The 54,696-nt window shown below is 65.9% G+C and carries 57 protein-coding genes and 1 tRNA gene (2 of these 58 running past the window's edge); 23 read left to right on the top strand and 35 right to left on the bottom strand.

From position 1 onward, the window contains the following. The 3 genes from B0I08_RS07000 to B0I08_RS06990 all read left to right on the top strand — a co-directional run. Positions 1–919 carry the 3' portion of an aldo/keto reductase gene (locus B0I08_RS07000; protein ID WP_106211212.1) on the top strand. The gene continues 41 nt to the left of window position 1, outside the view, so the window shows 919 of its 960 coding nt (coding positions 42–960); the start codon falls outside the window, past its left edge; its stop codon occupies positions 917–919. Then, positions 916–2,241, top strand: coding sequence for an MFS transporter (locus B0I08_RS06995; RefSeq protein ID WP_106211210.1), 1,326 nt, complete (start codon positions 916–918; stop codon positions 2,239–2,241). The genes B0I08_RS07000 and B0I08_RS06995 overlap by 4 nt, the downstream gene beginning before the upstream one ends. A gap of 112 nt (positions 2,242–2,353) precedes the next feature. Continuing rightward, positions 2,354–2,707: a hypothetical protein gene (locus B0I08_RS06990; RefSeq protein ID WP_106211208.1), complete on the top strand. Its 354-nt coding sequence runs from the start codon at positions 2,354–2,356 to the stop codon at positions 2,705–2,707. Positions 2,708–2,733: 26 nt separating this feature from the next. On the opposite strand, the gene B0I08_RS06985 is transcribed toward B0I08_RS06990, so the two are convergent. Continuing rightward, positions 2,734–3,144: a four-helix bundle copper-binding protein gene (locus B0I08_RS06985; protein ID WP_106211609.1), complete on the bottom strand. Its 411-nt coding sequence runs from the start codon at positions 3,142–3,144 to the stop codon at positions 2,734–2,736. A 140-nt stretch (positions 3,145–3,284) separates the two neighbouring features. On the opposite strand from B0I08_RS06985, the gene B0I08_RS06980 reads away from it, so the two are divergent. The 3 genes from B0I08_RS06980 to B0I08_RS06970 are packed head-to-tail and all read left to right on the top strand — an operon-like array spanning position 3,285 to position 6,744. Further along, positions 3,285–4,364, top strand: coding sequence for an acyl-CoA dehydrogenase family protein (locus B0I08_RS06980; RefSeq protein ID WP_106211206.1), 1,080 nt, complete (start codon positions 3,285–3,287; stop codon positions 4,362–4,364). Continuing rightward, on the top strand, positions 4,358–5,998 hold the full coding sequence (locus tag B0I08_RS06975; protein WP_106211204.1) for a PIG-L family deacetylase: 1,641 nt from the start codon (positions 4,358–4,360) through the stop codon (positions 5,996–5,998). The genes B0I08_RS06980 and B0I08_RS06975 overlap by 7 nt, the downstream gene beginning before the upstream one ends. Then, a complete protein-coding gene (locus B0I08_RS06970) occupies positions 5,995–6,744 on the top strand; it encodes a glycosyltransferase family 2 protein (RefSeq protein ID WP_245884654.1) in 750 nt (249 codons plus the stop codon). The genes B0I08_RS06975 and B0I08_RS06970 overlap by 4 nt, the downstream gene beginning before the upstream one ends. A gap of 37 nt (positions 6,745–6,781) precedes the next feature. Here the strand turns inward: B0I08_RS06970 and B0I08_RS06965 are convergent, their stop codons facing one another. Further along, positions 6,782–7,324: a flavodoxin domain-containing protein gene (locus B0I08_RS06965; RefSeq protein ID WP_181243300.1), complete on the bottom strand. Its 543-nt coding sequence runs from the start codon at positions 7,322–7,324 to the stop codon at positions 6,782–6,784. Between the two features lie 88 nt (positions 7,325–7,412). On the opposite strand from B0I08_RS06965, the gene B0I08_RS06960 reads away from it, so the two are divergent. After that, positions 7,413–8,834: a DUF2252 domain-containing protein gene (locus tag B0I08_RS06960; RefSeq protein WP_106211200.1), complete on the top strand. Its 1,422-nt coding sequence runs from the start codon at positions 7,413–7,415 to the stop codon at positions 8,832–8,834. 6 nt (positions 8,835–8,840) lie between these two features. On the opposite strand, the gene B0I08_RS06955 is transcribed toward B0I08_RS06960, so the two are convergent. The 4 genes from B0I08_RS06955 to B0I08_RS06940 all read right to left on the bottom strand — a co-directional run bounded on the left by B0I08_RS06955 (position 8,841) and on the right by B0I08_RS06940 (position 11,125). Further along, positions 8,841–9,047 (bottom strand): helix-turn-helix domain-containing protein, encoded by a 207-nt coding sequence (locus B0I08_RS06955; protein WP_106211198.1) that lies wholly within the window; start codon positions 9,045–9,047, stop codon positions 8,841–8,843. Further along, positions 9,047–9,544, bottom strand: a complete 498-nt coding sequence (locus B0I08_RS06950) for a DUF2975 domain-containing protein (protein ID WP_106211196.1) — start codon at positions 9,542–9,544, stop codon at positions 9,047–9,049. The genes B0I08_RS06955 and B0I08_RS06950 overlap by 1 nt, the downstream gene beginning before the upstream one ends. A gap of 322 nt (positions 9,545–9,866) precedes the next feature. After that, a complete protein-coding gene (locus B0I08_RS06945) occupies positions 9,867–10,223 on the bottom strand; it encodes a VOC family protein (protein ID WP_106211194.1) in 357 nt (118 codons plus the stop codon). 251 nt (positions 10,224–10,474) lie between these two features. Next, positions 10,475–11,125 (bottom strand): NAD(P)-dependent oxidoreductase, encoded by a 651-nt coding sequence (locus B0I08_RS06940; RefSeq protein WP_106211192.1) that lies wholly within the window; start codon positions 11,123–11,125, stop codon positions 10,475–10,477. 192 nt (positions 11,126–11,317) lie between these two features. Between B0I08_RS06940 and B0I08_RS06935 the strand changes: the two genes are divergently transcribed. Next, entirely contained in the window at positions 11,318–11,650 is a 333-nt protein-coding gene (locus B0I08_RS06935) for a winged helix-turn-helix transcriptional regulator (RefSeq protein WP_245884701.1), read from the top strand. A gap of 97 nt (positions 11,651–11,747) precedes the next feature. On the opposite strand, the gene B0I08_RS06930 is transcribed toward B0I08_RS06935, so the two are convergent. Then, positions 11,748–12,539, bottom strand: a complete 792-nt coding sequence (locus tag B0I08_RS06930; RefSeq protein ID WP_106211190.1) for a hypothetical protein — start codon at positions 12,537–12,539, stop codon at positions 11,748–11,750. Beyond that, a complete protein-coding gene (locus B0I08_RS06925) occupies positions 12,536–13,177 on the bottom strand; it encodes a SatD family protein (protein WP_106211188.1) in 642 nt (213 codons plus the stop codon). Before B0I08_RS06925 ends, B0I08_RS06930 begins: the two co-directional genes overlap by 4 nt. 238 nt (positions 13,178–13,415) lie before the next feature. Here B0I08_RS06925 and B0I08_RS06920 point away from each other — a divergent pair, with 238 nt between their 5' ends. Further along, positions 13,416–14,861 (top strand): nitronate monooxygenase, encoded by a 1,446-nt coding sequence (locus tag B0I08_RS06920; protein WP_245884651.1) that lies wholly within the window; start codon positions 13,416–13,418, stop codon positions 14,859–14,861. On the opposite strand, the gene B0I08_RS06915 is transcribed toward B0I08_RS06920, so the two are convergent. From B0I08_RS06915 to B0I08_RS06905, 3 genes are all read right to left on the bottom strand, one after another. Continuing rightward, positions 14,827–15,474 carry a DUF998 domain-containing protein gene (locus B0I08_RS06915; protein WP_106211186.1) on the bottom strand — a complete coding sequence of 216 codons (648 nt, stop codon included), beginning with the start codon at positions 15,472–15,474 and terminating at the stop codon, positions 14,827–14,829. The two genes, B0I08_RS06920 and B0I08_RS06915, sit on opposite strands and share 35 nt — an antisense overlap. Before the next feature lie 104 nt (positions 15,475–15,578). Next, positions 15,579–16,259 (bottom strand): class F sortase, encoded by a 681-nt coding sequence (locus tag B0I08_RS06910; RefSeq protein ID WP_245884648.1) that lies wholly within the window; start codon positions 16,257–16,259, stop codon positions 15,579–15,581. A 128-nt stretch (positions 16,260–16,387) separates the two neighbouring features. Then, the gene (locus B0I08_RS06905) at positions 16,388–17,164 is read right to left on the bottom strand and encodes a CHRD domain-containing protein (RefSeq protein ID WP_106211184.1); all 777 of its coding nucleotides are present in this window, start codon (positions 17,162–17,164) and stop codon (positions 16,388–16,390) included. Between the two features lie 282 nt (positions 17,165–17,446). Between B0I08_RS06905 and B0I08_RS06900 the strand changes: the two genes are divergently transcribed. Both B0I08_RS06900 and B0I08_RS06895 read left to right on the top strand, forming a co-directional pair. Further along, the gene (locus B0I08_RS06900) at positions 17,447–18,052 is read left to right on the top strand and encodes a sigma-70 family RNA polymerase sigma factor (RefSeq protein ID WP_106211182.1); all 606 of its coding nucleotides are present in this window, start codon (positions 17,447–17,449) and stop codon (positions 18,050–18,052) included. Beyond that, positions 18,045–18,845 carry a hypothetical protein gene (locus tag B0I08_RS06895; RefSeq protein WP_106211180.1) on the top strand — a complete coding sequence of 267 codons (801 nt, stop codon included), beginning with the start codon at positions 18,045–18,047 and terminating at the stop codon, positions 18,843–18,845. Before B0I08_RS06900 ends, B0I08_RS06895 begins: the two co-directional genes overlap by 8 nt. Positions 18,846–18,875: 30 nt before the next feature. Here B0I08_RS06895 and B0I08_RS06890 read toward each other — a convergent pair whose 3' ends face one another. The 11 genes from B0I08_RS06890 to B0I08_RS06840 all read right to left on the bottom strand — a co-directional run bounded on the left by B0I08_RS06890 (position 18,876) and on the right by B0I08_RS06840 (position 28,833). Continuing rightward, positions 18,876–19,652, bottom strand: a complete 777-nt coding sequence (locus tag B0I08_RS06890; RefSeq protein WP_106211178.1) for a PspA/IM30 family protein — start codon at positions 19,650–19,652, stop codon at positions 18,876–18,878. Beyond that, entirely contained in the window at positions 19,649–20,218 is a 570-nt protein-coding gene (locus B0I08_RS06885; protein ID WP_106211176.1) for a hypothetical protein, read from the bottom strand. The genes B0I08_RS06890 and B0I08_RS06885 overlap by 4 nt, the downstream gene beginning before the upstream one ends. Positions 20,219–20,352: 134 nt before the next feature. Next, positions 20,353–21,552: a winged helix DNA-binding domain-containing protein gene (locus B0I08_RS06880; protein ID WP_106211174.1), complete on the bottom strand. Its 1,200-nt coding sequence runs from the start codon at positions 21,550–21,552 to the stop codon at positions 20,353–20,355. Between the two features lie 52 nt (positions 21,553–21,604). Beyond that, positions 21,605–22,354 (bottom strand): ABC transporter ATP-binding protein, encoded by a 750-nt coding sequence (locus tag B0I08_RS06875; protein WP_106211172.1) that lies wholly within the window; start codon positions 22,352–22,354, stop codon positions 21,605–21,607. Then, positions 22,351–23,139: an ABC transporter ATP-binding protein gene (locus B0I08_RS06870; RefSeq protein ID WP_106211170.1), complete on the bottom strand. Its 789-nt coding sequence runs from the start codon at positions 23,137–23,139 to the stop codon at positions 22,351–22,353. Before B0I08_RS06870 ends, B0I08_RS06875 begins: the two co-directional genes overlap by 4 nt. Beyond that, the gene (locus tag B0I08_RS06865; RefSeq protein ID WP_106211169.1) at positions 23,136–23,993 is read right to left on the bottom strand and encodes an ABC transporter permease; all 858 of its coding nucleotides are present in this window, start codon (positions 23,991–23,993) and stop codon (positions 23,136–23,138) included. The genes B0I08_RS06870 and B0I08_RS06865 overlap by 4 nt, the downstream gene beginning before the upstream one ends. Beyond that, the gene (locus B0I08_RS06860) at positions 23,990–24,952 is read right to left on the bottom strand and encodes an ABC transporter permease (protein ID WP_106211167.1); all 963 of its coding nucleotides are present in this window, start codon (positions 24,950–24,952) and stop codon (positions 23,990–23,992) included. The genes B0I08_RS06865 and B0I08_RS06860 overlap by 4 nt, the downstream gene beginning before the upstream one ends. Positions 24,953–24,996: 44 nt before the next feature. After that, positions 24,997–26,490 carry an ABC transporter substrate-binding protein gene (locus tag B0I08_RS06855; protein ID WP_106211165.1) on the bottom strand — a complete coding sequence of 498 codons (1,494 nt, stop codon included), beginning with the start codon at positions 26,488–26,490 and terminating at the stop codon, positions 24,997–24,999. Positions 26,491–26,564: 74 nt separating this feature from the next. Beyond that, on the bottom strand, positions 26,565–27,347 hold the full coding sequence (locus tag B0I08_RS06850) for a DUF1684 domain-containing protein (RefSeq protein WP_106211163.1): 783 nt from the start codon (positions 27,345–27,347) through the stop codon (positions 26,565–26,567). A gap of 214 nt (positions 27,348–27,561) precedes the next feature. Further along, a complete protein-coding gene (locus tag B0I08_RS06845) occupies positions 27,562–28,443 on the bottom strand; it encodes an aldo/keto reductase (RefSeq protein WP_106211161.1) in 882 nt (293 codons plus the stop codon). An 87-nt stretch (positions 28,444–28,530) separates the two neighbouring features. Next, positions 28,531–28,833, bottom strand: coding sequence for a biopolymer transporter Tol (locus tag B0I08_RS06840; RefSeq protein ID WP_106211159.1), 303 nt, complete (start codon positions 28,831–28,833; stop codon positions 28,531–28,533). Between the two features lie 196 nt (positions 28,834–29,029). Between B0I08_RS06840 and B0I08_RS06835 the strand changes: the two genes are divergently transcribed. The 4 genes from B0I08_RS06835 to B0I08_RS06820 all read left to right on the top strand — a co-directional run bounded on the left by B0I08_RS06835 (position 29,030) and on the right by B0I08_RS06820 (position 35,045). Continuing rightward, positions 29,030–31,504 carry a metallophosphoesterase family protein gene (locus tag B0I08_RS06835; protein ID WP_106211157.1) on the top strand — a complete coding sequence of 825 codons (2,475 nt, stop codon included), beginning with the start codon at positions 29,030–29,032 and terminating at the stop codon, positions 31,502–31,504. A gap of 78 nt (positions 31,505–31,582) precedes the next feature. Further along, positions 31,583–32,524, top strand: coding sequence for a 5'-3' exonuclease (locus B0I08_RS06830; protein WP_245884645.1), 942 nt, complete (start codon positions 31,583–31,585; stop codon positions 32,522–32,524). A gap of 127 nt (positions 32,525–32,651) precedes the next feature. Then, positions 32,652–34,340 (top strand): alkaline phosphatase, encoded by a 1,689-nt coding sequence (phoA, locus tag B0I08_RS06825; RefSeq protein ID WP_106211153.1) that lies wholly within the window; start codon positions 32,652–32,654, stop codon positions 34,338–34,340. Between the two features lie 165 nt (positions 34,341–34,505). Next, positions 34,506–35,045, top strand: a complete 540-nt coding sequence (locus B0I08_RS06820; protein ID WP_106211151.1) for an SOS response-associated peptidase family protein — start codon at positions 34,506–34,508, stop codon at positions 35,043–35,045. Here the strand turns inward: B0I08_RS06820 and B0I08_RS06815 are convergent. Continuing rightward, positions 35,023–35,757 carry an NADPH-dependent F420 reductase gene (locus B0I08_RS06815; protein WP_106211149.1) on the bottom strand — a complete coding sequence of 245 codons (735 nt, stop codon included), beginning with the start codon at positions 35,755–35,757 and terminating at the stop codon, positions 35,023–35,025. The two genes, B0I08_RS06820 and B0I08_RS06815, sit on opposite strands and share 23 nt — an antisense overlap. A 134-nt stretch (positions 35,758–35,891) precedes the next feature. Here B0I08_RS06815 and B0I08_RS06810 point away from each other — a divergent pair, with 134 nt between their 5' ends. Next, positions 35,892–36,257: an ArsR/SmtB family transcription factor gene (locus B0I08_RS06810; RefSeq protein WP_106211147.1), complete on the top strand. Its 366-nt coding sequence runs from the start codon at positions 35,892–35,894 to the stop codon at positions 36,255–36,257. 109 nt (positions 36,258–36,366) lie between these two features. On the opposite strand, the gene B0I08_RS06805 is transcribed toward B0I08_RS06810, so the two are convergent. Continuing rightward, a tRNA-Lys gene (locus B0I08_RS06805) sits at positions 36,367–36,442 on the bottom strand. A 75-nt stretch (positions 36,443–36,517) separates the two neighbouring features. Between B0I08_RS06805 and bcp the strand changes: the two genes are divergently transcribed. After that, positions 36,518–36,991 (top strand): thioredoxin-dependent thiol peroxidase, encoded by a 474-nt coding sequence (bcp, locus tag B0I08_RS06800; protein ID WP_106211145.1) that lies wholly within the window; start codon positions 36,518–36,520, stop codon positions 36,989–36,991. 66 nt (positions 36,992–37,057) lie between these two features. Here bcp and B0I08_RS06795 read toward each other — a convergent pair whose 3' ends face one another. Further along, positions 37,058–37,456, bottom strand: a complete 399-nt coding sequence (locus B0I08_RS06795) for a hypothetical protein (protein ID WP_245884644.1) — start codon at positions 37,454–37,456, stop codon at positions 37,058–37,060. A gap of 165 nt (positions 37,457–37,621) precedes the next feature. On the opposite strand from B0I08_RS06795, the gene B0I08_RS06790 reads away from it, so the two are divergent. Next, the gene (locus B0I08_RS06790; protein WP_106211143.1) at positions 37,622–37,870 is read left to right on the top strand and encodes a WhiB family transcriptional regulator; all 249 of its coding nucleotides are present in this window, start codon (positions 37,622–37,624) and stop codon (positions 37,868–37,870) included. Positions 37,871–37,968: 98 nt separating this feature from the next. Here B0I08_RS06790 and B0I08_RS06785 read toward each other — a convergent pair whose 3' ends face one another. From B0I08_RS06785 to B0I08_RS06775, 3 genes are read right to left on the bottom strand one after another with little or no spacing between them, the layout of a single operon-like run. Further along, a complete protein-coding gene (locus B0I08_RS06785) occupies positions 37,969–39,477 on the bottom strand; it encodes a sensor histidine kinase (RefSeq protein WP_106211141.1) in 1,509 nt (502 codons plus the stop codon). Positions 39,478–39,512: 35 nt separating this feature from the next. Then, positions 39,513–40,781: a CpaE/TadZ family protein gene (locus tag B0I08_RS06780; protein ID WP_245884642.1), complete on the bottom strand. Its 1,269-nt coding sequence runs from the start codon at positions 40,779–40,781 to the stop codon at positions 39,513–39,515. Positions 40,782–40,784: 3 nt separating this feature from the next. Beyond that, positions 40,785–41,435, bottom strand: coding sequence for an SAF domain-containing protein (locus tag B0I08_RS06775; protein ID WP_106211137.1), 651 nt, complete (start codon positions 41,433–41,435; stop codon positions 40,785–40,787). A 206-nt stretch (positions 41,436–41,641) separates the two neighbouring features. On the opposite strand from B0I08_RS06775, the gene B0I08_RS06770 reads away from it, so the two are divergent. Further along, complete coding sequence (locus tag B0I08_RS06770; protein WP_106211135.1) at positions 41,642–41,953, top strand: helix-turn-helix domain-containing protein; 312 nt, start codon at positions 41,642–41,644, stop codon at positions 41,951–41,953. An 18-nt stretch (positions 41,954–41,971) separates the two neighbouring features. Here the strand turns inward: B0I08_RS06770 and B0I08_RS06765 are convergent, their stop codons facing one another. Next, entirely contained in the window at positions 41,972–42,643 is a 672-nt protein-coding gene (locus tag B0I08_RS06765; RefSeq protein ID WP_106211134.1) for a hypothetical protein, read from the bottom strand. 149 nt (positions 42,644–42,792) lie between these two features. Between B0I08_RS06765 and B0I08_RS06760 the strand changes: the two genes are divergently transcribed. After that, a complete protein-coding gene (locus tag B0I08_RS06760; protein ID WP_106211132.1) occupies positions 42,793–43,278 on the top strand; it encodes an Rv3235 family protein in 486 nt (161 codons plus the stop codon). Positions 43,279–43,439: 161 nt separating this feature from the next. On the opposite strand, the gene secA is transcribed toward B0I08_RS06760, so the two are convergent. From secA to mtrA, 6 genes are all read right to left on the bottom strand, one after another. Continuing rightward, entirely contained in the window at positions 43,440–46,310 is a 2,871-nt protein-coding gene (secA, locus tag B0I08_RS06755) for a preprotein translocase subunit SecA (protein ID WP_106211130.1), read from the bottom strand. 212 nt (positions 46,311–46,522) lie between these two features. Then, a complete protein-coding gene (gene hpf, locus B0I08_RS06750) occupies positions 46,523–47,221 on the bottom strand; it encodes a ribosome hibernation-promoting factor, HPF/YfiA family (protein ID WP_106211128.1) in 699 nt (232 codons plus the stop codon). After that, entirely contained in the window at positions 47,185–48,039 is an 855-nt protein-coding gene (locus B0I08_RS06745) for a ComF family protein (RefSeq protein WP_106211126.1), read from the bottom strand. The genes hpf and B0I08_RS06745 overlap by 37 nt, the downstream gene beginning before the upstream one ends. 153 nt (positions 48,040–48,192) lie before the next feature. After that, on the bottom strand, positions 48,193–49,872 hold the full coding sequence (locus B0I08_RS06740) for an LpqB family beta-propeller domain-containing protein (RefSeq protein ID WP_181243298.1): 1,680 nt from the start codon (positions 49,870–49,872) through the stop codon (positions 48,193–48,195). Further along, positions 49,865–51,559, bottom strand: coding sequence for an MtrAB system histidine kinase MtrB (gene mtrB / locus B0I08_RS06735; RefSeq protein WP_106211122.1), 1,695 nt, complete (start codon positions 51,557–51,559; stop codon positions 49,865–49,867). Before mtrB ends, B0I08_RS06740 begins: the two co-directional genes overlap by 8 nt. Before the next feature lie 7 nt (positions 51,560–51,566). Then, positions 51,567–52,247 carry an MtrAB system response regulator MtrA gene (mtrA, locus tag B0I08_RS06730; RefSeq protein ID WP_106211120.1) on the bottom strand — a complete coding sequence of 227 codons (681 nt, stop codon included), beginning with the start codon at positions 52,245–52,247 and terminating at the stop codon, positions 51,567–51,569. Between the two features lie 134 nt (positions 52,248–52,381). On the opposite strand from mtrA, the gene B0I08_RS06725 reads away from it, so the two are divergent. The 3 genes in view from B0I08_RS06725 to B0I08_RS06715 are tightly spaced (each overlapping or abutting the next) and all read left to right on the top strand, a layout consistent with a single transcriptional unit that may run on beyond the window. Then, complete coding sequence (locus B0I08_RS06725) at positions 52,382–53,752, top strand: hypothetical protein (RefSeq protein WP_146134341.1); 1,371 nt, start codon at positions 52,382–52,384, stop codon at positions 53,750–53,752. Further along, positions 53,749–54,420 carry a DUF4129 domain-containing protein gene (locus B0I08_RS06720; RefSeq protein WP_106211116.1) on the top strand — a complete coding sequence of 224 codons (672 nt, stop codon included), beginning with the start codon at positions 53,749–53,751 and terminating at the stop codon, positions 54,418–54,420. The genes B0I08_RS06725 and B0I08_RS06720 overlap by 4 nt, the downstream gene beginning before the upstream one ends. Then, a protein-coding gene (locus B0I08_RS06715; RefSeq protein WP_106211114.1) for a DUF4350 domain-containing protein crosses the window boundary here: on the top strand, positions 54,417–54,696 show its beginning. 917 nt of this gene lie beyond the right edge of the window; only the first 280 of its 1,197 coding nucleotides appear in the window; its start codon is at positions 54,417–54,419; its stop codon lies beyond the right edge, outside the window. The genes B0I08_RS06720 and B0I08_RS06715 overlap by 4 nt, the downstream gene beginning before the upstream one ends.

Raw genomic sequence — 54,696 nt, 5'->3', positions numbered from 1 at the left:
CGCCCTTGGCGGCAACACCTTCGGGTGGACCTCCGATGAGGCCACCTCCGTGGAGGTTCTCGACGCGTACATCGCGGCGGGCGGCAACTTTGTCGACACCGCCGACGGGTACTCCGCCTGGGCTCCGGGTAACTCCGGTGGTGAGTCTGAGACCATCATTGGCAGGTGGATGTCGCGGCGCGGCAACCGCGACAGCGTAGTAATTGGCACAAAGGTGAGTCAGCACCCTGACTTCCGCGGACTGTCCGCCAGCACCGTCGCTGCGGCAGCCAACGCATCGCTGCAGCGCCTCGGCACCGACCACATCGACCTCTACTACGCTCACTTCGACGATGCAGCCACCCCGCTCGAGGAGACCGTCGCCGCCTTCAACGACTTGGTGGTCGCGGGCAAGGTGCGCCACGTCGCGGTGTCGAACTACAGCGCGGAGCGAATCGACGAGTGGGTGAGCATCGCTCGCACCAACGGCTTCGTGCTTCCGGTGGCCCTGCAGCCGCACTACAACCTTGTTCACCGCGAGCAGTTCGAGCGTGACCTGGCTCCCGCCGCGGAGCGTTTCAACCTCGGCGTGATGCCCTATTACGCGCTTGCCAGCGGATTTCTTACCGGCAAGTACCGCACCCGCGAAGACCTCGCGGGCGCCGCTCGCGGGCAAGCCGCCGGCGGCTATCTCACCGATGGAGGTCTCGCGGTCGTGCTCACACTTGCCGAAATAGGCTCCGTGCACAACGCCGAGATCGCCACGGTCGCCCTGGCCTGGCTGCAGTCGAAGCCGACCGTGGTGGCGCCCGTCGCGAGTGCCAGTGTTGTCGCCCAACTGGGTGCGCTCATGGCCGCCGCAGAGCTGTCGCTCAGCGCCGACGAGATCGCCGCCCTCGACGCCGTATCCGCCGCTGTGGGCGAGACCACCCCAGCGTGAGCGCGGCTCCACCGGCCACCCCCCGGCGTCTCACCCGCTTTCTCGTCCTCGCGGGCATCGTGTTGCTCGCCATGAACCTGCGCACACCGATCGTCGCTGTCGCTCCCGTGCTCGATCGCATCGTGAACGACATCGGCCTCACCGCCGTCACCGCCGGGCTGCTGACCTCACTGCCGGTGCTCGCGTTCGCCCTGACCACTCCGGTCGCGGCGGGGTTGCTCGGCCGCATCGGACCCGACTTCGCGGTCGTCACGACTCTCGTCGGCGTCGCCGTGGGGGTCGCGATTCGCTCAGCGGGCACAGAAGCATTGCTCTTCACCGGCACCGTAGTGATGGGCTTCGCCATCACGCTCGGCAACGTGATCGCCCCGGTGCTGATTCGCCGCAACTATCCGCCGGCGGGCCGCGCTGGCGTAACCGGGCTGTACACGTCGGCCCTCAACGTCGGATCCATGCTCACCCTCGTGGCCACGGTGCCCATCTCCGACGCGCTCGGCTGGCGGCTCGGACTCAATGCCTGGTCGGCGCTGGCCGTCATCGCCCTCGTGGTCTGGTGCGCTGCCGTCGGCTGGCGCCGCTGTGTAAGGCCCGAGCGGATGCCGTCTGCCGCACGTCCCGCCGCGAAAGAGACCGCGCAGGAGACGACCGAGCACGACGCCGAACACGACGCGCGGGTCGCCCCCGACGCCGTCCCCGACGCCGAAACCGCCCGCCGCCTTAAGGCGCGGTCGCGATCACGCGTGCTCCGCCTCATCTTCCTCGCCGTCGGGTTCGGCGGGCAGGCGTTCTCGTACTACGGACTGACCGCCTGGCTGCCGCAGATTCTGGCCGCGCTGAGCAACATTCCCACAGCGGTGTCCTCCGCCGGATCATCCCTCTTTCAGGTATTCGCCATCGTGGGAGCGCTCGGGGTTCCCCTGCTGACCCGGCGGGCGCCGTACTGGGTCATCGTTCTGGGCGTGTGCCTGCTGTGGGCGATGGTGCCGCTTGGCCTGCTCGTCTCCCCCGGCCTGTGGGCGCTGTGGCTGAGCCTCGGCGGAATAGCCCAGGGTGGCACCTTCACCCTCGTGTTCATCGTCGTGGTGGAGCTGGCGACAACGGATTCGGAGGCGGGGCGCGGCTCCGCTCTCGTGCAGGGAATCGGTTACGCCATTGGAGCGACCGGGCCGAGTGTGTTCGGTGCCCTGCAGGACCTCACCGGCGGGTGGACCGCCTCGCTTGGCGCCATCTTCGCGGCCGTTGTGCTGTTGGGCACGGGGAGCATCATCGCCTCCCGCGGGATGGGATCCGGTCGCGGCCGGCTCGCCCGAAGCCGGGTCTGACACCTTCTGTTGCGTTGTGTGACGACCACAGATGACGCCGGTGCGATCGAAATCTACACTCGCTAGCAGCGGTATTGAACTGGTCGATCCGCGACACCGGGAGGAGGCCCAGATGACGAATCTGACACCAGGAGTGCGCAACGTCATGCACTGCGACGCGTTTCCCGGCGAGACCTGCCTCGGCCACGGTGCCGGCCACGAGCTGCTCCCCCTGCAGGAACGGGTAATCGCGGCGACACCGAGCAAATGGCGCGACGGGCTCGTGCAGAGCGTCTCCGCCGAGGGCTGGATCGCGGTCGACCTGCTCGATGCACCACTCGACGGCTCGACAGCAACGGTCTGGGCCTGGAACCACACCGATCGTGTGGCCACGCTGCCCATCGGTTCGCCCGTCGCCGTGCACGCGGTGTATCACGCGCTGGCGATCGGACCCGAACGCGTCAACGTGCTGATCGCTCTGCCATAGCGGATTGCTCTGCCATAGCTGATCGGCTATGCCATAGACATCGAGTCCATCATCTTCTTGCACGCCATCATCGTCTGACGGCACACCTCGGCGCACATCTTGCACTCATCGCTCATGTCCGAGTGCTTCATGCACTCGTCGGCGCAGGCCGATGCCATCATCATGGTGGCCGACAGCATTGCGGTCATGGTCTGACTGGTCATTCCGGCGGGACGCATCATCGCGCGCATCATGGTGTTGGCCATGTCGGCCATGTTCATACACATGCTGCGGCACATCATCATGGACTCGCCCATCATCGAGTCCGAGCACATCGTGCAGGCCTGCTCGCACGCGGAACACGCTTCGATACATTCCTGCATCATCGCCATGTCCATCCCCATCATGGGCATGTCCTTGGTGTGCATTTCCATCATCTGCATAGTCATGTTGTCCATCGTCGTCATCCCAAACCGTAGCTGCCACGCACCGGCCGGTACCGACGCTTCTGACCGCAGACTACCTCTAGCACCACGGTAGTCCGCAGCGCCGTGGTTGTCAGGCGGTTTCGATCCGCACCTAGCTAGGCTGATCTTCGATGGACACTGTAGAAGCGGTCTCGTTTTCCGCGGAATTCTCCCCACCGCGCACACCGCTCGTGCTTCTCGCGGCCCGCCGTGCCGCCGTCGCGACACCGGGTGATGTCGCCGCGGCGCTCCACACCGCCGTGCTGCTCGGCCAGGAGGGTGCGCTGGTCGGCCAGGGTTCTACGGCGGCGTTGTGGGAGGCCCTGGCCACCACCGCAAGCGCCGATCTAGGCGCCGCCCGCGCGATTGAGCCGCACCTGGATGCCCTTGCGATCCTCGACCAGGCAGGGCAAGGCGAGGTGTGGGATGCCGCGGCCGCCGCCACCCGCACCTGGGGAGTTTTCGCCGCAGAAGGTACAGAACCATTGCGGGCAACCGTCACCGCTGCCGGCTGGCAGCTCGACGGGCTCAAGCCGTGGTGCTCCCTCGCCGACCGCCTCGACGCCGCGCTCATCACGGCAACGGATGCCCGCGGCGAGCGGCACCTCTTCGCCGTCGAACTCGGCCACGCCGGGGTGGAGGTCGTGCCGGGCAGCTGGCACGCCCGCGGGTTGAGTGAGATCCCCAGTGGCCCCGTGCGTTTCACCGCGGTGCCGGCCGTCGAAGTGGGCGAGCCCGGGTGGTACCTCCGCCGCGCCGGCTTCTCCTGGGGCGGCATTGGCGTGGCGGCCTGCTGGTTTGGTGGGGCCGTGGGCGTCGCGCGCACGGTCTTCGCGGCGGCGGTCAAACGGGAGGACCCCGACCGGCTGCTCCTCATGCACCTCGGGGCAATCGACGAACGCCTCCAGAGTGTTCGTCGCGCCCTCGCCGAGGCCGCGCGTCTGGTCGATGCCGGCCGCGCCGAGGGCGTCCCCGGCAAGCTGCTCGCGAAACGGGTACGCGCCACGGTTGCGGACGCATGCGAAAACATCCTGCAGCGCGCCGGACACGCCCTCGGCCCCGCCCTGCTCGCGCAGAACCCTAACGACAGCAAACGCGTCGCCGACCTGCAGTTGTACATACGCCAGCACCACGCCGAGCGCGACGAAGCCTCCCTGGGCGAGGCCCTGATCCGCGACGCACTCACCCGCGAGGAGACCGCACCATGGTGAACTTCGATTCCGGACTCCCCGGCACCGCCGCCGAGGCGTGGGCTGCCGATGGGCGCCTCGCCACCATCGCCCCGCTGGAGCTGGGCGTGGGCGACCGGGTGATTGTGGTCGCCGCCCACCCGGACGACGAAACGCTCGGGGCGGGTGGACTCATCTCTGAGTGCTCCCTCCAGGGAATTCCCGTGCAGATCGTGATCGTGACCGACGGCGCGGCCTCGCACCCGACATCCACCGAAGATCAGCGGCGCAGCCTTGCGGCCACTCGCGCCCGCGAGGCCCGCGCGGCCCTGCAGATTTTGGCGCCGGAAAGCGCGGTGACATTTCTGGACTTTCCCGACGGCGGCGTGCGCGAACGGAGAGAACAGCTGTACGACACGCTCGCGAGCCTGGTGGAGAACGCCCCGGGAACGACACTGCTGGTGGCGCCGTGGCGTGGCGACGGGCACCGCGACCACCGAGTGGTGGGTGAGGCCTGTGCCAGTCTCGCTGCGGCACGCGACATCCGCCTGATCGAATATCCGATCTGGATGTGGCACTGGTCCACCCCGGACAACGCCGTGACGCCCTGGAGCGCCTTCGACTCGCTTGCCCTTCGGCCGCAATCCGTTGCCGCCAAGCGTCGGGCGATCGCGGAGTACTCGTCGCAAACCCAGCCGGGCACGGCCGATTCCGAGGGCGGCGGCGACCCCGTGCTGCATCCGCGCTTTCTGCGCAACTTCGGTCGCACCACTGAAGTCTTTGTCACCCGTCCGATTCCGCCCCTCGCGGTGGACCAGTCGGGCTTCGAGGACAATGCCCACGCGGGAGCCACCTCCGAGCCGCCCGCAGCCACCATGGGCAGTGCGGTAACGGACGCGCAACCCTCCTCGGAGCCCCCGGTGGCGGTGTCCGGATCGGGTTCCGGTTCGGGTTCGGGTTCGGGTTCGGGTTACGGCTCCGGTTCGGGTTCGGGTTCGGCGCTCGCGGCGACGACCGCCGCCGGCCACGGCTCACCAGGCCACAGCTCACCCGGCAATGCCTCACCCCGCGACGCACCCGCCATGAGCGAGGCCTACTTCGACGAGCGCTACAACCGCCGGGAAGACCCGTGGGGATTCCAGACGCGCTGGTACGAGAGCCGCAAACGTGCTCTCACGCTCGCGGCGCTCCCCGCCGAGAAATACGAGTCCGCGCTGGAGATCGGGTGCTCGATCGGGGTGCTCACCGAGCAGCTCGCCACTCGTTCCGCCTCGGTGCTGGCCGTCGACATCTCCCAGCCCGCCGTGGACCGAGCGCGGGCCCGACTGCGGCACCAGGCCCACGTCACCGTCGAACGCGCAGACGTCGGCCGCCGGTTTCCGGAGCGGCATTTCGACCTCATCGTGCTGTCGGAGGTGGGCTACTACTTTGACCTCGACGCACTCGACACCCTGCTGGAGCGGATCGAAAACGGTCTCGGCCCCACGGGAACGCTCGTGATGTGCCACTGGCGGCACCCCGTCGACGACTATCCCCTCACCGGCGACGAGGTGCACCATGCCGCGCGCAACCGGCCCGGGCTGAACCGCATTGCCGCGCACGTCGAGGAGGACTTCCTGCTTGAGGTGTTCTCGCACGACTCGCGGTCGGTCGCGACGAGGACGGGACTGCGGTGACCGTCCCTGCCGCGCAAGATCACGTCGACGCCGTGGCAGTCGTCATTCCCGCCCGCAACGAGGAGGCACTGGTCTCCCGCGCCCTTCACGCGGTGCGGCGCGCGGCCCGGGAGGCGCAGGCGCAGCTGGGTGTGCGCGCCCCACAGATTGAGCTGGTGTTGGTGGCGGATGACTGCGTCGACGCGACCGTCGCGCTGGCGCGGGAAGTGCTCGGGGTGCGGGTGCATGAGATCCAGTCCGCAACAGTGGGCGCGGCCCGCGCGGCGGGCGTCGAGCTGGCGCTCGAATCGTTACTGGTGACGCGCAGCATCCCCGTCGAACGAGTCTGGATAGCGAACACCGATGCGGACTCTGTGGTGCCTCCGCACTGGATCCTCGACCAGATCGAGATCGCCTCGCGCGGGGTCGACGTGATGGTCGGCACCGTGCGGCCCGACTTCGATGACCTCACCGCCGACCAGGTCGCCCACTGGCTCGCAACGCATACCCCCGGTCAGCCGAACGGCCACGTGCACGGGGCGAATCTCGGGGTGCGCGCGAACGTCTATCTCGCGGCGGGAGGATTTCATGGCCAGCCCGAGCACGAGGACGTCGATCTCGTCGCCCGGGTTCGGCAACACGGCGCACGGCTGCTCGCCGCAGACAGTTGTGAGGTGTTCACCTCGGGCCGTCAGATCGGTCGCACCCCGGGTGGCTACGCGCAGTTTTTGCGGACCGCGGTTTCCGACGGCGCCGGCGCCGCGTAGGTGCCGCGTTGGCCCCGCGTTGACCCCGCGTTGCGCGCTACTTCGTCTCCGCGAAGGTGTGCACCAGCTCGCCCGATATGCCGGTCGCCCACGCTTCGATCGCGCCCCATTCCCGGAAGTCGCCGGCGGGAAGAATCTCAAACCCCGCCGGCATCTTGCGCACCAGCCGGTCTCGCCGGTCAAGCCGCTCGGGATATAGGGCCCCGTAAAAAACCTGGGTGCCTCGCGGACGAATGGTCTCCACGAACTCGTCAAATTGCTTCGGCCGTGCCTCTGTCACCTCGCGGAGATGCTGCGCTCCGGTTTGCGCTATCCCGAGCGGGCCGCTGCTGAACAACCAGACCGGCCGCGTCGCCAGTTCCGAGCGGTAGCGACGAACAAACCGGCTGGCCTCCGGCCGCCAAGACCCGAGGTAGGAGCTGCTCCCGACGATGCACACGGAGTAATCGGAGACGTTCCGCACCGAGGCCACGCGCCGAGCGTCCGTGGGTATTCCGAAGTCCCTCAGCACCGATGCGATGCGCTCCGCTATGCCCTCGGTCGCTCCGTACTTGCTGGAATACCCCACCAAAACCGTCATGGTCCCCAGCATGGTCACGCTGGCACTGAGCACCTCAACTGCTTTGGGTGATGTTCAAGTCCTTCGCCATTGCGAGCATGGGCAAACCATGGACAGTTCCGGCTCCGCAAGTCTCACGTTCGATGACCGTCGCGCACTCGGCCGGGAGGCGCGCGCGCTCACGCCGAGGTCCAGCCATGGCGGGTGGCAGCCGCCCGCTGGCCGCGCCGACCCCGTACTTCTTCTTGAGGAACAGGCGGACACCCGAATCGCTGAACTTATTCCGATCCGTTACGGACGCATGATGGTGTCACCCTTCACTTTCTATCGGGGTGCGGCGTTGTTGATGGCGGCCGATCTCGCGACGACACCGAACTCGGGCATCACCGTGCAATTGTGCGGGGATGCCCACCTCTCGAACTTCGGCTTTTTTGGCACCCCGGAACGCAAAATGTTGTTCGACATCAATGACTTCGACGAGACCCTGCCGGGTCCGTGGGAGTGGGATCTGAAGCGGCTCGCCGCAAGCTTCGAGGTCGCTGCACGCTACCGCGGGTTCCGGGAGAAGGATCGCAACGCGATTACCCATACGGTCGGGCGCGCGTATCGCGAGCAGATGCGAACGGCTGCATCCAGCCGGGTGCTCGATGCCTGGTACGACCACCTCGACGCCGACGAAGTGCTCGCCTGGATCAGCGAGCAGGTCGATGCGAATCGAGCGACGGACTCACAGCTGAACCGGGCTGCTGCAGGGGTTGCGAAGGCTCGTAGCCGCGACAACGGGTCAACCATCGCGAAACTCGTCGGCCGCGTGGATGGTCGCCTGCGCATTCTCGCCAACCGACCTCTCATCGTGCCGGTCGAAGACCTCGCTGACGCTTCGGCGGCGCTGGGCGGTGAGCAGGAGACCATTCGCCGTTTGCTCGCGGAATACGAGGGCACCCTCCTGCAAGAACATCACCCGGTGCACGAATACAGCTACGTTCACATGGCACGGAAGGTGGTTGGTGTCGGCAGCGTGGGGACGCGCGCCTGGATCGTGTTGCTGCGCGGACGGGATGACGAGGACCTGTTGCTTGTGCAGGCAAAGGAAGCGCAGGCATCCGTGCTGGAGAGATTTCTGGCACCGAGCCCGTACGACAATCACGGGGAACGCATCGTCCGAGGTCAACGCATGATGCAGGCCGCGAGCGACATCTTCCTGGGGTGGCAGCGGGTGCCCGATTTGTCGGGAATCACGCACGATTTCTATCTGCGGCAACTCCGCGACTGGAAGGGAGCGGTCGACATCGAAAGGATGCGCGGCACCGGCGCGATGCTCTACGCGGATCTCTGCGGACGCACGCTCGCTCGAGCCCACGCGCGATCAGGGGACCGGGTGGCGATCGCCGCTTACCTGGGGTCCGGAGTAGTGATGGATGACGCGATTGCGCGGTTCGCATCGGACTACGCCGATCAGAACGAGCGCGACTACGCGGCATTTCTTCAGGCCATTGACACGGGCAGGCTCAGCGCAATCCCCGGCCTGTAGCAGCAGTCAGTCCTCGACCCACTCCAGTAGGTCGCCCGGCTGGCAGCCCAGCGTCTGGCACATGGCTTCGAGCGTGCTGAAGCGCACGGCTTTCGCCCGACCGTTCTTGAGCACGGCCACATTCGCCGGTGTCAGTCCGACCCGCTCCGCGAACTCCCCCACACTCATCTTGCGTTTGGCCAGTTCCACATCGATGCGCACGACGATGGGCATCAGATCACCACGTCCATGTCCGCGCGCAGCACCGTCGCCTGGCGCAGCAGCGCGCGCAGGATCACAATCAACAGAACGACAACGGTCGCCACGAGTGTGAATCCAAACAGCAGAATCGGCAGCCCGGGGTCTCGCAGTGACGGCGTGAAGAACAGGAACGCGGAGATGTAGGTGGACACTCCCACCAACAAGACCCATCCGACGCTGAACGTCCAGACGATTCCATTTACCCAGGACAGGGACGATTCGCTGAAGATTCGGTCTTTCTGCACCATCGTGAGCAGCTTCCAGGTGCAGACAATCACGATCTGCAGGCCGAGCATTGCGAGTTCGGTTACCACGAGCAGCGTCCAGCTCAGCTGAGCCAATTTCGGTGTCTGCCCCGCGTCGTGCGCGAACTGGCCCGGAAGGCTCATGATCTGCATCAGTAACGCAAACCCGAACAAGAACACGAGGAACACCCTGAGCGCAGTGACAGGAAGACGAAGACGATGCATGTATCGATCTTCATCTACTTACTATCGATTGTCAATCGATCGCATCAGCAGCGCTCTGTCCCTCCCTGTGACGTGGAGCAATTCCCGGTTGTAATGCCCGTACGGGACGATGTGCCCCCTCGCTCCACTCGCCTGGCGATTGCGCCACCATCACGGCGCAGGCCATCGCTTCGGGAAACTCCAGGCTCAAATCACGACGACGATCCGACAGACTTGCTGTCGGTTTCGGCATCGTGCGCAACACGGCCGGGCCGGGCCAAGGCGCGAACGACACAACGAACGCAAGCAGGCTGCCGACTAACCCGTTGCCCGTCATCTAGTTTCAGCGCTGGGGCGGGCTGTAGAACTGCAGGTCGTTGCCCTCGGTGTCTTTGAACGGGAGGATGCGACCCCACTCGTGATCGCTGATGTTTCCCTCGATCGGTACCCCGCGCGCAGACAATCGCTCCAGCTCGTCTTCGATGGTTCCATCGGGCTGGAACGTGATCACCGCACCACCACTGGACGCAGCAGACGCGGATTCGCGCGCGTTGAGGCCGATCGTCAGCCCGTTCGCGTCCAGTTCGGACCATTCGCTCGAGGTGCTCTTTACATCCAGACCGAGGGTGTCTCGATAAAACGCAAGCGCGCGATCCATGTCTTCCACGGGCACCCAGATGGTTGCGATTCCTGCTGCCATTGTGTTCTCCTTCGCTCGACAATCAGTGATGGCTTCAACGTACGTCAGCGAAGGGCTCTGACCACCTTCTCGCCAAGATGATCAGCGTTCGACGCGGGAACACACAGCTGGCGACTGGCGTATTCAGAGTATTTCCGCAGTTGTCTGGGTTGCTTCTCGAGCAGTCTTGCGAGGCTCGGGCGAGGCGGCGGCCGCCGACAGGCGATTCCCGGTCGGCGGCACCTGCAGCTCGGCTGGTGATACTGAACTTCTCAGTAGGCGATGCTGACCTGCGCCCGGCGGTGAGCGGGGGTTTCGATCTCGTCGACGATGGCGAGCGCGAAGTCCGGACCGCTGATCGCTGAGGTGCCGTCAGCGTCGAAGAACGCAACGTCCCCGCCCACGCGGTAGCGACCGAGCGCCTCGCCGGGAGCGTACGAACCGAACTCAGACGCCGGAGAGAAGAAGATCCAGTCGAGGGAGTCCGGCGCTCCGAGCAGGTCGGAAAGGACAGAATTCATCTGCTTCGCCTCGCTCGCGAACTGCGGGGGAACATCGTCTCCGTCCGCCATCCGCTGCCCGCCCTCCTCGAGACGGAGCGAACTGAAGCCGCCGACAACGGCGAGGCGGATGCCGCGCTCGGTGGCCAGCGCGGCCAGGTCGCGGTCGACCTCGACAATTTGCCCGTCGAGCTCGCCTCGGGGCGACAGGGCAGACACGACTACATCGGCGTTGGCGAGGGCGGTCGCCCGCGCTGCAGCATCGAGCATAGAAGCGGTCTCATAGCGCACCCCGTCGATGCGGGCGTCGCCCTCCGGCGCCGTCCGGCTGTACGAGACGACGTCGTGGCCGCGGGCGGCCGCTTCCCTGACAATGTTGCTTCCGGCGTAGCCGGTTCCGCCGATGACTGTGATGCGGGCCATGATGTTCTCCTTGGAGCTCTTGTTATTTCGGATGTTCGATGGCTAGGCTAGGCGCGATAGTCACTTTTAGGAAGTAGGCACTTTTTGGTAACCATCACCGCAGCGGGCGCCAGCGAACTCGGAACGCGCGCGAAGCCCGCGTTCTCCCTCGACGACCTCAACCCGTACGCCGATGGATGCCCGAGCCGGAGACTGCTCGACCGGATCGGTGACAAGTGGACGGTCCTCGTCGTCGGCACACTGGACGACGGACCCCGCCGCTTCTCCGATATCCGTCGCTCGGTCGCGGGAATCTCCCAGAAGATGCTGACCCAGACGCTCCGCGGGCTCGAGCGCGATGGCCTCGTGAACCGAACCGTGTACGCGGAGGTCCCGCCGCGGGTGGAGTACGAACTCACCGTGGCGGGCACCACACTGCTGGCGCCGCTCAAGGCCCTCGAACGCTGGTCGATCGAGCACTTCGGCGATGTCTCCGCATCATGGGAACTCTACGACGACACCCACGCGGATTCCGCCGAATCGTAACCACCGGACGACCATCCCGGGACGGCAGTGCGGAGCCGCCAGCGGTACCGGTGCTCCGCCAGTGCAGTATTAGACGAGCGCTAATAGTGGCCGAGTATTAGCTCTGAGCTGATACCCAGACAAGTGCGGTGCCCGCGAAGGCGACCGACCAGCTGACCAGACTGCCGACGAGAAAGTACTCCGCCTTCGACCCGCTTGCGCCGTCTGTGGAGATCTCGGGAAACCGCACTATGCCTTTGGCCGCGAGCAGGCCGGCGACAATCGGAGCAAATCCTGCGAGAGTGAGCGCGATGATGAGGAGCCGCTCGAGCGGCCCGATCATGCGGCCACCCTTCAGGTCGGCGACGACTGCGATCGGCTGTTCGGGCCGCATCCACCACCGTCTCGCGGGCGAATCCGCAACAGATGCAACCTGAGCCTCAACCTGCGACGGCCGCAACGATGCGCGCACGATGATGTTCGCACTTTCAATGATGAAGAGGACCACACCGATACCCACGAGCACTGTCGGTAGCGGCACTCCCTGGACTACTCCGATCGGGGCGTCTGAGTGCCACTCGACGATAAAACCGTGAAGTGACAGCGCGGTGCGGTCCCAGGCGAGAAACGCCAGGAGAGCCAGCAAAAGCCCAACCGCCGGCCCATTGCCGGCCGCAGTGCGCACGTCAAGCATCGGCGAAGTGGTGATGAGCCACAGCACGGCGAGCGCCACGGCAATCGCCACCCACCAGAGGGCGATCCCGAGGCCGAACACGGCGAGGGTAACCACCGCAGCCCAGACCACGATGATCAGCCAGCGGGATCGCGCACCGCCTCCGCGGGCCGGATGTGTCGACCTGAGCAGGTCCGCTGAACCGATAAGGGTCAGCAGCAGCGCCCCGAGGATCACAGCGCCAGCCGCCGAAGCTCGTCGATCGCGGCAGATAGGCTACCGCCGCCGGAACGTCGCAGGGCCTGGGAAACTGCCGACTGCGTAATGCCCTCTTCCTTCGCCAATTCGCCCTGCAGCCGACCCAGCATGGTGCCCACCGTCAGGCGTCGCGCGCGCGCGGTCATGGCGCCCACAATGTGGTCGCGCGACAGAAGGTAGGCATTCACGAGCGCCTCCAGCCCGGCATCGTCTCCGTCTGCGCGAAACCACCCGCGCAGAGACGGCGTTCGCGCGTCTTCTCGTCGGTGCGCCTCATTGATTGCCTCCCGTGCGAGCCACCAGCCAGAACCATCCTGAATCACCCCACCGACACTGTCCCCGACATCGACGACATCGCCGCGGCCCAGACCGAACCGGCAATCGATCCCCTCGGGCAGAACCAGGCGCGCGAGAAGCGTCGCCTCAAGTGCGACGGCAACCGTCGGATAAACGGCCTGGAATTCGTCACCCACCGTGGCACGAAGCGGATCGTCCGTGTTCACATGACCATCAACGACGGAGAAGGCCGCGAGGATCTCGCGCTGCACCTCTCGTCGGTTTGTGACCCGTTTCGAATCGACCAGATCAACGATCACGGCAACCCTGGCTTCGCTCATGGGTATAAGCATAGGGCTTATACGCAAGGAATATAAGCTATTGGCTTATGGTGTACCGCGCGAACCCGGCGTCTGAATTGCTCGGCTCTATTTGACACTGGCCTCTCATAAATGTCATCGCGCGCCCGGATACGCTTGCGCCACGATGCGTGCCTCGGGCTGAGCTTCGCTGGCAGCCCGCTGGCCGGCACCCCGCGTTCGCGGTGGTCGACGACGCGCACCCCTGACGGAGGTTCGTGTGTTGGATGTCTCGCTGCCCGTAGTGATTCAGGGCGGAATGGGAATGGCCGTGTCCTCCTGGAGGCTCGCGAGCGCGGTCGCGCAGGCAGGACAGCTCGGTGTCGTCTCGGGAGTGGCACTGGACTCCGTGCTCGCGCGTCGTTTGCAGGACGGAGACCCCGATGGCGATATCCGTCGCGCGCTCGGCCACTTTCCTGCGCCGGGAATGGTGGCACCCGTGCTGGAGCGATACTTCCTGCCCGCCGGGCGTGCCGCGGGTGTTCCCTATCTCCCTGTTCCGAAGCTGTCCCTGACCCCCACGGTTGCACAGCAGCACCTCACCATCCTCGGCAACTTTGTCGAGGTGTGGCTGGCGAAGGAAGGCCACGAAGGACTCGTCGGCATCAACTACATGGAGAAGGTGCAACTGGCTACGCCCGCAGCCATGCTGGGTGCTCTGCTCGCCCGTTGCGACTACGTGCTGATGGGTGCCGGCATCCCGCGGGAGATTCCACAATTGCTCCGCGACCTGGCGACGGGACAGGTCGGCACCATCACCATCGAGGTCCAAGGGTCCGACGCCGTGCACACCCTCAGCGTTGACCCGGTCGCGCTGCTCGGCGATGCGCTTCCACCCCTGACCCGCCCGCAGTTTCTGGCAATCGTCTCATCGCAGATGCTGGCGTACTACCTCGCGCGCGACGAAGACATTCGCCCGGACGGGTTTGTTATCGAGGGTCCGACCGCCGGCGGCCACAGCGCTCCCCCTCGCGGGCGAATGACACTCGACGACTCCGACCAGCCCATCTATGGCGAGCGAGACAACCCGGATCTCACCAAAATCGCAAGCCTCGGGCTGCCGTTCTGGCTGGCGGGTGGATATGGCTCCCCGGAGCGTGTCCGCGCTGCCGTCGCGGCGGGCGCCGCGGGGGTTCAGGTGGGAACACTGTTCGCGCTGAGCCGGGAGTCGGGCGTCACTGAGCCGCTGCGGGAGCAACTCGTGCGGCGCCTCGATGACTCGGAGCTGACCGTGCACAACAGCGCAGCGACATCCCCCACTGGATTCCCTTTCAAAGTCGCGCAACTCCCCGGGTCGCTGTCGGATCCGGCGGCGACCGCGGCGCGCACGCGATTGTGCGACCTGAGTTACCTGCGGGAGGCGTACGAGCGTCCCGACGGGAGTATCGGCTTTCGCTGCCCGGCAGAACCGGTGCACATGTACGTGAGGAAGGGCGGAGCGGAGGCGGACACCCTCGGGCGAGCGTGCCTCTGCAATGCTCTGACCGCGACCGTCGGGCTGGGCCAGACTCGCTCGTCGGGGTACGTGGAGCTGCCGTTGGTGACACTCGGTTCCGATATCACGGGTGCGAGCGAGCTGCGGCGCGAGAATCCCCAGGGGTGGGGCGCCGCCGAGGCAGTGGACTGGCTGACTACCGAAGTCTCCGAAGGCTCGCCAGCACAGTAGTGCCGAACAGAATCTGCCACGCGGTGATGGAGTAGACCCCGCCGCGCTCCCAGAGTCCGTCGAGGCTTTCGCCGGTCAGGCTGAGGAGCAGCATCCCCTCGCTCAGCAGCCCGAGTACGGGCAGCGCCACACTGACAACACCGAACCAGCGCGGCAGCTTCAGGCACTTCCACGACAACCCCGCGACGAGGGCAACCAGATTGCCGAAGACGATGGAGAGGTACGCGCCGCCGACGTGGGCCAGTGAGACGGTCGAGGTTTCGTCGAAGAAGCCGACCAGCACGATGCCCACGGCGTGAAGGATGGCAAAAGAAACGAACAGTGCACGCCGTCGCCCGACAAACAGGTCAGCGAGCAGAAGTGCGCCCGCCAAAAACAGGAGTCCTTCGAGCACAAACCCGGTGTTCATCACCCAGGCGAGGGGCGAGTTGACGTCTCGCCCGTCGTAGATCTGGGCCTGCGACACCCCGAGATCGCTGATGTAGTTCGCAAGATAGTCGTACGGCGGGTTTTTCCACGCCGAAGCGGCGATCGCTTCGAGGCCGACGTATTGGATGCCACTGAGAATGAAGGCAAGGGCGCCCAGAACTCTCCGGGTGCTGAAGCGAGTCACTCAGGTGCCTTTCACGGTGCTGGTCTGCCGAAGTCCGTGCCGGCCTTGCCGAATCTACCGCGTCGCGCTGGGAGGGCCCCTTCCGCCACCAGCCGCGGTGGGCGTCATACGCGACTGGCAAACACCACGAGATTGTCGACGTACCGCCCGATCGCCCGGTTGTACTCGCCACCGCAGGTGATCAACCGCACCTCGTCGGTCGTCGTGGCACCGAACACGTCAACCGTGGGAAAGTCCGCCTTCGCGTGATCCTCGACCTTGTACACCTCGTACTCGAAGGTCGTGCCGTCCACACCGGTGAGAGAGAACCGGTCGCCGACCTCAAGCTCGCTGAGGCGGTAAAAGATCGCGGGACCTGATCGTGAATCAACATGGCCCGCAATTACCGTGGGTCCAAACCCGCCTGGGGTGCCCCCACCGGTGAACCAGCCCACCGCGTCGTAGTCCTCGGGAACCTCCATCGTTCCGTCGGTTTGGATGCCGAGGGGGATGAGGGGTTCCGCCAGGTCCATCGCGGGAACCGTCAGCGACGCGGGCGCCACGCCGACCGGACGCGTAGCGGTGGCGGCGGCAGCCTGCGGGGCCGTGACCTGCGGGGCGGTGACCTGCGGCGCAGCCTCTACGGGCTGCGTCGATGGTGCCACGGTCGGCGGCGACGAATCGGGCGTCGACGCCGACCGGGACTCTGATCCCGAGCTGCCCGTGCTGGCGGTCTCGGGAAGATCATTGCTGGGGGCAGCGCTGCATCCCCCTAATATCAACGCTCCAACGATCGTGCCCGCCACAACCGCTCCCCCACGCGCGCGGGCGATACCCCGGCGCGCTGGGGAGGTTGTCCTCCGCATCATGGCGAGCACGTCACCTCTCAGTGATTCAGGAACTCAGTGATTCAGGAGCTCAGTAATTCAGGAGCTCAGGAACGAGCACTGCGACGACGGGAGACACCGAAACCGGCCAGGGCGAGCAAGCCGACCGCACCGACTCCGACCGCGAGGTTGGTCGCGGCGCCCGTGTCGGCGCCGGTGACGCCGCCAGCGTCAGTGACTCCGGCAGCGTCGGTGACGTCAGCCGGGGCTGCCGCCGTTGCCCCGCCACCGGTCTGGAGTCCGCCGACGGGAACCTGGGCCAGCTGGCCCCGGACCACCCCGGCGGGGAAGGCAACGGTGTGCGCGTCGCTCGCGAACGCGGCGGCATCGGCTTCGAGAGTCTTGAGGCTGAAACCGTCTCCGGTGTCGACTCCGTTCGAAAGAATTCCCGTGGTGAACGGGCCCTGCAGGCAGCCGGAGCTGGTGCGCGGTCCGTCACCGACCGGGGCGGGGTTCGGGAACGCGATCCGCGGCGGACCCGCGAGTCCGGCAGCGGCCTGGTGAATGTGGGTGGCAGTTTTCGCCGGGCTCATGTATTCCCCGGTGACACCTTCGAGGGTGATGTCGTAGCAGATGATCTCGAGGTCCGAGTTGACCCGGAAGGTGAACTGTCCGGTGGCTCCCGCCTCGCCGGGCGTAGCGACGGCATCGGTGTTGACCACATTGTCGGGCGTCGCCATCACCGTGAACGCGCTGGTGAATGAGCTCGGCTCCTCGACGGGCGTTTCTGCACTTGCCGGAGCGGCGAAGCCGAGCACGGTGACTGCAGCGACAGCTGCGGCGCCGCCGAAGTACAGGGGGCGAAGGGGCTTCTTTGTCGACATCGAGGTGCCTTTCGAGTTCCCGGGCGCCGGATGAGCCCGTTTGAGGGATATACGTCGGCACGCGCGCTGCCGTTCAAACACAGCGCAAACTTTTTTTGGACAAACCGATTCGCAACCGATTTGCGACCGATTTGCCCGCGCCATGAACAAAGCGGGTTACCGCTTCGTATACCCCTGTGACCCGGATTTTCCGGTGTGCAGGCGTGGCACTGGTTAGAGTGGATGGGTTCAGTGATGGTGGTGGAACTTGTGCTTCCCCCGGCCCCGAGAGGGAGGGCGAGCATGGCCGAGGTGCCTGGCGACGCGGAGCCTGAGCCGTCGCCCGGGGCTGCGCACGCGGCATCCCCCTCGAGATTCCCCTCGACGCCCCCCTCTGCATCGCCCTCGACGCCCCCCTCTTTCGACCTCGCCGCCGCATTCGACGAGCACTCGGGTGCCCTGTTCGGATTCGCGGTGAACGCGTTACGCGACCGCACCCTCGCAGAAGACTGCGTCCAGGAAACGTTCCTCAGGGCCTGGCGGGCGCGTGACCAGTTCTCGGCCGATCGGGCGAGCCTGCGAACGTGGCTGTTTGTGATCGCCCGTCACGTCATCATCGACGTGCAGCGATCAATCCAGCGGATGCCACGGCTCGTGCCCGCGGACGTCCTCGACGACACCGCGGCGGCAGCAGACGACCCGCTCGACCGACTGGCGGTGATCGAGGGCCTCGCGAAACTCAGTCCCGAACATCGGGCGGTGCTGGTCGACGTCCATCTCGAGGGTCGCAGCTACGCCGAGGTCGAGGCGACATCCGGCGTTCCCGTGGCGACCCTCCGCTCCCGTTCCTTCTATGCTCTCCGCGCCATGCGCGACCACCTCACCGAACGGAAGGGCCGCAATGCCTGACGCAAGCGGCGCCCGCCGCGCTTTTCTGATCTCCGGCGCGATCACCGGCGAGCTCACCACGGCCGAACTCGCCGAGCTCGACACCCTGCGTGCCGCCGACCCGACCGTCGAGAAAGAACTGCGCGAGCTAACCGACGTAGCACGCGTCACCAGCGCAACGCTCTCCGACTGGGACGCCACCGCGCCGTCGAAGTCTTTGCGTGGCAGAGTCCTCGCGATCGAGCGGGACTCGTACTCGGACTTGCGAACTGACTCGACCTCGGACGCGCGCGCAGACTCGGACTCGCACTCGGACTCGTACTCGGACTCGGACACTACCGCGGGCTCGACCGCGGGATCGACCAATGCCGCCGTCGTGCCGCTGCGCCGGCGCCCCTGGCTCCTCGCGCTCGGCGCGGCGGCATGCATCGTCGTCGGGGCGGGCGGAACGCTCCTCCTCCAGCCATCGACCCCGTCCGCGCCCACCGGCCCGCCCGGAACGCTCGGCGCGATCGAACAGATCGCGTTCACCGGCGAGCCCAGCGGCGTCAGTATCGACGGCTCCCTGGTCGCCCACACCTGGGGCACGGAGACGCTCCTCACCATCACCGGACTGACCGAGGCCGACCCCTACGACGTGGTGCTGGTCACCCTGGACGGCGCCAGCCTCGACTCCGGTTCGTTCCTCGGCAGTGCCAAGGAGATCGACTGCGCGATGAACGCCGCCGTGATGCGCGAAGCCGTTACGAGCGTTCAGATTCAGGATGCCTCGGGCGCAGTGGTCGCGAGCGCCGAGCTTCCCGCAGCCAGCTGATTCCGCCATCGGCACCTTCGACGTTGCTCGTCACGCGCCGCTCTGAGCTCCCCCGATGCTCAGCCATGCGTCGGGGCCCTCCCTGGGTGGGTTCGGTTGGGACCGGTCGGGAGCACCGGTCGCTTTCATCGCCTGCAGCTGGCGCTCGACGTCGGCCTTGGTGGTGACCTCAGACAGCTGGCGCTCCAGGTCGGCGTCGGGCGCGGCAGTGAGATCCTGCAGCGCGCCGCTGGTGAGCAGGTCGTCGGTGGCGGCGGCGCGCGCCTGCATCTGGGCGACCCGGTCACGGGCGCGGGCGAGGCTGCTGCCGACATCGTTCATCTGCGAGCCGATGCCTGCCACCGCCTCGTTCGCTTTCACCTGGGCCTCAGACGCGGTGTAGGTGGCCTTGATCGTCTCTTTTTCTATCCGGAACGCGGCGACCCGCTCAGCGAGACGGCGTTCGTTGTCCTGCAACCGGGCGGTCTGCTGCTGCAGCGCGGAGAACTGGTCCCGCAGCGCGACGACCTGGCCCTCCAGCAGCGCGCGGCGCTCAAGCGCGGCACGGGCGAGGTCTTCACGACCCTGCTCCATGGCGTCCCTGGCCTGGTTGGCCAACCGCTGGTAGCGCAGGCCCATCTCTTGCCCCTGAAGCTCGATGCGTTTCTTCGCCGTCGCCACCTCGGCCAGCCCCTGCCGCACCTGCTGCAACATTCGCACCTGCTGGTCGTAGCTCTCGTCGAGGGCCTCGCGCGGGTCGTCAAGCTTGTCGAGCGCGCGGGAGGTTTTGCGCCGAAAGATGGATCGCATTCGCGAGGAGTTGCTCATGATCGGTTGCCTTCCTCATGGAGGGAGTGCAACGCTTGCACTCCCGCGTGCAAAGCCCGGACTTCGCGATCAACGTCGGAGCGCAACGCCTTGAGAGTGTCGTCGCTGAGTTCCCCGATGCCCGACGCGACGGCGGAGCGCAGTCGGCGGACAAGCCCGGACACCTCGTCCACTCGCTCGCGCTGCACAGTCAACTCGCTCGCCAGCACTGCGGGATCGTTCTCACTCTCCAGCAACCGCAACTGGGCCTCCAGCGTCGTCCCTTCGATCTCGATCCTGCGAAACAATCGAGCGACTTCTCCGCGGGGACTTCCGCTCTGCAACGCGAGGTCGACGGCCGCCCGTCCACTGACGAGCGAGTCGTGGAGGCGCACCCGCAACTTCAGCACGTCGTGTTGCCCGCCCCAGCTGAGTCGGGCACGGGTGCGCAACGCGGCGCCGGAGATCGCGCGGCTGCGACGTATCCGCCGCGAAACACCCCGCACCACCAAACCGACGGCTAGGACATTGATGAGGACAACACTGCCGAGGCCGGCAAGTATCCAGGCAACCTCGTTCATGAACATCTAACCGCCTTCTTCAGCAGCCGTGCTGTGCAACTCCGCACAACGTTGACCGCCCACGCTACGCCGATCGGCCTTTCTCTTCTACGGGTCGCGGAGCTATCGATCAACGAGGACGGCGTAAGAGATCCCGTGCATCATGATGTGATGTCGTGGACCCGCCTTGACACGTTGAGGAGCGCGTCCTTCATCGCGGGCGACGTGTACCCGGTGCCCACGCGCTCCCCCGCGAGCCAGCCGGTGAGCCGCTCGGCTTCGGCATCGAGGGCCTGTCGTTCGGACTCCGACACCGGCTCGAGCAGAAACACCCGCACCGCGGCATCCGCATCTTGCACCCAACACCCGACGATACGACCGTTAGCCCACGCGGTTGTTCCCGCGTTGCCCCAGGCATCGAACAGCGGTGCCTTGTGCGGGCCGAGGTAGAAATCGCGCTGTTGCCAGCCCATCACGGTCGGGTCGAGCACCGGGAGCAGGGCCACCCACGGGTCGGGGTCGGCGACCTCGTCGAGGTCATCCGGCAAAAGCCACCCGGTATCGCCCGAGTCGAGGGACACCGAAACCGCCCCCACCTCGGCGAGCGCGGTCCGCACGATCGTTTTCGTCGCACCGAGCCACCAGACGAGGTCTGCCTCGGTACCGGGTCCGAAGGAGTAGAGCCAGCGACGCACGATCTCGCGATAGCCCTCTCGGGCGTCAAGCGGGGGGATGTCGGTGCCCAGCCAATCCCGGGTGCGGGTCCACCGCGGACGAGACGTGCGCCAGTGGCTCGTGTTCGCGCCCCGCACGACGTCGCCGGTCAGCCCGAGGTGAAGGAGCACCCGCGACGTGCCCCAGATCTGGCCGCCGGGCCCTGGCACTGTCACGTCGAGTGCCGGCTCTTCCGTGCGCAGTTCACGCGCCGTGCGCCCCTGTGGCTCGACTTCCAGCCGGGCGAGCACTTCGGACCTGGCACCGTCGAGCCACCGGTCGCCGTCCTTGGCGATGCCCGCCGCGACGATGTCCTTCGCCATCCGCGCTCGCTCGGCGGCCGCCACCCGGGCGGAGGCGCTCGACACCACGGCGGGCAACAGGTCGCGGGGAAAGACGAAGAGCGTGCGGCGCATCGCCAGCTGTTTCACGAGGCTGCGGTCGTCGTACAGCGCACGATCGACCTCGGCGATCGTGACAGCCGGCACCCGAGCCCAGCACGACAGGTAGACCGTGGCGGGTTCGGTCGAGTGCAGTGCGGTCATCGCCCGAGTGGCGGCCTCGGGCGAATCTACCCGGGCTGCCGGTGCGAGAGCGTGGCGCAGTGCCAACCGCGCGCGACGCTGTTGGTCTGTCACATGTCGCATTGCACCAGTGTGGCAGCGGCTCCCGACATCCACCGCACCACAGTTTGACGACTCAGGGCGCGGGAAGGCGAGGAACGGCCGCGACGAGCTGGCGTGTGTATTCTTCGCGGGGCGCGGCGAGGATGGTCGAGGTGGTTCCCGATTCGACCACCCGCCCGGAGTTAAGCACAACGGTTTCGTCGCAGAGCGCTGCGACCGCACTCAGGTCGTGCGACACCATGAGAATCGCGAGGCCGGCAGACTCGCGCAACTCGGCAAGCAGGTCGATCACCTGAATGCGCGTGGTGACGTCGAGTGCGCTCACCGGCTCGTCGGCCAGCAGCAGCCGCGGGTGGCAGACGGTCGCGCGGGCGATCGCGATGCGCTGGCGCTGGCCGCCGGAGAACGCGTGCGGGTACCGCGCGAGCGAGTCCGCAGCAATTCCTACCGACGCGAGCGAGGCCGCGACCATGGCTCGCGCTTCGCTCCCCTTCGCGATGCCCAGGGAGCGCAGCGGCTCGGCGACGATGCTCTCGATGTTCTGTCGGGGGTCGAGCGATGAGTACGGGTCCTGGAACACCGTCTGCACCGAAGCCCGGAACCGCCGCATCGTCGCGGGGGTGATCGGTTCTCCATCGAACAGAACCTCTCCCGCTGTGGGCTTCGCGAGCGCGAGCATCAGCCGCACGATCGTGGACTTGCCGCTCCCCGATTCGCCGACGAGACCGACGCTCTGGCCCTCGCCCACCCCGATGGACACGTCTTCGAGCGCGAGCGCGCCCTTGCGATAGCGGTACGACACGTTGCGTAATTCGAGAATCATCGCTCCCCCAGCATCGCGTCGAGGTCGCGCGCGCTCCGTACGAGCTGCGCGGTGTACGGGTCTTTCGGCGCGCTGAGCACCTCTGCGACCGTTCCCCGTTCGACGGCAACACCCGCCGACATCACGATCAGATCGTTCGTCATCGCGGATACGACCGCAAGATCGTGGCTGATGAACAGCAGCGCCATCCCGCGGGCCTCCACGAGGTTGTCGAGCAGCGACACGATCTGCGCCTGCACGGTCACGTCGAGCGCGGTCGTGGGCTCGTCCGCGATCAGCAGCTGCGGCCGGCTGCTCAACGCGATGGCGATCGCGGCGCGTTGTCGCTGCCCGCCGGAGATCTCATGCGGGTACGCCCGGGCGATACGCGCGTCGTCGAGGCTCACCTCGGCGAGCGCTTCGCTCACGGCCACGCGCAGGGCGGCCCCACGCAGTGCGCGGTGGCGGGCGAGAGGTTCGGCCAGTTGCTTGCCGATGCGCATAAGCGGGTCGAGCGCCGTCAGGGGTTCCTGGAAGACAACGGATGCCACCCGCCCGCGTAACGGCACAAGCCGGCGTTCCGCGCCACCGACCACCTGCACGCCGTCGAGCAGCACACTGCCGGTGGCGACGAGTCCCGCCCCAAGCAGGCCGGTCACCGCAAGCGACGTGACGGACTTACCGGAGCCGGACTCGCCGATCAGACCGAGACGCTTTCCCGCGGCGAGATCAAAACTGAGGTCGCTCACGAGCGCGCGGCCGCCGGGAGCGGTCACACCGAGCGACGAGACGGAGAGCAGGGTCATCGACTTCTCCTTCGCGAGGGGTCGGCAACGTCACGCAGGCCGTCTGCGACGAAGTTGACGCCGAGCACCAACGCGATGAGCGCGAGGCCGGGTGCGATCGCCCCAATGGGAGCGGTGACCACGGTGCCCTGGGCTTCCTGCAGCAGGCGACCCCACGACGCGTTGGGCGGAGGGGCACCGAGGCCGAGGTACGACAGGCTGGCCTCGGCGAGCACAGCAACGCCGAACTGCAGCGCGAGGTTGACGCTGAGCGTCGGCCAGATGTTCGGCAGAATGTGGCGCACCACGATCCCGGGCCAGCGGGTTCCCGACGTGCGTGCCGCGGTCACAAACTGTTCGGCGAGCACCCGCTTCGTAAGCACCCGGGTGAGCCGAGCGACGATTGCCGACATGGCGAGCCCGATCGCGAGGATCACCGACGCGAGTGATGACCCCTGCGCGGCCACGATCAGCATCGCGAGCAGCAGCACCGGAAAAGCGATGACCACGTCGAGCGCGGCAGAAATGGTGTCGTCCAGCCAGGAAGCGGCGAACGCGGCGGTGAGGCCAATGGTGATCCCGATGATCGCCCCGACGGCAACCGAGCCGAGCCCCACCAGCAGCGCGATCCGCGCGCCGATCATGAGCTGGGTGGCCAGATCGCGGCCGAGCCTGTCCGTGCCGAGCCAGTGCGCCCCACCCGGGCCCTCGAGCCGCGAGCCCGTGGTGTCTTCCGGGGAGAAGGGCAGCCACAGCAGGGAGACCAGAGCGGTGGCGACGACCGCTCCGACGAGCACGAGACCCACCACGAGGGTCCAGGAGCGCGGGCGCAGGGCACGAGGTTCGATCGTCTGGGCGATCACGGTGGCGCTCATCGGTTGCCCGAAATGCTCAAACGCAGGCGCGGGTCTACCAGGCGTTGCGCGATGTCAGCCACGAATCCGATGATCAACACCACGAGCGTGCTGACAAACAGCACGCCCTGAATGTTCGGGTAGTCGTGCTGCTCGATCGCCCTGAGCAACATGCTCCCCAGTCCGGGAAGGCCGAACACGCTCTCCACCACCACCGCACCGAGGAAGGTCGTTGCCAGTTCGATACCGAGAATAGAGATGACGGGAACCGCGCCGTTGCGCACCCCGTGCCGCCAGAGCGCCTCCGAGTACCCCGAGCCCTGGGCCCGGGCCGAACGCAGGTAATCGCTGCCCATGACGTCCAGCGTGGCAGAACGGATGTAGCGGGTGAGCGACGCGCTCATCACCAGCGCAACGGTGACGATGGGAAGCGTCAGCGAGCGCAGCGCATCGGCGGGGTCGGCCCAGTCATCGCGCGGGAAACCGCTGGAGGGCAACCAGCGGAGCCCGACCGCGAAGACACTGACGAGCAGGATGCCGACCCAGAACACGGGCACGGCGACGCCGAGCTGGGAGAACCCCGAAATCAGGATCCCGTACCAGCGGTCAGATCTGGTGGCAGCGACGACCCCGGCGACCAACGACACCACGAGCGCCACTGCGAACGAGATCAGGGTGAGCGGGATGGTGACGGAGAGCCTCGCCGCGATCTCCGGTCCCACCGGAAGCGAGCTGATGAACGATTCACCCAGATCGAATTGCGCGAGCTGCCCAAACCAGGTCAGGAACTGCTCAAGAACGGGCCGGTCCGCGCCCACCTGCGCCTGCGCCGCCGCGATCTGCTCCGGCGTCGCCGTCACCGAGAGCAGAGCGTTCGAGGGGTCGCCCGGCAGAAGTCGGAGCAGCACAAAGATGGCCACCATGGCGATGAGGAACGACACCAGGAGGAACGCGCTCCGGCGCAGAAGATAAACAATCATGCGAGTGCAAGGCTAGCCCCCGCGGGGAGGGCTAGCCCGAATACCTACTCTGTGACGATGTCGTAGACGAAGAACTGAGAGTTCAGCCCGTTGACCGGGTACCCGGAGACGTCGCTCGATGCCACGACGATTTGCGGGTACAGGTACAGCCAGACGCTCGCGGCATCCGCGGCGATCTGCTGGTTGACGAGCTTCAGCTTCTCGGTCTGCTCGTCGGTCGTCGCGGACGCCTCGGCCTCGTCCACCCACGTAGCGACCTGCGGGTTGTTGTACCCCCAGTAAAAGTCGGGGTTGCCATACCAGACGACGTCACGGTCGTTCACGTGCTCCTGCAGGGTCGCGGTAAAGTCCTGCGCCTTGTAGACCTTCGTGTACCACTCGTCGGAGCTGATCGTGTTGATGTTCACGGTGACCCCGATCTTCGCGAGCTCGCTCTTGACGAACTCGGCGACCACCGGGTGCGGGTCGTAGCTTGGGGTGTCGAGGGTGAACTCAAACCCGTCGGGCTGTCCCCCCGAAGCAAGAAGTTGCTTCGCGAGCTCGACGTCGTACGGGTTCTCCTGCGTGAGGTCTTCGTACCACGGGTCAGTCGGCGGAACCATGGAGCCAATGAGGGTTCCGTAGTCGCCCCAGATCGAGTTCAGCAGCTTCTCGGTGTCGATGGCCGAGTAGATCGCCTTGCGCACGTCGACGTTGTCGAAGGGCGCGACGCGGTCATTGAAAACCAGGATCTCCTTGGTGGTGGACTCTCCGTCGCTGACGACGTAGTCCGCGTTGTCGGTGAATTGCGTGAGCGCGTCAGGGCTCTGCACGCTCGTGACAATGTCGATTTCGTCGGTGAGCAGCGCGTTGCTGAGCGCGGTGGCGTCGGTGAAGTAGTTGAAAACGACCTCGTCGGTGGATGCCGCTTCCCCCCAGTAATCGTCGAATCGCTCAAGACTCAGCGAGCTCCCCCGCGTCCACTCGCCGAGCGTGTACGGACCGGTACCGTCTTCGGTGGTCTCCAGGTCGGTGGCGTCGGCGTTGATGATCCAGATATAGCTGAGGTTGTAAATGAAGGAGATGGAACGCTCCGCGAGCGTCACGACGACGGTCGCGTCATCCGGGGTCTCGATGGTGCTGATCGCGCTGAAGCTGCTCTTGCGAGCGGACTGTGAGTCCTCCGACAGCACGGCCTCGATGCTCGCCTTCACGTCGGCTGAGGTGAGGGCCTTGCCGGAGTGGAAGCTCACGCCATCGTGCAGGGTGAACGTGTAGGTAAGGCCGTCTTCGCTCACGGTCTCGCTCTCGGCGAGCAGCGGCTCCACGCTTCCGTCGTCAGTGAGCTTGTAGAGGCCCTCGTAGACGTTGCCGTTGAACGCCTCGGTGACGCCCTGGCCGCCTCCGCCGAAGTTGCTGAGGTTCTGCGGTTCGTACAAGGAACCGATCTCGATGGCCGAGGCGCCTTCCGAAGACGACGAGTCGGCTCCGCTGGCGCACCCGGCAAGCAACAGGGTTGTTGCGAGGCCGAGCGCGACGAACGCGGTGTGCTTTTTCATGATGCTCCTGTGTGCTGGTGCTGGGAATGCGTGGTCGAAAGAATGCGGGGTCGAAAGAATGCGGGTGGAAAAAGTTACAGCGAGTAGATGTCGAAGTCCCCGGTGAATACGACGTGGCGCTCCCCCGCGTCGACGGGCACTGCGAACCGGTTCTGCGCAGGAGGCAGCGGACAGTTGTACTGCACCGAGAAGCCGCACGGCGGAACAAACGCGCGGTTGAAGTCAAGAATCACGGGGCCAGCCTCGCCGAACCCTGCGCCCGCACCCTCGCCGTGCTCGTCGGCCCGCCGCACGAACAGGAAGCGACCCGACGAGTACGTGGAGCTATCTCCGCTGAGCCGGTTGGTGGTGTCACCGAACACGAGCAGGAGCGTTCCGTCGTCGTCGAACGCGCTGAGCGAGTAGTCCACGCCGTCGCGGGTGAAGGTGATGTCGCCGGGTACAACCAGCTCGCGGCTGCCGCCGTTGTCGCGGATGTGCTCGAACGGGATGGTGCGATCGCCCGAAATGGGCGTGAACTGCGCCTCGATCACCCAGTCGGCGTTGTACTCGAACGCGGAGATCTCGTCGAACGCCGCGATGGCGGGCGATGCGGCATCCCAGAACCGCAGCCCGTACTCGGGCTCACCGGTATCGAGGTTGCTCCGGCTCAGGCTGGTAACGGTCACTGTGGCGGCCGCTTCTGCTGTGGCACGAGCCAACTCCTCTGCCGGGTCGACTCCGGCGGGCAGCCACCGGGTTTCGACGAGGGAGAGATTGCCCGTGGCGGATGTCACGGCGCGACGCCGCGCAGTGCGCCAGTTCGCGAATGCCGACAGGGCATCCGCACGGGGAGAAACAAGGGAGGGCGAGGTCATGATTAGCTCATTTTCGTGGGACACGGATGGGTAAGCACAATCGTGTGTCGCCCTGTGTCAGAGCAAACCCGCAACCGCCGCCGGATTATTCCTGACTACCGATAAATGGCGGTGCCGGGCTGAGGCCGCCAGTCCACGTCGGGCTGCAGGCGGCGCCCGGTCAATGTTGTGCCGGGCACCGCCACGAGCGGCCGTGAGTTAGCCCATTACTCGGTCACTCAGTGATGGCAGACAATGCCTCGAATTCGGCGTCAGTGAGGTCGATCGTTGCGCCGGCGAGGTTGTCTTCCAGATGCGAGACGCTCGAGGTTCCGGGAATCGGAACCATCGCCGGCGACCGGCGGAGCAGCCAGGCGAGGGCCAACTGTGACGGAGTCGCGTTGTGCTCCGCTGCGAGCGTGGTGAGCGGGCTTCCCTCTCCGCTGAGGGCTCCGGTCGCGAGCGGGAACCACGGGATGAACGCGATACCGCGTTCGGCTGACCAGTCGAGGAGGTCCTCTGAGGATCGGTCGGTGAGGTTGAACAGGTTCTGCACGGATGCGATCGGGGCGACCTTCTGGGCTGCCTCGGCTTCGGCGATGGTGACCTGGCTGATACCGATGTGACGAATCTTGCCCTCGGTCTGCATCATCCCGAGTTCACCGATCTGGTCCTCCAACGCAACGGTGGGGTCGATGCGGTGAAGCTGAAGAAGGTCGATGCGCTCGACGTCCAGGTGGCGCAACGCCATCTCGACCTGCTGGCGAAGGTACGCGGGCTGACCGACCGGGATCCACGATCCTGGTCCCTGTCGGGTCTGGCCTACCTTCGTCGCGATGACGATGTCATCGGCATAGGGCTGCAGGGCCTCGCGGAGGAGACCGTCGGTGACGGCCGGTCCGTAGGCGTCAGCGCTGTCGAAAAAATTGACGCCGAGTTCCGCGGCTCGGCGAATCACCCGAATTGCATTGGCGCGGTCATCCGGTTCGCCCCAGACGCCGGGTCCGGTGAGCTGCATCGTGCCGTACCCGAGGCGGGTGATAGGCAGATCGCCGCCGAGGCTAAAGCTGCCGGAAGCATCGGCCGGACGGGCGCTGGTGTCGGTGTGTGTTGTCATGCGGTGGTGTACTCCTTTGAGAGCATTCTGCTCGTGTGGGTGGACAGAGGGGCCAACCCGCTGACCCTCCCGGTCATTCCGCCGCGCTCACAATTTGTCGAGCTCTTGCACTGCAGAACTCGCCCGAGCGATGCGCGCGTCCGGCTCCTCGTCCCACCAGTACGGCCCGCGTTCGCCGAGTCCGGTTTTGGCCAGCCCCACCCGTCGACGCGCGGCAGCAAGCTGATCGGCGTCGCCACTGCTTTTGGCGGCTTTGACCGCTGACCGTCCGCGCCCCAGATGAGACTTCAGCGCCTCCTCGAGTTCGGCGGGAAGGCAGGGGTCGGTTCGCCGCCACCGCCGTCCGTTGATGACCATCCAGCGATCGTCATCGGATGCTGTGGAGTCCATCGTGTCCTTCCCACGTGACTACTGGTCCGCCCGCGTTTCATTCCTACCTCACCTACCCGAAAAAGCGAGGTCACCAGATCGCAGCGTTTACCGCCGCGTCAGATTGTGTACACCGGGGCTCTGCACTCCATCACGCTCGCCACGTCATTCTGGCAGGGCGCAACTGCGCGACACTCGTCGATCACGAAAGTCAACGATGCCAAGCCAGCCTGTTTCCCCCCGTTCCGCGCCGCAGAAAACTGGAAAGCAAGGCGGCCGTCGACTCCTGGCCGTCACATCGACGATCGCCGCAGGGGTACTCCTGCTGACGTCACCGCTAAACACCGCCGAGCAGGCAGAGGCAGCGGACGAGGTCGCGACACCCAGCTCCGAACCTGTCGGCACCCTCGACCTCCTGAGTGATCCTTTCCTTCAGCTGCCAACCGAAAGCAGCGTGAACGTGGTCTGGGCGACTGAGTTTGTTGGGACCGACAGCGTTGTCCTCGTTGGAGAGACCGTGGGTACGCTCTCCGCCGATCAGCTTGACGACGCCGCTGCCGGGAGAATGGCCGGGGTTGAAGTATTTGAGGCGGACACCACGAAGTTCTCGCGGCTCGTGGAAGACGCCGGCTCGAATCTCCCCGCTTCAGAAAAGCCGGCGACCGGTGTCGCTGACAGGGACGTATGGCGACACGAAGCCACCGTCGACGGTCTCACCCATGGCAAGCGGGTGCCCTACCGCATCGTCTCGTTCGGAGACGCCGCATCGGGAGGTTCCGGAACCCAATTCGCGGGCTCCGGAACATTCTCGCTCTCGCCCGCTCCGCAGGCCGGGGATAACCAGCGCATCCTCATCACCAGTGATCATCAGGCGATGAGCAACACCGCCGCGAACCTGCAGATGGCATCGAAGACTTTCGGCGATATCGATGCCGTCTTCCTGGCCGGCGATCTCGTGAACCAGCCCGACCGGGCATCCGAGTGGTTCGACGACAGTCGAGGCGGGGCCTTTTTCCCCGTACTGCAGGGCAATGCGTCACGTGCGTCCACCCACGGCGAGGCCTACACTGGCGCCGAGATCCTGCAGAACGCGCCCATTTACACCGCGATTGGCAACCATGAGGTGCAGGGACGAGTGGCTGGCGCCACGAGTATCTCGGAGTCCTTCAACTATCCGATTCCGCAGGAGGTTGCCGCAGCCGAATATGACAAGGTCGCGGCCACGGTTAATCCCTCCGCCGATCCCGCAGTGAAGGCTGCGTGGTTGGAGGACAATTCGTTCAGCACAACCACGTACGAAGAGATGTTTACCCTCCCGCAGTCCGCGAGCGGCGGAGAGGGCTATTACGCCGTCACCGTCGGGGACGTGCGCCTTATCTCGCTCTTTTCCACGAGGATTTGGCGAGCCGATACAAACACCGCGGACCCGGCTTCGCGCAAGGCGATCTCTCGGTATCAGGAGACGCCGGCGGTTCTGGGCGATCCCCTGAAGCAGGGTCACGGTGAGTTCATATTTGAACCCCTCGACGACGGCAGCGCCCAGCTTGCGTGGCTCGAAGACGAGCTGGAAAGCGAGGAGTTCACGGATGCGCGCTTCCGTGTGGTGATGATGCACGAGGGAGCGCAGACCATGGGCGGCAACGTGATGCCGCACTTCACGGACCCGGTGCGCACCGAAGAGAAAAACGAAAACGGTACACTCTCCGGCATCCGCTACGAGTATCCAGCCGACGACAACTACCTCATCAACGATGTCGGGCCGCTACTCGAAAAGGCGGGTGTTGATCTGGTTCAGCAGGCGCACAACCACATCTGGAACCGTTTCAAATCGGGCGCAGGCGTCAACTACCTCGAAACGTCGAACACAGGAAACACCTACCGTGTGTTCCACCCGCTCAGCGGAAACTCACGACCGATTCCGTCTGCACCCTGGAATGCGTCGAACTACCTCGCTCAGGGCAATCCGGGCGGGCTCGAGCCAATCATGCCCACCGGCGCAGCTCCAACCAACGCCGACGGGGTTAAGACCCCGTTCGTGCAGAGTAACGACCACGCGGTGTTCACGTTGCTCGACACCGGATCAAACGAGGTCATTAGTTACATCTACGACGTGCGCACTCCCGACATGGCGCCGGTCGAGCTCGACCGATTCTCACTGGGCCGTCTCGCGCCCGAACCGACACCCGAGCCGACTCCAGAACCAACCGTCCCCGCACCGATTCCGAGCTCCGTGCCTTCGGCTGAACCCTCCGCGCCCGCCGCTCTTCCCGCAACCGTCTCAATCTCCTCGGACACCGTCGTTGCTGGCGGGTCCGTCGCCGTCACCGGCGTCGGATTCGGCCGTGACGAGACTGTGGCCGCAACTCTGAAGCGCGGCTCCCGCGACCTGGGGTCGAAGTCCGCAATCAATGGCACCGTGCGCATGACCGTGACGATACCCGCCGACACCACCGCCGGAGTGCACCGAATCGAGCTCCGCGGCGTGGAGACCGGAATCAGCGGGTCGGTCGCCGTGACGGTCACCAAGGCGTCGGCTGCTGCTGGAGGAGCCTCCGGTACCGGTACCGACTCGCTCGCGTCCACCGGTATCAGCAGCACAGCAACTGTAACGGCAATCCTTCTCGCCGTCAGCGCGCTAGTGAGCGGAGTGGGTGTACTGCTCTGGCGCAGGAGCCGACGGGCCCGCGCGTAGGTCCCAGCCCGCAGCAATCCGCGCGAAGGTCGTGGCTAACGGGTGCGGCGGTCCGGCGCACTGTGTAAAGATGCTGCCGTGACCGATCACCGCAGAATGTTGCTCGACACCGCCTCGCTCTACTTCCGTGCCTTCCACGGCGTGCCGGACACGGTGCGGGCGCCCGACGGCACGCCCGTCAATGCCGTCCGGGGTCTGCTCGACATGATTGCGAAGCTCGTCAACGAATTCGGGCCGACCGACCTCGTCGCGTGCTGGGACGACGCGTGGCGACCGCAGTGGCGAGTCGATCTGATTCCCTCGTACAAGGCTCACCGTGTCGCGGAGGAAACCGACGCCGGCTTCGTCGAGACCGTTCCCGACCCGCTCACGGCACAGATTCCGATAATCCGGGAGGTGCTCGCCCAACTCGGGATTCCTGTAGTGGGGGCCGCCGACCACGAGGCCGACGACGTCATCGGCACCCTCGCCAGCCGCTCGAAGATTCCGATCGACATCGTCACGGGCGATCGCGACCTCTTCCAGCTCGTCGATGATTCCCGGGACGTCCGGGTGATCTACACCGGTCGCGGCATGTCCAAGCTGGAGGTTCTCACCGACTCTGAGGTCGAGAAGAAGTACGGTGTCGCCCCCGATCAGTACGTCGACTTCGCGGTGCTCCGGGGGGACCCGTCCGACGGCCTTCCCGGAGTCTCGGGCGTCGGCGACAAGACCGCGGTCTCCCTGCTGTCGAGCTTCGGCAGCCTCGACAAAATCATCGAGGCAACCGCGGACCCGGACACGGCGATCAGCGCGGCAATCCGAGCGAAGGTGCGCGCCGCGGATGAGTATCTCGCTGTTGCACCACAAGTCGTCAGAGTCGTGCGCAACCTCACGTTGCCCGATCACGACAGTCGAATCAGCACTATCTCGTCGGATCGCTCGGCCGCTCTCAACGAGCTCTCACGCGTCTGGGATCTCGGAACCTCCCTCACACGCGCGCGAAGCGCCCTTGCGGCTGCCGCAACCGCTCGAAGCTGACAAACACCCCCTTTTGGGGGGCATGGTTCTCCTCGAAGTTGCGTCCCGTTCACCTGCTTTTCACCACCCGAAGCGAGCGTGGGAGGACCCCGTATCCGGGGCAACCACCAACCTTCGGAGTTACGCAATGAAAATTTCGACCCGAGCGAGCGCGACGAGCATTGTTGCTCTTACGCTCTGTACCGCGCTGGTCTTGCCTGGTGTCTCCATCGCCGCGAGCCCCGCGCCGACGAATCTCAGCACCAACGCGGGAGCAACTCGTCACGACCCGGCGGGTGACGCCAGCAGCAGTGTCGCTGAGGCCATCAAGGCCGCCGACGCGAAAAACGTCATCCTTCTCATCGGAGACGGGATGGGGGACTCTGAGATCACCGTCGCCCGCAACTACGAATACGGCGCCGCCGGCGAGCTTCCGGGTATTGACGCCCTGCCGCTCACAGGGCAGTACACGACGTACTCGCTCTATCGGGAGGGAGACACCAAGGGCAAGCCCGACTACGTTCCCGATTCGGCCGCCACGGGATCGGCGTGGGCCACCGGCACCAAGACCTACGACAACGCGGTATCGGTCGACATCGACCAGGTGCCGCAACCGACGATCCTCGAGATCGCGAAGGCAAACGGACTCAAGACCGGCAACGTGACGACCTCAGAAATCCAGGACGCGACGCCCGCCGTTCTCGTCGCTCACGTGGATGCCCGCAGCTGCTACGGACCGGACTCACCCACCTGCGGCAACGATGCCCTCACCGAAGGCGGCCTTGGCTCGATCAGCGAGCAGTTGATCGGCACCCGTCCCGACGTGACCCTCGGAGGCGGCTCCACCTCGTTCGAGCAGACAGCCAAAGCCGGCCCCTGGGAGGGCCAGACGCTCTTCGATCAGGCGGCCGAGCGCGGCTACCAGGTGATCGGCGACTCCGCCGGGCTCGCGTCAGTGACAACCGCGTCGCAGCAGGAGCCCGTTCTCGGACTGTTCACCCCGGGCAACTTTCCCACTCGCTATACGGCAACCGCGGCGACGGTGGGGGGCGCAGATCTGCCTCCGGTTACCTGCCAGCCCAACCCCGAACGGCTGGCCAGCGAGCTGTCGCTGGGGTCTCTGACCACAAACGCGATTTCGCTGCTGGACAACGATGAGGGATTCTTCCTGCAGGTGGAGGGCGCAAGCATCGACAAGCGTGACCATGCGGCCGACGCCTGCGGCCAGATCGGCGAAACGGTCGATTTCGATGAGGCCGTCCAGGCCGCGCTGGCGTTTGCAGAGAAGGACGAGAACACCCTCGTGCTCGTCACCGCGGATCACGCACACTCCAGCCAGATCGTCGACTCCACGCCGCCCACGTCGCTCAGCACAGCCCTCGCAACAGCGGACGGCACCATCATGAAGGTGTCGTACGGAACGGCCGAGGCCGGCGAGTCACAACAGCACACCGGCTCGCAGCTGCGCATCGCGGGTTACGGTCCCGGCGCGGCCAACATTGTCGGCCTCACCGATCAAACGGACACCTTCTTTACCATGGCAAACGCACTAAAGCTGGACCGCAATACGGCGGCGTTCAGCGATAACGCGCGACTGGGCGTTGACCGCCGGATTGAACCCGGCGCGACTGTTTCGATCACGGCCGAACAGTTTAACGGCGACCGCCAGGTCACGGGAGCGGTAACACCGGGAGAGACCACGATCGATGCCGCCGACGTTGTCGACGGTGCCGCCACCCTGTCCTTCACAGCACCCACCGAACCCGGCAAGTACACGGTGACGGTTACCGGAGCCCAGTCGGGCACGCAGGTCACGGCAAAATTCATGGTCAAGTAGACCGAATTTGCTGTTCAGTGTGGCCGCGCGGACTGACCGCGCGGCCACACCCATGCCGAGCACGATTGAGGAGCCAGCTGTAGGTTCCAGTCGTGTGCGGCAGATTTGCGATGAGTAAAGAAACCGATGAACCGATCACGGCGTTTGTAGCCGAAGGAGGCGAAGCTGACGTACCCGACCTTCAACGCCCGGTCGGAGGGCATCGCCACAAGAGCAACATGGAAGGGCCCGCTCAAGTTTCATCGTGCCCTCGTCCCCGCGACCGGATACTACGAGTGGCAGACCTTCAGCGACGACGCGAAGGTACCCCACTTCGTGCACGACCCGGCGGGAGAGCCGCTCGTCTTCGCGGGTCTCTACTCCTGGTGGAAGAACCACGCTCTGCCCGCAGACCACCCCGACCGCTGGACGCTCACCACGACGATCCTGACCTCGGACGCCGTCGACGAACTGCTACACATCCACGACCGCAACGCCGTGCCGCTCCCCCGCGACTGGTGGGACATCTGGCTCGACCCGAAAATCGAAGGCGATCAAGCCTTGGTGGATGCTGCGGTGCAAGCAGCGCTTCCCGTAGCAGCTGGCCTCGAAGTATATGAGGTCGCTCCCATCCCGTTTTCGGGCGGATGGGCCGAAGCTGGTCGAAAGACTTCCACCCTCGCCCGCGGGGGTGTGACTGCTGTTATTGGAAGGCCGCACGGTTGATGGCGACGGTCTCATCGAGCGAAGGTGCCTCCGGGAGTGAGCCGAAGTGCGCTATCAAGCGATCGCGGGTCTCGGGGGCCCTTTCCTTCTCGGCGGCGTCGAGGGCGGCGGCGAGGTCGTCAAGGCCGAGCTCGGTGCAGTACGCCGGCGTCCCCGGCTGCTGACGCCATGACTCCGCGATGACGCCAGCGTCGAAGGGATCAAAGCCGGTGTCATCGACGAGCTGCATAACGATGGCGCGCGCCTTCGCCGAGTCCGCAGCGACCGGAATGGAGATCCGGCCGCCAGCACCGGCTGGCAGTCCCTTGGTCTGTTGGGTTCCGGCGAGGGCTGCGTTCCAGGCCTTCACGATCGGCCGCCCCAACTTTTCTTGGCTCCAGACGCTCTCGACCTTGCCGTTGTCGATGTCTTCGACGGGTCCCGACATGAACGGGTAGTAGTTCGACGTATCGACCACCACGGTCTCCTCGGGGACGGCGGCGAGCAAGTCGGCGAGGTCCGGCTGGACCGAGAACGGAACCGCAAAGATGATGACGTCACGGTCAATAACAGCGGTATCCAACTGGACAGCGTGGGCGCCCGCGGCGAGAACCTCGGCGGCGACCGCGTCGTGCCCACGGGCGCCGGCGACGTTCACGTCATGGCCGGCTTCGCTGAGGCGACGGGCGAGGTTGCCGCCGATAGTTCCGGCGCCGATGACAGTGATCTTCATGGGTACTTCTTTCGTCCGTCGTCCCCGCAGGGCGACCTCGGGAGTATGTACACTTGCTCGTGTACATGAAGCGTAACCGATGTACACCCTTACGTGTACATCGGCTGACTATTTCCGAACAAGGGGCAGACATCATGGCCAGCCGCCTGGCGAATCCGCTCACCATCCCCGACGAGGAAGACTTCGACTTGTTCGCGGTCATGTCCGCGCTCACGGATCCCACCCGACGTGCGCTTGTGGAGTTCATCGCGGCGGATCCGGGCACGTCGTGCAGTACCTCTGATTTCGGTGTCACTAAGTCCGCTCTGACACGGCACTGGCGCGTCCTCCGCGAAGCCGGCATCATCCGGCAGGAAGCACAGGGAAACCGGCACAGCAATTGGGTACGGCGTGAGGAATTGGACAGACGCTTCCCCGGACTGCTGGACATGGTCCTGCAGGCGGGCGCCCCCGGATGTGCGACCCCGGCGTCCGAGACGGGCGGCGCAGACAGGCCGTGATGCGTATCGGTGAGCTTGGAAAGAGGCGCTCCGACACAGCGTCGCGAGACCAGTAACCGTTGCGGGCACGGCACGATGGCCGCATGGTCTCGCGGCTACCCTAGAGTTTTGGTGCACCCCCCCGGACTTGAACCGGGAACCCACTGATTAAGAGTCAGTTGCTCTGCCAATTGAGCTAGAGGTGCGTGATCCGTGAACTGCAGGACCGAGAAGCAACACTAGCATGAGAAATAACCACCCGAAAACGTGAAGGATCTGCCATGACTGATGCACGCCTCGTAGCCGGCGACGCCGCACCTGATTTCACGCTGATCGATCAGGACGGGGCATCCACCTCACTGCACGATTTTGCCGGTCAGAAAGTGGTTGTGTACTTTTACCCCGCGGCGTCGACTCCCGGCTGCACCACGCAGGCCTGCGATTTTCGCGACAACATCAACTCGCTCAAGGGCGCCGGTTACCAGGTGCTCGGCGTGTCGAAGGACGGCACAGCGGCGCTCAAGAAATTTCAGACAGAGCAGGGGCTGAACTTTCCGCTCCTCAGCGATTCCGACCTGACCGTGCACCAGGCATTCGGCGCGTACGGCGAGAAGAACCTGTACGGCAAGGTCGTCACCGGGGTGCTTCGGTCGACCTTCGTGCTCGGCGAGGATGGCATCCTCACGCACGCGCTCTACAACGTGAAGGCCACCGGTCACGTCGCGAGCCTGCGCAAGAAGCTCGCGATCGACTGACACTCTTTCGAGCATTCGCGTTGGGTGCTCGCGCTGGGTGCTCGCTCTGGGTGTTAGAGCCGGGCGTCAGCGCTCTTCGGGGCGCGTGGTCGCGGCGATTACCGGCTTCGTGAAGAGCAGCGCAATGACCGCGAGGGCGGGAATCAGCAGCCACCAGCCGATGTCCGGGCGAGCGAACGCGCCCTGGAAGCTTCCGACGGCGACGGCGATCTGCAGAACCTGCCACACGATGGCCGCCCCACGGATCCACGGGCGACCCCGCAGGGTGTTCACCCCGATGAATCCCAGCCAGACGGCCGCTATCGCGCTGAGCAGCGTGAGGGCCACGGCGCTCGGGTAGGACTCGGGCGTGGCGACGAGTATCTCGACGACCAGCACGACGGTGACGACCGCCAAAAACACGCATTCCGCGAACACAATCGCGGCCAGCGTGTAAAGCAATGGTGAGGTGCGTTCAGCGTTCACAGCGATATCCCATACAAAACTATTGATTTGAATTACCCAATATGAGAGCCTATGTGAGGTTGATTTGCCGCCCACGGTGATGTGAGCGAGTCCCGAAAACTTTTCCTTCCGAATCTTTAGGTCGATGACCTATGCAGTAAATGCACTATTTAAGGAGCACCCCCAATGGATTGGCGCGATAAAGCTGCCTGCCTCACCGCAGACCCTGAGCTCTTTTTCCCGGTTGGAAACACCGGACCCGCTGTAGACCAGATCGACAAGGCGAAGGCCGTGTGCGGCCGTTGCTCCGTGACGGAGATGTGCCTGCAGTACGCGCTCGAAACCAGCCAGGATTCCGGCGTCTGGGGCGGCCTCAGCGAAGACGAGCGTCGAGCTCTCAAGCGCCGCGCTGCTCGCGCCCGCCGCGCGTCCTAACGAGCTTTCACTAAGCCCGCCGGGAGACACTTCCGGCGGGCTTCTTCGTGCCGGGCCCGTTTGTGCTCCCGCACATCAGGGCTTGGGGTGCCAGGTCACTAGGGCTTGTTGAGCCAGGTCATCGGTATCTCGATGGTGACCTCGGTTCCGCTGTCGCCTGCCCCACCCATCAGGGTGTGCCAGTCGATGGTTCCGCCGAGTTCGCCCTGGATCAGGGTGCGCACGATCTGGGTACCCAACCCCGCGCCGACCTTGCCCTCGGGCAGTCCCACCCCGTTGTCGCGTACCTTCACGCTGAGGTAGTCGTCGGTGCGCAGCGCGGTGATCTGCACCTCACCGTCACGCCCGGCGAGCCCGTGCTCGACCGCGTTGGTGACGAGTTCGGTGAGCGCGAGCGCCAGCGGCGTCGCGTACTCGCTCGGCAGAATTCCGAAGCTGCCGGTGGACTTCGGGTGCACCGTGGTGTTGTGGCTTGAGGCGACCTCCGCGATCAACAGCAGTACCCGATCGAAGACCGTGTCGAAGTCGACCTGCTGGCTGAGCCCCTCGCTGAGCGTGTCATGCACGACGGCAATGGCGGCCACGCGGCGCATGGCCTGCTGGAGGGAATCCTTCGCGACCTCGTTGTGCGTTCGTCTGGCCTGGATGCGCAGCAGCGATGCGACCGTCTGCAGGTTGTTTTTTACCCGGTGGTGGATCTCCCGGATGGTTGCATCCTTCGTGATGAGTTCACGTTCCTGGTGACGCACCTCCGTGACATCCCGACAGAGAACAATTGCGCCCACCCGCGCGCCACGATTGCGGATCGGAATCGCGCGCAGCGACACGGTGACCCCGCGCGCCTCGATGTCGGTGCGCCAGGGGGCTCGGCCGGTGACAACCAGCGGCAGCGACTCGTCCACCGTCAATTGCTTGGTGGTGAGCAGACTCGTGGTCACCTCGGCGAGCGACTCCCCCTCGAGTTCGCCGGCGAAGCCCATGCGGTTGAAAGCAGAGAGGCCGTTGGGGCTGGCGAAAGTCGCGGTGCCATCGACGTCGAGGCGGATGAGCCCGTCGGATGCCCGCGGCGCGCCTCGGCGGGGACCGGTCGGGGCTCCCAGGTCGGGAAAGTCGGCGGAGGCGATCATGCCGAACAGGTCATTGGCGCAGTCGTTGAAGGTGAGTTCCTGACGGCTGGGAGTGCGCGCCTCGCTCAGGTTGGTGTGACGGGTGATGACGGCGATCGGCGAGCCGGTCGTTTCGCTTCCACTCGCGCTCAGTCGGCGCAGCACGGGCACGGCGCGCACGCGGGTGGGGGTTTCCTCGTACCAATCGGGGGCAGAGGAGTCAACGATCTTGACGGTCTCGAACGCTTCGGTGACCTGCGCCTTCCACTCGGGCTTGATCGGTTGCCCGACAAAGTCGCGATAGAACAGCGTCGCCGAACTCGACGGGCGGGCGTGGGCGACGGCGAGAAAACTGCCATCGTGGCTGGGAACCCACAACACGATGTCGGCGAACGCGAGGTCAGCGAGCAGCTGCCAGTCGCCCACGAGCAGGTGGAGCCACTCCACATCGGCCTCGCTGGAGCGCCCCTCGGGCAAAACTAGGTCACTGAGTGTCGACACGTCCCTAGGCTACTGTCTCGCAGCTGGGACTCCGCCTACCGGTGACGCCGGACGGCACGCCTTGCCTTTTCCTCGCGCCGCGAACGCCACGAGCGGGTGCGGATTTTTTGTTCGATGGCGGATGGCGGCAGAAGCCGCGACGTCACCAGCGCCCGGATTGCTGCGCGCACTGGCGAACGCGCTGCGGCGTCTGCGAGTGTCTGTCCCGTCAGAATCGCGGCATCCAGGCCCGCCCTGTCGTACGGAATCATGGCCGCCGCGTCGATCCCCCCGAACCGGTACAGGGTCTGCGCGACCTGGGCCGCAGGATTCATTCCGATGACGCTGGCACGGATCTTGTTCATCACGACCACAACGCGGCCGGCGGCCACCGTCTCGACCAGGTCGACGTGGGCGCGCAGAAACCTCGACAGCCCGACGGGGTCCGCGTCCCCGACAGCCACCACCCGGTCGGCTTCTCGCAGGGCGGCGATGCTCGCCGCGTTCCTCCGCGGCGAGAAGACGTCCGACGATATTTCTTCATCCATTTCGAGGCTGAAGCCGGTGTCCAACACGGTGAAGTCGACCCACTTGCGACACTGCGCGATCGTCGCGGCAACCCTCGAATCGGACAGCTCGGGCCACCGGCTGGCGCGGCCGATACCGGTCAACACCCAGAAACTCGAATGCCCCGACCGGTACCGCTGCCCGATGCGCTCCAGCTCCGCCTGAGTGAGGCTCTCTGCCCCCGCCAGGCGACATGCGGCCGCGAACCCGGGCGCCTCGTCCAGCATCCCCAACGCGGGTGCTACGGACGCGCTGTGCGTGTCCACGTCGCCGAGCGCGACCGAGTAACCCGCCGCCGCGATCTCGGCTGCGATGTTGATGGCGAGGGTAGTACGCCCCGGCGACCCGGCCGGACCCCACACCGCGATGACTATGCCGTCGCGGGAACCCGGCGGCTGCGCCGCGGCATCCTGCACAAATGAACGACGCAGTGAGCCCAACGCCGCCTCGATCTGCGGCCAGGTTGCGTCGCTCGGCGCCATCTCATATAGCCCAACGGACGCCGCGAGCCGCCGTTCCACTTCGCCGCCCACCAGCGCGAGCATCCGCACGCCCGCCTCGTCGCAGACCGCGAGCAGCTGTGCGGTCAGATGGCGCTCGGTCGCGGCGGCTATGACGACGTCTGGGGTCACCGTGTCGATCCGGGAGGCGAGCTCCTGGGCGGTCGAGCACCGAGCCACGACGTCGTGTCCGTGCAGCACCGCGTCTGCAGCGAGGCGATCCTCCACCGCGAGCGGCAGGGCGAGGGCGATTCTCATCAGCTACTCCGTCACGGGAAGATCAACGGGAATCGCCGACAGCGCCGCGCCGTTGGCGACGCTCTCCAGCACGCCCGCGACCGACGCGCGCGGGATCAGCACCTCCACGAGCGGACCGTCGGATGAGCCCATCAACGCATCATCGTCGTCGACGAGCCGCACGACCGTAGCAGCTGAGACGATTACCGACGGCGCCTCGAAGTCGCCCCCGCCCGTTGCGCGCGCCGCCCAGATGTCCAGTCGAGCGCCCTCGCTCACCGATTCGGGCAGCCGCGAGGTGAGATGCAGAACCACCGCGGTCAGCTGCACCGCATCGGCACTGCCCACGGCGGAGACCGGGAGCAACTCCCCCGCGGCGATGGCCCGGGTCGCGACGAGACCGGCACTGGGCAGCTTGTCCGGCGCAACATACAGGTCGTGCACGCTTTCTACCCGAACCTGCACCGTGCGCAGGTCTTCAGCCAGCAGGATCTCGCCCGGCGCGATCGCCGCCCGGGCGGCCAACACGGCCACCGACGAGTCGTTCACCCCGACCACCCAGACGACACCGCCGACAGATGCCGCAACCAGCACGAGCCCGATCGCGAATCGGGGGTCGAACCAGAACGTGCGTTTCCTCCGGTCGGGAACGTGACCGCGGGTTTCGGCTGACATGGGTCTCCTCGTTGCTGGCGCTGAATGCTTGCGCTCTGTGCTGGCTCTCTGTGCTGGCTCTCTGTGCTGGCTCTCTGTGCTGGCTCTCTGTGCTGGCTCTCCGTGCTGGCTCTCTGTGCTGGCTCTATATTCACGGGCTGGGCGAATCGCTGCGAAAGTTATCCACAAGAGGGTCGTGGGGAGGAGACTCGACCGATAATCGAGGGATGGACGACACTGATTCCTCGGGCGGCCTCGGGCGTTTTCTGACCCTCGCGGATGTCGCCGATGTGCTGAACATATCCAGCCGCTCCGCCTACGCTTTGGTGCGCTCCGGCGAATTACCGGCCATCAAAGTGGGCGGCCACGGGCACTGGAGAATCGAGCGCAGCGTGCTGGAGTCGTTCATCGAAGCGAAATACGAAGAGGCCCGACGCAGCGGCTTGTGGCGCGGGTCGGAGTTTACCGACGTGGTCGAGCCGACCTTCGGTGCCGTTGGGGGTTTTTCCGAAGACACAAATCCCCGGCCCGACCGGTAGGAGCACCTGTTCCACCGCCTACAATCGCACGAGCAGCAGCTCGCTGAACGGCACCACCCGAAACTCGGTTACCAGGGACTCCCTGCGGATGCCGCCGGCGTCGTGCACCGCGAGATCGCAATGGTCGCGTCCCACCCGATCGATCGTTCCGTGCACGGTGCCGGAGACGAGCTGCAGCGCAAGCGGGGTGCGCCTGCGGCACAGGTCGCGCAGGAGGAACCCGAGTCCCAGTCGCGCGGAAAGCGATCGCTCGCCCTCCTCGGGCGCGAGACTGCGGTAGACCTGCGCCCGGGTAAGGGCCACCGACGCGATACCGGCCAACGGCACCACGCACGGAGTCGTGCCGGAGCCTTCTCTCTGCAGGTCGCCCGTGAACCAGTCCCGCCCGAAGGTAGACGGTGTGACGGCAACCAGAGAGCCGTCCCGCAGCGTGAGCCGGAGGACGTCGTCGCCGCGGTCGCTTAAGCCCGAGCCCGGGCCCGAGACTGCGCCTCGGTCTGGGTCTCGGCCTCGGCCTGAGCCTGAGCCTGAGCCTGAGCCTGAGCTAGCGTGCACCGACAGCAGGCGGTCGCGAAGACCGAGCCTCGCCAGCCGGAGTCGCTCCTCCTCTGCGCGTAAATCGGTCTCGTCCGCGGTCGATTCCCGCTCCAGTTGCGCCTCGAGATCGTTGAAGAGGTCATCCCAGCGCATTGGCTGACGCTAGCCGTCATTCCGCACACAGGGGCGAAGTTATCCACAGCCCCACCTTGGGGGCGTCGCTTGGTGTGGCCGGCCGTGTTTTAGTGTGGGGACCCCCTAAACGGGGCACACCGACCGTACCCGAACGCTTGGAGTGCACCATGCCCACACTGCTGAACGCTGCCCAGTCTGAGACCGCAGAATCAGTGATTCCTATCCGCTCGCGAGCCAGTTCTCCGGAACGCGCTCCCCGATCCCCCTTCGAAGCCGACGACTTCTTCGACTTCCAACCGTCGCTCCGGGAGGAGCTGCCCGATCCGGCACCCCTGCTCGAAAATCTGGCCAAGTCAGCGTTCGAAATCATCGCGGGCGCGCGCGACCTGGATCAGATCGCGCGGTGGGTCACCGACCCGGTTTACCGCGACCTGTTGCGCCGCGTCATCCTCGGAACCCGGGTGAGGCGGAGGAACAATGCGCCCGTTCCCCGCCCGCGCGTCTCCGTGATGTCGATGACGATGTTCGAGCCACGCGATGGTGTCATCGAAGCCACCATCCTGCTGAATACCCACCCGCGAGTGCGCGCGGTCGCTATCCGATTGGAGGGGCTCGATAAACGTTGGCGTGCGTCGGTGCTCGCTGTGTTGTGAGTAGCGGGTTCCGAGCAGCGGGTTGTGAGCAGCGGGTTCCGAGCAGGGGCTTCCGAGCACCGGGTTAACGGCGACTACCCGCCGGCGGTGCGGCCCCGCCGAAGACTCCGAAGAGCCTCGAGCACGAGGTCGCACCGCCGGCGGGCAGCGCGGGCAGAGCGTTAGCGCTTCTCGCGGCGGTCGGCGCGGTTGACGGGCTCGGTGGTCGGCGCGGTGGGAGTGCGCTGCCCGAACGTACCCTTCGCACCCTTGGCGGCGGGCGCCGCGCGGCCGGAACCGGTCGCACGCGCCGTCGGAGCGGGCTCGGCTTCCGCTTCGGCATCCGCACCGGGAGTGAGCGACGCCACGGTCGCATTTTGGGCCTGCTGTGCCTTCGCCGTGGCGGCCCGCTCGATCTGGCCGCGCTGGTTGCGCACCTCGACGGCACCGTTGTTGTCCTCGCTCGGAGCCGAGTAGCTCAGCTTCTCTGCCGGAGCGGTGTTCGCGGTGAGCCCCTTGGCCGCGACGATCGGAGCAGCAGCGCTCGTTCCGCCGGTCACCTCGACCTCGAGGTTGAACAGGAACCCGACGGACTCTTCGCGGATCTGGCCCATCATCGACTGGTAGAGAGCAAAGCCTTCGCGCTGGTATTCCACCAGGGGATCGCGCTGGGCCATCGCGCGCAGGCCGATGCCATCCTTGAGGTAGTCCATCTCGTAGAGGTGGTCGCGCCAGCGGCGGTCGATGACGCTGAGCACAACGCGGCGCTCGAGCTCGCGCATGGCGGGCTCGCCGAGCTGTTCGGTGCGGCGCTCATAGGCGAGGTGGGCGTCAGACAGGATCTCCTGCTTCAAAAACGCCTCGGTCATGCGACCGCGGGTGCCTGCTTCTGCGACTACCTCGTCGACCGTGATCGATACGGGGTAGAGCGTCTTCAGCTCGGTCCACAGTGCGTCGTAGTCCCAGTCATCGCTCTGGCCCTCACCCGTGTGCACCTCGACAACCTCGGTAACGACATCATCGAGGAACTTCTGGGTGCGGTCCTGGAGGTCGTCACCCTCGAGGATGTGCCGGCGGTCGCTGTAGATCGCTTCGCGCTGGCGGTTGAGGACGTCGTCGTACTTGAGAACGTTCTTGCGGATCTCGGCGTTGCGCCCTTCGACCTGTGACTGCGCGCTACGGATGGCGCGGCTCACGATCTTGGAGTCGATGGCCAGGTCGTCCGGCACATTCTGGCGGCCCATCAGAGCCTCGGCCGCGCCGCTGTTGAACAGCCGCATCAGGTCGTCCTGCAGGGAGAGGTAGAAACGGCTCTCCCCCGGGTCGCCCTGTCGTCCGGAACGTCCGCGCAGCTGGTTGTCGATGCGGCGCGATTCGTGGCGCTCGGTGCCGAGGACGTACAGCCCACCGACATCCACCACCTTCGCCGCCTCCTCATTGACGGTGACCTTGACGTCGGCGAAGACCTTGTCCCACTCGGCTTCGTACTCCTCGGGAGTGTCCACCGGGCTGAGGCCCTTGGCGTTCATCTGGGCAACGGCGAGAAACTCGGCGTTGCCGCCGAGCATCACGTCGGTTCCACGGCCGGCCATGTTGGTCGCGACGGTGACGGCACCGAGACGGCCTGCCTGGGCGATGATGGATGCCTCGCGTGCGTGGTTCTTCGCGTTGAGCACCTCGTGCTTGACGCCGCGCTTGGCGAGCAGCTTGGAGAGGTACTCGCTCTTCTCGACGCTCGTGGTTCCCACGAGCACCGGCTGGCCGGACGCGTGGCGCTCGACGATGTCTTCGACGACCTGGCCGAACTTGGCCTGCTCGTTTTTGTAGACGAGGTCGGACTGGTCCTTGCGCAGCATCGGCTTGTTGGTGGGGATCGACACCACACCGAGCTTGTAGGTCGACATAAACTCGGCCGCCTCGGTCTCGGCGGTACCGGTCATGCCCGACAGCTTGCTGTACAGGCGGAAGTAGTTCTGCAGGGTGACCGTCGCGAGGGTCTGGTTCTCCGCCTTGACGGCGACGCCCTCCTTCGCCTCAATGGCCTGGTGGATTCCCTCGTTGTAGCGGCGCCCGACGAGGATACGTCCGGTGTGCTCGTCGACGATGAGCACCTCGCCGTTCATCACCACGTAGTCCTTGTCCTTCTTGAACAGGGCCTTGGCTTTGATGGAGTTGTTCAGGAACGAGATCAGCGGGGTGTTGGCGGACTCGTAGAGGTTGTCGATGCCGAGGTAGTCCTCGACCTTCTCGATACCGGGCTCGAGCACGCCGACCGTGCGCTTCTTCTCGTCGACTTCGTAGTCCACGTCAGGCGTGAGCTTGTTGACCAGGCTCGCGAACTCGGTAAACCACCGGTTCGCCTCGCCGGATGCCGGGCCCGAGATGATCAGCGGCGTGCGGGCCTCATCGATGAGGATGGAGTCCACCTCGTCGACGACCGCGAAGAAGTGACCGCGCTGCACCATGTCGCTCGCCTGCCAGGCCATGTTGTCGCGGAGGTAGTCGAAGCCGAATTCGTTGTTGGTGCCGTAGGTGATGTCGCAGGCGTACTGCGCGCGACGCTCCTGGGGGTTCTGGCCCGAGACGATCACGCCGGTGGTCATGCCGAGGGCGCGGAAGATGCGACCCATGAGCTCAGACTGGTAGCTGGCGAGGTAGTCGTTGACCGTGACCACGTGCACGCCGCGCGAGGCGATCGCGTTGAGGTAGGCCGGAAGGGTCGCGACGAGGGTCTTTCCCTCACCGGTCTTCATCTCCGAGATGTTGCCGAGGTGCAGGTTTGCTCCGCCCATGAGCTGCACGTCGAAGTGGCGAAGTCCCAGGGTTCGTTTGGATGCTTCCCGCACGGCGGCGAATGCCTCGGGCAGCAGGTCGTCGAGTGACTCACCATTGCTGTACCGCTCGCGCAACAGCACGGTTTCGTTTTTCAATTCCTCATCCGTGAGGTCCTTGAAATCGTCTTCGAGCTGGTTGACGGCGTGAGCATAATGCTTGAGACGACGTAGAAGCCGACCTTCACCTACGCGAAGTGCTCGTTCGAGAACGTTGGCCACCGATAACTCCCATGGGTCTATGTGCTGCGCCAGATGGCGCCGGTCACGGTTCGTGACTCTATTCCTGATTGGGGCGCCGCGCGAAACCGGCAAGGTAAAGCCGGTTCGGCTCGCCCGTTACAGGCTTGTTATCGTACCAAGCGTAAGTGTGCCGGCGCTGTGATCGAAAAATGAATTCTCGTCACAACGCCGGCACCGGAACTGTTGAGCGCTTAGCGGCTCGCCATCCTCATTTCCGCAAGTGCGCTGGGCACCTGGTCAAGGCTTTCGTCGAGACTGATGACCCCGTAGTCCCAGCCCTTGCGACGATAAACGACGCTGGCGCGCTCGGTTTCGCTGTCGATGAACAGGAAAAAGTCGTGACCAACGAGTTCCATGTGGTCAACGGCATCCTCCGTCGACATCCGCGAGACGGGGAACTCCTTTTTGCGGATCACGACCGGACTGTAGGCCTCTTCATCGAGCTCGACGACCTCGCTGTTCTGGATCGGCACGGCGCCGGTGCTCACCTTTTCGATGATCTCCGGGCTGGCGGGAGTGATATCGACGATCTTGAATCCAGCAGAGGATGCCTCGTGCAGAGACACCGGCCGATGCTGGCCGCGATGCACCTTCTTACGATCCTTTGCCTGGCGGATTCGCTCGACGATTTTGTCCAGCGCCTGGTCGAATGCGACGTATTTGTCTCGCCCGGCGGACTCCGCCCGGACAATCGGTCCGGGTCCGATCAGGGTGAGTTCAACACGATCATCGCCGCTCGAACCCGTTGTTTTTTCGTGATGCCGGCTGACCTTGATCTCGAACGCAATCGCCTTTTCGGCAAGGTGGGCGACCTTGTCTGCCTTTTCTGTCGCGTACTCCCGGAACCTGTCTGTTACGCCCAGGTTTCGACCGGTGATGGAAATTTCCACGCTGACCTCCTGCTCACTTGCGCGCCGCCCGTGTGCCAGGCGATGACCTTACGCGCCTTGTGTTGTTCACCGTAGACCCCTTGACTGGCAATGTCACTGACAACCTTCTTTTCAAACGCGCCGTGTTGGATGACACGTGGGGTATACGCCACCGCGACGGCGCACACCACCTCGCCGCCGGCGGCCACAATCGCGCGACGGGCCTCGCCAAGCGTCGCGCCGGTGGTGAGAACATCGTCCACAATCACAAATCGGCGGCCCTCGAGACTCATCCGCGACCGCATCGATCCGGTCAGGTTGGCCGCGCGCTCATGCTCGCCGAGTGTCTTCTGGCTGCGCGTGCGCCGCGCCGAAACCAGCACACGGGACGGCCGGTAGCCCGCCCGCCTGCACAACAGCGCGACCGGGTCGAACCCGCGGCGTCGCCACGCGGCCGAGCTGGTCGGCACCGGTGCCAACTCCGGTGGAGTGAGGGCGCGATGAGGCGGAGACGTCGGCTCGGCGTTGCGCGTGAGCAGTCTGTCTTGCGTCACCTGGATCGCCGCGCGAAGCGGCACCGCGAGGTAACGAGCGATCTCGGTGCGGCCCTCCTCCTTGAGGGCGAGCACAAGCCGTCGGGGCACGGAGTGGTAAATCAGGGCGGTGTATACCGTCAGCCCGTTAGGCAGGATGCGCGCGGCGACCTCCGGCACCAGCTGCTCGCGGCAGGACGCGCAGACCACGCGGTCGGGGGCGGAACAGCCCTCGCAGTCGACGGGGAAGAACACAGCGAGCGCGTCAAGCAGAGACCGGGATAGAGCCGCCACCAGCGAGTTCACACGACAACGATGCTCCGTGGCTGATGGGTTCGGCGGCAGCGTGGTTCATCCGGTGGACAACCACGTGGGGCTCCGCGCTGGGGACGACCTGCCGTGGCGTGACTGACGGGGGCAGGCGCGACCGCGTGCTGGGCTGCTACCGGCCGGGCACGCTTACTGCTGGGTGGCGAGGAAGTCCGCGGTGAGCCCGGTGCTCTGCCAGCCGCTGGCCCGCCGCTGGAGGATGGAGTTCTCGGCGGTCAGTACGCGCAGCTGCTCGGTACCGTTGCCCCCCACGAGCTCGACTCCGCCGTCGGCGCGGCCGAGGTTCTCCGCGGGGCCGCCGAGCTCGAACACGTTCACGACCTCGTGGCCCTCCGTCATCGCGAGGGTCGCGACGCTGCGGTCATCCACCCAGCTGGCGTCGATGGGCAGGTCGCTCTGCACGGGCAGGTCGACGAGTTCACCGAGCCCGGTGGGCACACCGTCTCGCCGCAACACCGACGCGACCATGAGTCGGGGACCGGCATCCGTCGTCAAATAAAGCACCACCCTGGCGCCGTCACGGGACACGTCCATCGACACCACCGACGCGTCCGCCGGCAGGGTGGAAACCACTTCGTGCACCACGCTGTCTGGCCCGGTGGCATACAGCGGGGCCGCGCTGGTTGACGGCACGCTCCAGACGTACTTCCAGGTGTCGATCGACGGGGCGATCAGGTTGGGCCGCGCGTCTACGAGCAGCGGAGGGTCGGTGGAGGTGATGAGGTAGGCACCGCCGTTTCCCAGTACCGCTGCGCTGGTCTGGCCGCGGGCGAGGGTGGCGGCCGTGGCATCCACCTCAATCACCTTCGAACTGATCCCGGAGACGCTCGAGAAGGTGTCTGCCGTGGCGAACCCGAACCTGTCGCCGCTGCGCACGAGCGGGTCGGACTCGATGGGCGGGGTGAGCGTCGCGGTGCTCGCGCCCGGGTCCGGGATGGTGAGCGGCACGTTGCGCACCGTCACGAGCACGGTGTTCACGCTCACGGTGCCGAGGCTGCTCTCGAGCTGCTGCTGCATGCGCGCCTTGTCGAGATTGTTCATCTCGGTCACCTCGTCGCTGAGATCGACGGTCGCGAGTCCCGAGGTGACCGCCACGGCGGCGGACAGCTGGGTGCCCTGCGGGAAGGCCGTGAGGGTCGCCCCCTGCTGCAGCCACGACGCCTGGCCTTCGAGCAGCGCGAGCACGATCCGGTTGGGCACGTTGGAGCGGGCCGGAAACCAGCGCACGTCGGGGATGAGGAAACGGTAGCTCGGGTCGAAAAAGTACAGGGCGTGCGGGTCAAACGCGGCCTCGAAGTTGTCGCGGGAGATCACCGTGCCGTCGGCCAGGCCATTGATGCGCCACTGGCCGTCGACCTGCGCGAAGGTGTAGACGAGGCGCTGGGTCGCCTGGTCTCGGTCTTCCTTGTACACGCCGAGCGAGTTGACCGAGGCCTGGGTGGAGACGCTGTATTCGACGGTCTCCGGGTCGGTGCTCGACATGCCGCCGCCGCCCTCGCGGATCAGCACACTCTCGTTCGGCTTCCAGCTCTCGGCCGCGGACGGGGTGAGAAACTGGCGGGCGATCTCGTAGCTTCCCTCTGGCGACGTCGCGGCCTGCATGAAGTCGGTGAGGATCTCCTGCTGGGTGGAGTCCTGCTGCGGCCCCGAGGGGAGCGCGGCGAAGGGAAAACTCTCGTCCTCGGTGACCAGTTCGCCTGCCATCACGTCACTGCCGGACGGGATCCCGACGCACGCGGCGAGCGCGACCGACACCATCATCGCCACCGCGGCGGCCCAGCTGGCACGCTGAACTCTCGCCCTAGTCATCGTCGCCCTTTCCACTCTGCAGCTCACGGTACGTGTCCTTGCTGGGCGCAACATCAAGACCATCCGGGTTGGTGTCATTCGGATCGAGGCCTTGCGGTTCGGTGTCGTCCGGGGGCAACTCCAGCGGAGAGTCTGCCAGCGCGGCGCCGTGTGTCCGGGGCAGGGTCAGCCGGAAGCACGAACCCTCCCCGGGGGCACTCCAGACTTCGAGCCGGCCGCCGTGCAGCGCGGCGTCCTCGAGCGCGATCGCGAGACCCAGGCCGGTGCCGCCCGTGGTGCGTTGCCGCGACGGGTCAGCGCGCCAGAACCGGTCAAACACCCGCTCCATCGCCTGCGGAGACATGCCGATGCCGTAGTCACGCACCGCGATCGCGACGGCGGAGGCGTTGCTGTCGACGTAGACGATGATCGGGCGCCCCTCGCCATGGTCGATGGCGTTCGAGAGAAGATTTTGCAGGATGCGGCGGATGCGGCGTCCTTCCACCTCCGCCTCGAAATAGCCCCCCGGCGCGATGAGGCGCAGCGGCGAGCCCTTGCTGTCGGCGAGGGACGACACCGACTCGATCGCGTCGCCGACGAGGTGCACCAGGTTCGTCGGTTCGGTGGTCAGCTCCACAGCCCCGGCGTCGTAGCGGCTCATCTCGAGCAGGTCGGCGAGCAGGATCTCGAACCGCTCGATCTGCGCGTGCAGGAGCTCGGCCGTGCGGGCGGTCTCCGGGGGAAAATTCTCGCGCTGGTCGTACAGCAGGTCGCCGGCGAGGTGGATGGTCGTCAGCGGTGTGCGCAGTTCGTGCGAGACATCCGACACAAAACGCTGCTGCACCTGCGAGAGGGTGGCCAGACGAACAATCTGGTGCTGCAGGCTGTCCGCCATCGCGTTGAACGAGCGGGCGAGGGTCGCGATGACGTCTTCGCCCCGCTCGGGGATGCGCTGCTCGAGCTGGCCGGCGGCGAGCTTCTGGCTCACGTCGGCGGCGAGACGCACCGGTCCGACGACGAGCCGCACCACGATGTAGGTCACCGCGCCGATCAGCACGATCAGCGCGAGCAGGCCGAGTACCAACGTGCGCTGCACGAAGTCGAGGGTCTGCTGCGCGTCGGACAGGTTGTAGACCAGGTAGAGCTCATACACGCCCGACGACGGGATGGTGATGCTCGAGCCGACCACGATTCCCGGGTCGCCGTTGCCGGATTCCGACGGGATCGAGACCGACTGCCAGTACATGCGGCGCTCGGTGTCTGCGGATTCCGCGACGGTTTCGCGCAGGTCTGGGCCGATCAGGTCGACCGTGGACGGGGTGCTGGCGAGATCGCCGGGCACTCGCGGCCCCTCCTGGTCGGGGCTGCGGAGGATCGCGATGAAAGTACCGCCCGTGGTGGCGTTCGAGCGGGAGACCAGGTCGAAGGCATCCACCATCGCGCTCTCCAGCTCGGCCGAGCCCCCCTGCTCGGCAGCCGCGCTGAAGACGTTCTGCACGGAGACGGCGGCGCGTTCGGACGATGCCAGCAGCTGGTCCCGCCGGGAGTCGAACAGGTTGGAGCCCACGCTGATCAACATGTACGCGCCGATGATGGACACACCGACGGTCGCCATGATCACGCTGATGGCAACGGTGCGCAATTGGAGCGAGGTGCGCCACAGTCGCGCCAGGCGACTCAGCCACGACCGCCAGTCGAAGTCACGCACGGGTCTGTCAGGTGATGGTGCCAGCGCGGTACCCCACGCCGCGCACCGTCATCACAATGCGGGGATTGTCTGGATCGTGCTCGACCTTCGCCCGCAGGCGCTGCACGTGCACGTTGACGAGCCGGGTGTCTGCCTTGTAGTGGTAGCCCCACACCTGCTCGAGCAGCATTTCGCGGGTGAACACCTGCTGGGGCTTCATGGCCAGGGCGAGGAGCAGCTCAAACTCGAGCGGGGTCAGGTTGATGCGACTGTCACCGCGGCGCACCTCGTGCCCGGCGATGTCGAGCACCAGGTCACCGACCTGCAGCAATTCGGTGGGCGACTCGGCCGCGGGGCGCAGGCGCGTACGAATGCGCGCGACGAGTTCCTTCGGGTTGAAGGGCTTCACCACGTAGTCATCCGCCCCGCTCTCGAGGCCCTTGACCACGTCGGCGGTGTCGCTCTTCGCGGTGAGCATGATGATGGGAACACCCGACTCTTCCCGGATGCGGGCGCACACCTCGATGCCGTCCATTCCGGGCAGCATCAGGTCGAGGAGGACCAGATCGGGTTTGGTGCGACGGAATATTTCGACCGCGTCGCTGCCGTCGGCACTGAAGAAAGGCTCGAAGCCTTCCGTGCGTAAGACGATTCCGATCATTTCCGCCAGGGCGGTGTCGTCGTCGACTACGAGAATTCGCGCGTTCATAACCCTCATCTAGGAATCGGCTCCTCGTGAGGAGCTTTCGCATAACAGTAGTCGAGTGTGGAAACATAAACCTCAGACGATCCCCGTCGCGCCGCCGCGGAATTTACGGTGGTAACAAGGTGAAGGAGCTCTCCGTGTCTGACGGTACCCCGTGGCAGTCCCCGGACGGCTCACCGGCCTCCTCATCGCCGCCTCCAGCCGGGCCTCCCACTCCGCCCGCGGCACCCCGAATTCCACCGCGTTACGGGGAATACGCCCCGGTTTCACCGGTTTCGCCCGCTCCCCCGATCCCGGGCGGCGCGGGGGCACCCGGCGGCACCGGCACCGGTTCACCCCACGGCTATCCGCAGGCGGGCGCCCCCGGGGCGGGCCCTCGCGCCTGGAGCCCCCCGCCCAAGCCCGGTCTGGTTCCGCTGCAGCCGATGACGCTCGGCACGATTCTGGCCGGCTCGTTCCAGGTGATGCGCCGCAATCCGCGCCCCACTTTTGGGGTATCCCTCCTGATCAACGGCATCGTCGCGGTCATCAGCCTCGCCGCGGTCGGGCTCTCCTTCGTGCTCGGCTTCGACCGTCTCGCCACCGCGTCCAGTGACACCTTCGACGACATCACCGCCGGCAGCAACGCCCTCAGCATCCTGTCCACGCTCGTGACCCTCGCGTTTGGGCTCGTCGGCTCGGCGATCCTGCAGGGCATTATCAGTCTGGAAGTGGCACGCGCCACTCTGGGCGAGAAGCTGAAGGCGCGCCAGTTGTTTGCGCTCGCGAAGGGGCGCATCGCCGCTCTGATCGGCTACTCGGTTCTCGTCGGCGTCGTTCTGATCCTCGTCATCGGTGTCGTGGTGGCCATCATCGTTGCGCTGGCGCTGTCAGGCACCACCGCGGGAGTGGTCTCGGCGGTGCTGCTCGGCATCGGGGCCGTACTCGCCGGCATCGTGCTGGGCTTCTGGATCGCTACCCGCCTGTCGCTGGTGCCGAGCGTGCTGCTGATCGAGCGGCTGAGGCTGTTCCCGGCGATCCGCCGCTCCTGGTCACTGACCACGGGATACTTCTGGCGCACCCTCGGCATCCAGCTGCTTGTCAACGTCATCGTGACCACCGCGACGCAGATCATCATCCTGCCCATCAGCTTCTTTCTGGTCTTCTATGCCACGGTCACCAACCCGACCGGCGACGTCGAAGCCCTCGACAACATTTTCCTTCTGACCACCATCATCACCACGGTGGCGTCGGCGCTCATCGGTTCGGTCACCGCGATCATCGTCTCCGCGACATCCGCGCTCATCTACATCGACCTGCGGATTCGCAAGGAGGGCCTCGATTTGGAGCTCATCAAGTTCGTGGAGGCACGGCAGGGGGGCGCATCCGAGTCGTTCGGAACGGAGATCGGGGGCAGCCTCCCGGATCCCTACCGCCCGACGACCGCCAAGTCGGGCGCATCAACCAGGTCGGGCGCACCCTCCGACCCCGGCTCGCCCACCACCCCGAGTGACTCACCCTGGGCATGATCCTTTCCGCGGCAGGCAGGGTCGTCGTCGAGGTGCCGGTGGAGCCGGATGCCGCGGAGGCGAGAGACTGGTTGCTGCGCGAGCTTGCCGACCCGCAGTATGACGCGGCGAAGCCCACCTGGTTTGACCGTCTTTCCGGTGCCATCGTGGACTGGTTCACCTCGCTGAGCTTCTCGGGCGTTGGCGGGCCGCCCCTGCTGGGCTTTGTGCTCGTACTCGTGCTCGTTGTGGCGGGCATCGTCGTCGCCTTCCTGGTCTTCGGGTTGCCCCGGCTGCGGCGACGGAGCGCGGCGGCAGGCACCCTCTTCGGCGAGGCGGATGTGCGGAGCGCCGAGCAACTGCGGGCGGCCGCCGAGGCACGAGCCGCCGAGGGCGACTATTCCGCGGCGATCGCCGAGATGTTCCGCGCCATCGCCAGGGGCCTGGCCGAGCGCACCATCGTCACCACAACGCCTGGCACGACGGCACACGATTTCGCCGCCCGGGCGGGCTCCGTGTTTGCCGAGTTGTCCGACGCGCTGGGCAGCGCCGCCACCGCCTTCGACGAGGTGCGCTACCTCGGGCGCACGGGCACCCTCGCCGGTTACACCACGGTCGCCGAGCTCGAACGAGCCCTCCACTCCCGCTCCCCCGCCGCGCTCCCCGACCCGGAGTCGGTGCCCGCGTGACCGAAGTGATCACCACCGAGTCCACCGTGCTCACCCCCTCGGTGTCCCGCGTCGCCCGCCGCACGGCGTTCTGGGCCGGCGTGCTCGTCTTCGCGCTGGTGGTCGCCGGTATCACCTTCTCGGTGCGCGGCAACGTCGCGGAGGGCGACCCGCTCTCCATCACCAACCCGGCACCGGCCGGTTCCCAGGCACTCGCAGAGGTGCTGCGCGACCAGGGCGTGCGGGTAACCGAGACGAACAGCCTTGACCAGACGCGGGATGCCGCGGCCGCAGCCA

The sequence above is a fragment of the Glaciihabitans tibetensis genome (assembly GCF_003003265.1).
In the GTDB taxonomy this organism is placed as follows: domain Bacteria; phylum Actinomycetota; class Actinomycetes; order Actinomycetales; family Microbacteriaceae; genus Glaciihabitans; species Glaciihabitans tibetensis.
This window is presented reverse-complemented; position numbering and strand designations above follow the sequence as displayed.

What these genes read in the sequence shown, in the direction of transcription:
- B0I08_RS06990 (WP_106211208.1), top strand. Translation starts at nt 2,354, where the DNA reads ATGACGAATCTGACACCAGGAGTGCGCAACGTCATGCACTGCGACGCG.
- B0I08_RS06985 (WP_106211609.1), bottom strand. Translation starts at nt 3,144, where the DNA reads ATGGACAACATGACTATGCAGATGATGGAAATGCACACCAAGGACATG.
- B0I08_RS06980 (WP_106211206.1), top strand. Translation starts at nt 3,285, where the DNA reads ATGGACACTGTAGAAGCGGTCTCGTTTTCCGCGGAATTCTCCCCACCG.
- B0I08_RS06975 (WP_106211204.1), top strand. Translation starts at nt 4,358, where the DNA reads ATGGTGAACTTCGATTCCGGACTCCCCGGCACCGCCGCCGAGGCGTGG.
- B0I08_RS06965 (WP_181243300.1), bottom strand. Translation starts at nt 7,324, where the DNA reads ATGACGGTTTTGGTGGGGTATTCCAGCAAGTACGGAGCGACCGAGGGC.
- B0I08_RS06960 (WP_106211200.1), top strand. Translation starts at nt 7,413, where the DNA reads ATGGACAGTTCCGGCTCCGCAAGTCTCACGTTCGATGACCGTCGCGCA.
- B0I08_RS06955 (WP_106211198.1), bottom strand. Translation starts at nt 9,047, where the DNA reads ATGCCCATCGTCGTGCGCATCGATGTGGAACTGGCCAAACGCAAGATG.
- B0I08_RS06950 (WP_106211196.1), bottom strand. Translation starts at nt 9,544, where the DNA reads ATGCATCGTCTTCGTCTTCCTGTCACTGCGCTCAGGGTGTTCCTCGTG.
- B0I08_RS06945 (WP_106211194.1), bottom strand. Translation starts at nt 10,223, where the DNA reads ATGGCAGCAGGAATCGCAACCATCTGGGTGCCCGTGGAAGACATGGAT.
- B0I08_RS06940 (WP_106211192.1), bottom strand. Translation starts at nt 11,125, where the DNA reads ATGGCCCGCATCACAGTCATCGGCGGAACCGGCTACGCCGGAAGCAAC.
- B0I08_RS06925 (WP_106211188.1), bottom strand. Translation starts at nt 13,177, where the DNA reads ATGAGCGAAGCCAGGGTTGCCGTGATCGTTGATCTGGTCGATTCGAAA.
- B0I08_RS06905 (WP_106211184.1), bottom strand. Translation starts at nt 17,164, where the DNA reads ATGTCGACAAAGAAGCCCCTTCGCCCCCTGTACTTCGGCGGCGCCGCA.
- B0I08_RS06900 (WP_106211182.1), top strand. Translation starts at nt 17,447, where the DNA reads ATGGCCGAGGTGCCTGGCGACGCGGAGCCTGAGCCGTCGCCCGGGGCT.
- B0I08_RS06895 (WP_106211180.1), top strand. Translation starts at nt 18,045, where the DNA reads ATGCCTGACGCAAGCGGCGCCCGCCGCGCTTTTCTGATCTCCGGCGCG.
- B0I08_RS06890 (WP_106211178.1), bottom strand. Translation starts at nt 19,652, where the DNA reads ATGAGCAACTCCTCGCGAATGCGATCCATCTTTCGGCGCAAAACCTCC.
- B0I08_RS06885 (WP_106211176.1), bottom strand. Translation starts at nt 20,218, where the DNA reads ATGTTCATGAACGAGGTTGCCTGGATACTTGCCGGCCTCGGCAGTGTT.
- B0I08_RS06880 (WP_106211174.1), bottom strand. Translation starts at nt 21,552, where the DNA reads ATGCGACATGTGACAGACCAACAGCGTCGCGCGCGGTTGGCACTGCGC.
- B0I08_RS06875 (WP_106211172.1), bottom strand. Translation starts at nt 22,354, where the DNA reads ATGATTCTCGAATTACGCAACGTGTCGTACCGCTATCGCAAGGGCGCG.
- B0I08_RS06870 (WP_106211170.1), bottom strand. Translation starts at nt 23,139, where the DNA reads ATGACCCTGCTCTCCGTCTCGTCGCTCGGTGTGACCGCTCCCGGCGGC.
- B0I08_RS06865 (WP_106211169.1), bottom strand. Translation starts at nt 23,993, where the DNA reads ATGAGCGCCACCGTGATCGCCCAGACGATCGAACCTCGTGCCCTGCGC.
- B0I08_RS06860 (WP_106211167.1), bottom strand. Translation starts at nt 24,952, where the DNA reads ATGATTGTTTATCTTCTGCGCCGGAGCGCGTTCCTCCTGGTGTCGTTC.
- B0I08_RS06855 (WP_106211165.1), bottom strand. Translation starts at nt 26,490, where the DNA reads ATGAAAAAGCACACCGCGTTCGTCGCGCTCGGCCTCGCAACAACCCTG.
- B0I08_RS06850 (WP_106211163.1), bottom strand. Translation starts at nt 27,347, where the DNA reads ATGACCTCGCCCTCCCTTGTTTCTCCCCGTGCGGATGCCCTGTCGGCA.
- B0I08_RS06845 (WP_106211161.1), bottom strand. Translation starts at nt 28,443, where the DNA reads ATGACAACACACACCGACACCAGCGCCCGTCCGGCCGATGCTTCCGGC.
- B0I08_RS06840 (WP_106211159.1), bottom strand. Translation starts at nt 28,833, where the DNA reads ATGGACTCCACAGCATCCGATGACGATCGCTGGATGGTCATCAACGGA.
- B0I08_RS06835 (WP_106211157.1), top strand. Translation starts at nt 29,030, where the DNA reads ATGCCAAGCCAGCCTGTTTCCCCCCGTTCCGCGCCGCAGAAAACTGGA.
- phoA (WP_106211153.1), top strand. Translation starts at nt 32,652, where the DNA reads ATGAAAATTTCGACCCGAGCGAGCGCGACGAGCATTGTTGCTCTTACG.
- B0I08_RS06815 (WP_106211149.1), bottom strand. Translation starts at nt 35,757, where the DNA reads ATGAAGATCACTGTCATCGGCGCCGGAACTATCGGCGGCAACCTCGCC.
- B0I08_RS06810 (WP_106211147.1), top strand. Translation starts at nt 35,892, where the DNA reads ATGGCCAGCCGCCTGGCGAATCCGCTCACCATCCCCGACGAGGAAGAC.
- bcp (WP_106211145.1), top strand. Translation starts at nt 36,518, where the DNA reads ATGACTGATGCACGCCTCGTAGCCGGCGACGCCGCACCTGATTTCACG.
- B0I08_RS06790 (WP_106211143.1), top strand. Translation starts at nt 37,622, where the DNA reads ATGGATTGGCGCGATAAAGCTGCCTGCCTCACCGCAGACCCTGAGCTC.
- B0I08_RS06780 (WP_245884642.1), bottom strand. Translation starts at nt 40,781, where the DNA reads ATGAGAATCGCCCTCGCCCTGCCGCTCGCGGTGGAGGATCGCCTCGCT.
- B0I08_RS06775 (WP_106211137.1), bottom strand. Translation starts at nt 41,435, where the DNA reads ATGTCAGCCGAAACCCGCGGTCACGTTCCCGACCGGAGGAAACGCACG.
- B0I08_RS06770 (WP_106211135.1), top strand. Translation starts at nt 41,642, where the DNA reads ATGGACGACACTGATTCCTCGGGCGGCCTCGGGCGTTTTCTGACCCTC.
- B0I08_RS06765 (WP_106211134.1), bottom strand. Translation starts at nt 42,643, where the DNA reads ATGCGCTGGGATGACCTCTTCAACGATCTCGAGGCGCAACTGGAGCGG.
- B0I08_RS06760 (WP_106211132.1), top strand. Translation starts at nt 42,793, where the DNA reads ATGCCCACACTGCTGAACGCTGCCCAGTCTGAGACCGCAGAATCAGTG.
- B0I08_RS06740 (WP_181243298.1), bottom strand. Translation starts at nt 49,872, where the DNA reads ATGACTAGGGCGAGAGTTCAGCGTGCCAGCTGGGCCGCCGCGGTGGCG.
- mtrA (WP_106211120.1), bottom strand. Translation starts at nt 52,247, where the DNA reads ATGAACGCGCGAATTCTCGTAGTCGACGACGACACCGCCCTGGCGGAA.
- B0I08_RS06720 (WP_106211116.1), top strand. Translation starts at nt 53,749, where the DNA reads ATGATCCTTTCCGCGGCAGGCAGGGTCGTCGTCGAGGTGCCGGTGGAG.